The sequence below is a fragment of the Nocardia sp. MDA0666 genome (genome assembly GCF_003023875.1).
GTDB lineage: Bacteria > Actinomycetota > Actinomycetes > Mycobacteriales > Mycobacteriaceae > Nocardia > Nocardia aobensis.
In genome coordinates, this window is the sequence record NZ_PYHT01000007.1 from 115,344 (window position 1) to 173,014 (window position 57,671).

The 57,671-nt window shown below is 67.6% G+C and carries 16 protein-coding genes (2 of these 16 cut by a window edge); 11 read left to right on the forward strand and 5 right to left on the reverse strand.

Annotated elements, in window-relative coordinates:
* Positions 1-406: the 3' portion of a GNAT family N-acetyltransferase gene (locus tag C8258_RS13345; protein ID WP_106955460.1), read on the forward strand. 110 nt of this gene lie to the left of the window's left edge; the window shows 406 of its 516 coding nt (coding positions 111-516); its start codon lies off the left edge, out of view; it ends in the stop codon at positions 404-406.
* A 24-nt stretch (positions 407-430) separates the two neighbouring features.
* On the opposite strand, the gene pcrA is transcribed toward C8258_RS13345, so the two are convergent.
* Entirely contained in the window at positions 431-2,980 is a 2,550-nt protein-coding gene (gene pcrA, locus C8258_RS13350) for a DNA helicase PcrA (RefSeq protein WP_106955461.1), read from the reverse strand.
* Positions 2,981-3,283: 303 nt separating this feature from the next.
* On the opposite strand from pcrA, the gene C8258_RS13355 reads away from it, so the two are divergent.
* Positions 3,284-3,592, forward strand: a complete 309-nt coding sequence (locus C8258_RS13355) for a chorismate mutase (protein ID WP_062964859.1) — start codon at positions 3,284-3,286, stop codon at positions 3,590-3,592.
* 136 nt (positions 3,593-3,728) lie between these two features.
* Here C8258_RS13355 and C8258_RS13360 read toward each other — a convergent pair whose 3' ends face one another.
* Positions 3,729-5,180 (reverse strand): NAD-dependent succinate-semialdehyde dehydrogenase, encoded by a 1,452-nt coding sequence (locus tag C8258_RS13360; protein ID WP_106955462.1) that lies wholly within the window; start codon positions 5,178-5,180, stop codon positions 3,729-3,731.
* A 217-nt stretch (positions 5,181-5,397) separates the two neighbouring features.
* On the opposite strand from C8258_RS13360, the gene pgi reads away from it, so the two are divergent.
* From pgi to C8258_RS13375, 3 genes are all read left to right on the forward strand, one after another.
* Positions 5,398-7,050, forward strand: coding sequence for a glucose-6-phosphate isomerase (pgi, locus tag C8258_RS13365; RefSeq protein WP_106955463.1), 1,653 nt, complete (start codon positions 5,398-5,400; stop codon positions 7,048-7,050).
* A gap of 106 nt (positions 7,051-7,156) precedes the next feature.
* Positions 7,157-7,582 (forward strand): hypothetical protein, encoded by a 426-nt coding sequence (locus C8258_RS13370; protein WP_106955464.1) that lies wholly within the window; start codon positions 7,157-7,159, stop codon positions 7,580-7,582.
* Positions 7,583-7,676: 94 nt separating this feature from the next.
* Positions 7,677-8,447: a metalloregulator ArsR/SmtB family transcription factor gene (locus tag C8258_RS13375; RefSeq protein ID WP_199195697.1), complete on the forward strand. Its 771-nt coding sequence runs from the start codon at positions 7,677-7,679 to the stop codon at positions 8,445-8,447.
* 21 nt (positions 8,448-8,468) lie between these two features.
* Here the strand turns inward: C8258_RS13375 and C8258_RS13380 are convergent, their stop codons facing one another.
* Together C8258_RS13380 and C8258_RS13385 are read right to left on the reverse strand one after the other, a co-directional pair.
* Complete coding sequence (locus tag C8258_RS13380) at positions 8,469-10,088, reverse strand: acyl-CoA dehydrogenase family protein (RefSeq protein WP_106955466.1); 1,620 nt, start codon at positions 10,086-10,088, stop codon at positions 8,469-8,471.
* Positions 10,089-10,098: 10 nt separating this feature from the next.
* Positions 10,099-10,695 carry a TetR/AcrR family transcriptional regulator gene (locus C8258_RS13385; protein ID WP_039780858.1) on the reverse strand — a complete coding sequence of 199 codons (597 nt, stop codon included), beginning with the start codon at positions 10,693-10,695 and terminating at the stop codon, positions 10,099-10,101.
* 53 nt (positions 10,696-10,748) lie between these two features.
* Here C8258_RS13385 and C8258_RS13390 point away from each other — a divergent pair, with 53 nt between their 5' ends.
* A complete protein-coding gene (locus C8258_RS13390; RefSeq protein WP_106955467.1) occupies positions 10,749-11,522 on the forward strand; it encodes a crotonase/enoyl-CoA hydratase family protein in 774 nt (257 codons plus the stop codon).
* A gap of 6 nt (positions 11,523-11,528) precedes the next feature.
* On the forward strand, positions 11,529-12,755 hold the full coding sequence (locus C8258_RS13395; protein ID WP_106955468.1) for a hypothetical protein: 1,227 nt from the start codon (positions 11,529-11,531) through the stop codon (positions 12,753-12,755).
* 80 nt (positions 12,756-12,835) lie between these two features.
* Here C8258_RS13395 and C8258_RS13400 read toward each other — a convergent pair whose 3' ends face one another.
* Complete coding sequence (locus C8258_RS13400) at positions 12,836-13,525, reverse strand: pyridoxamine 5'-phosphate oxidase family protein (protein WP_106955469.1); 690 nt, start codon at positions 13,523-13,525, stop codon at positions 12,836-12,838.
* A gap of 88 nt (positions 13,526-13,613) precedes the next feature.
* On the opposite strand from C8258_RS13400, the gene C8258_RS13405 reads away from it, so the two are divergent.
* The 4 genes from C8258_RS13405 to C8258_RS13420 form a co-directional block, all read left to right on the forward strand.
* Positions 13,614-15,008 carry a PLP-dependent aminotransferase family protein gene (locus C8258_RS13405; protein ID WP_233225066.1) on the forward strand — a complete coding sequence of 465 codons (1,395 nt, stop codon included), beginning with the start codon at positions 13,614-13,616 and terminating at the stop codon, positions 15,006-15,008.
* Positions 15,009-15,144: 136 nt separating this feature from the next.
* The gene (locus tag C8258_RS13410; protein WP_233225067.1) at positions 15,145-16,521 is read left to right on the forward strand and encodes a hypothetical protein; all 1,377 of its coding nucleotides are present in this window, start codon (positions 15,145-15,147) and stop codon (positions 16,519-16,521) included.
* Between the two features lie 16 nt (positions 16,522-16,537).
* Positions 16,538-18,145: a hypothetical protein gene (locus C8258_RS13415; protein ID WP_106955471.1), complete on the forward strand. Its 1,608-nt coding sequence runs from the start codon at positions 16,538-16,540 to the stop codon at positions 18,143-18,145.
* Between the two features lie 9 nt (positions 18,146-18,154).
* Positions 18,155-57,671, forward strand: the 5' portion of a protein-coding gene (locus tag C8258_RS13420; RefSeq protein WP_146161226.1) for an MFS transporter. It continues 3,071 nt past the right edge of the window; 39,517 of the gene's 42,588 nt are visible here — the first part of the coding sequence; the start codon lies at positions 18,155-18,157; its stop codon lies off the right edge, out of view.

The following is a 57,671-nucleotide window of genomic DNA, read 5'->3' on the forward strand; positions in this document are numbered from 1 at the left end:
GCAGGGCGACGGAGACCGGGAAGACCGCTGGCGTACGCGGTTGAGTATTCCCGGGGCGCACGATCTGCTGGCGTTTCGTCACGGCGAACCGGTGGGAATCGCGAGTGGGGTGCCGGAGCCCGATCATGGCGCGGCCCGGGTGATCTCGATATGGGTCGACCGGTCCGCGCGCGGCCTGGGGGTGGGTGATCTGCTGCTCAGTCGTGTCGAGCACTGGGCTGCCGAGAACCGATACACCACCCTCCGGCTCGGTGTCTTCGCCGACAACGAGCATGCCATCGCGCTCTACCGCCGCAACGGATTCGAGTTCGAGGCGGACCGTCAGCCCGCCGAACAGCTCGCCGTTCTCGATGCGGGCAACCGGGTGGAACGGATCATGGTGAAAGGCGTCCCGGCGGGCCGTTGAGCGCGAGTCCGCCGGGACGGCCCCTCAGAGCTTGACCAGGGTCCGGCTGTACTGCGGGATCAGGCGGATCTTGCCGGCGGTGCCGAAATCGATGGTGACCGTGGCGAGGGCGCCGAAGCCTTCGGCGGCGACCACGCGGCCGAGACCGTACTTGTCGTCGCTGACGCGGTCACCCACGGCGAGCACCAAGCCGGAGTTGTTGTGCTTGGCGGCGGGCCGGGCGGGGCTGCGATCGCGCAGGCCGGGGCGCTGCTGGGACCAGCCGTCACCGCGGGTCCAGTCGCGTTCCAGGCCGTCGTCCTCGCCGCGGCGGCGGAAACCACGTCCGCCCGACGGCGGAGTCGGTTCCAGCCGTTGCCAATCCATCAGATGCCCCGGAATCTCCTGCAGGAAGCGAGACTCCGGATTCGACACCGCCTGTCCCCAGCCGGAGCGCACCACCGCGCGGCTCAGGTACAGCCGTTTCCGGGCGCGGGTGATGCCGACGTAGGCCAGGCGGCGTTCCTCGGCCAGTTCGGCCGGATCGCCCAGCGCGCGCATGTGCGGGAACTGGCCGTCCTCCCAGCCGGTCACGAACACCACCGGGAACTCCAGGCCCTTCGCGGTGTGCAGGGTCATCAGGGTGACTACGCCGGAACCCTCGTCCGGGATCTGATCGGTGTCGGCCACCAGCGAGACCCGTTCCAGGAACGCCGCCAGGGAACCAGGGTCCGGCTCGCCGTCGGCCGCCTCGGGCAGCAGGCCCTCCTCGCGGGCGGCCTCCACATTGTTACGCGCCTCGGAACTGAATTCCCTTGCTACGCTTACCAATTCGTTCAGGTTGTCCAGCCGGGCGCCGTCCTGCGGATCGTCGGAGGCCTCCAGCTCGCCGCGGTAGCCGGTCTTGTCCAGGACCGCCTCGACGACATTGCCCACATCGGGGAATTCGCTGTCCGCGGTGACGCCGGCGGCGCGGATCTCGTCGAGCAGATCGAGGAAGCCGGCGATCGCACGCTGGGCGCGGGTGTTCAACAGCGCCACCTTGCCGTCAGCGGCGTCGCGCAGCGCGGCCGCGAAGCCGATGTCGCGCTGCTCGGCGTGCACCGCCACACACGCCTCGGCGCGGTCACCGATCCCCCGACGCGGAGTGTTGAGAATGCGGCGCAGGCTCACCGCGTCGTCGGGATTCTCCAGCACGCGCAGGTAGGCGACCACATCGCGGACCTCCTTGCGCTCGTAGAACCGGACGCCGCCGACCACCTTGTAGGGCAGACCCATGCGGATGAAGATCTCTTCCAGCGCCCGCGAGTTGTTGTTGGTGCGATAGAACACCGCGACATCGCCGTAGTTGTAGTCGCCCTGTTCGACCAGCCGGTCGATCTCGCGCGCGACGAACGACGCCTCGTCGTGTTCGTTGTCGGCGACATAGCCGACGATCAGATCGCCCTCACCGGAATCGGTCCACAACTTCTTGTCGCGCCGATTCTCGTTGCGGGAGATGAGCGCGTTGGCAGCCGAGAGGATGTGCTGGGTGGAGCGGTAGTTCTGTTCCAGCAGAATCGTTTCCGCGTCCGGGAAATCGCGCTCGAATTCCTCGATATTGCGGATGGTCGCTCCGCGGAACGCGTAGATGGACTGGTCTGCGTCACCGACCACACACAGCTCGCTGGGCGGCACCGCATCGCCGCGGCGTGCCGGGGTGAATTCCGGATCGGCCGCCTCGGCCCCCGCGTCGGCGTCGGCGAGCTCGTCGGCCGCCGGTCGCACATGATGGCCGACCAGTTCGCGCACCAGCACGTACTGGGCGTGGTTGGTGTCCTGGTATTCGTCGACCAGCACATGCCGGAAGCGACGGCGGTAGTACTCGGCGACCTGCGGGTGGCTCTGCAGGAGCGCGACCGTCTCGCCGATCAGATCGTCGAAGTCGAAGGCGTTGGCCGCGCGCAGCCGCCGCTGATATTCGGTGTAGACCCGGGCGACGATGCCGGGCAGTTCCGTCTCGTCGGATTCCGCGTCCGCCGTGGCCGTTTCGGGGTCGATCAGCTCGTTCTTGAGATTGGAGATGGCAGTCGCGAGCAGTCGCGGCGAATACTTCTTCGGATCCAGATTCTGGTCGCGAATGATCATCGCCAGCAGGCGGCGCGAATCGTCGGCGTCGTAGATGGAGAAGTTGGAGTTCAACGCGCCGGGCAGCAGATTCGCCTGCATCCGCAGGATGCGCACACAGGAGGAGTGGAAGGTCGACACCCACATGGCGGCGGCGCGCGGACCCACCAGGTCCGTCACGCGCTCGCGCATCTCCGCCGCGGCCTTGTTGGTGAACGTGATGGCCAGGATCTGCCCGGGCGTGACGCCGCGTTCGGCCAGCAGATAGGCGATGCGCCGGGTGAGTACGGCGGTCTTCCCGGAGCCGGCGCCGGCCACGATCAGCAAGGGTGAACCCGCGTGCACAACCGCCGCCCGCTGCTGCGGATTCAGGCCCTCGAGCAGGCGCTGCGCCTGCTGATCGACCGGCGCGGACCTGTCCGCACCTCGCGTTGCCGCCGTACCCACCGTTGCCGTCCCCGCCGCTGTTCCCGCCACCGTCGTCTCCATCGTCCATCCACGCTACCGGCGGCCACCGACATGCTGTAGTCCGGCGCGATCTCAGCGCATTCTCACCGACGAGAACTTTGCCTCACTTGCCCCACGTGGCAGACTGGCCACATGACCAGCGCGCTCACGACCTCTGCTGTTCAGGCGTACGAAGGTATTCGTGGTCGCCGATTTCGCACGTGAGCGCATACTCGACGGGGGACAATTCAAGGCCGAACAGGTCTGTTTCACGGTGGAGGAATCACATCGGTAACGGGGCAGGGCCGCACGCCGATCGAAGTTCTGACACGAGGAGAAGAAAGTATGAGCACCTCTACTGAGCCGATTGATCAGCCCGCGACCGGTTCCGATGTGACGTTGCCGAGTAGTGAGGCGGAGATCGAGAAGCTCCGCAAGGAGATCGATCGCCTCGACGCCGAGATTCTCGCGGCCATCAAGCGGCGCACCGAGGTCTCGCGCATCATCGGCCGCACCCGCATGGCCAACGGTGGCCCGCGCCTGGTGCACTCCCGCGAGATGAAGGTGCTGGAACGCTTCAGCGAACTGGGTCAGGAAGGTCACACGCTGGCCATGCTGCTGCTCCGCCTCGGCCGCGGCCGACTCGGCCACTGAGTTACCGCCGACTCGGCCACTGAGCTACACAACCCACCGAGACCACGCGGCGATCGTCTCGACGAACTCCGCGACCCCAGGCCGCCCCGGGTGCCGATCCCCCGGGGCGGTCGTTTCGTATCCGGGGACTGCCGGGTCAGGGCAGGGCGATGTACTTCGTCGACAGATACTCCTCGATCCCCTCGAAGCCGCCCTCGCGGCCGAATCCGGAGGCCTTGACCCCGCCGAACGGCGCCGCCGGATCGGAGATGACGCCGCGGTTGATACCGACCATGCCGCTCTCCAGCCCCTCCGCGATACGCAGCGCACGATCCAGATCGCGGGTGTAAACGTAAGCGACCAAACCGAATTCGGTGTCGTTGGCGGCGGCGAGGCCCTGCTCCTCGGTATCGAATCCGACGATCGGCGCGACCGGTCCGAACACCTCTTCGCTGAGGATCCGGGCCTGCTCGGGCACCTCGCACAGCACGGTCGCCGGATAGTAGTACCCGGTCCCGCCGGGCGCCTTCCCGCCGATGCGCACCTCGGCGCCGCGTTCCACCGCGTCCTCGACCAGTTCGCTGACGGTATCGAGCTGGTCCTGGTTGATCAGCGGGCCGAGGGTGGTCGACGGGTCGTCACCGGGGCCGAGTTTCACCTCCTGCATGGCGGCGACCAGTTTGTCGGTGAACTCGGCGCGCACCGAGTTGTGCACGTGGAACCGGTTGGCGGCGGTGCACGCCTCACCTCCGTTGCGCAGCTTCGCCAGCATCGCGCCCTGCACCGCGGCGTCGATGTCGGCGTCGTCGAAGACCACGAACGGGGCGTTGCCACCCAATTCCATCGAGGTGCGCAGCAGGCCGTTCGCGGACTTCTCCACCAGTTTCTTGCCGACGCCGGTCGAGCCGGTGAAGGTGAGTTTGCGCAGCCGCGGATCGTTGATCAGCGGTTCGGTCACCGCACCGGAGTGACTGGAGGTGATGACCGACAGCACCCCGTCCGGCAGCCCGGCCTCACTGCACAGCTTCGCCAGCAGCAGCATGGTCAGCGGTGTGGCCGAGGCGGGCTTGACGATCATCGTGCAGCCCGCGGCCAGGGCCGGGCCGATCTTGCGGGTGCCCATCGCGAGCGGGAAATTCCAGGGCGTGATGGCCAGGCACGGCCCGACCGGCTGTTTGTGGACGACGATGCGGCCCGTCCCGGTGGGCGCGGTCTGGTAGCGGCCGTGCACCCGGACCGCTTCCTCGCTGAACCAGCGGAAGAATTCGGCGCCGTAGCGCACCTCGTTGCGGCTCTCGGGCAGCGCCTTACCCATTTCCAGGGTCATCAGCAGGGCGAAGTCCTCGGTGCGCTCGACGATCCGCTCGTAGACCGCGCGCAGGATCTCGCCGCGTTCGCGGGCCGGGGTGGTGGCCCAGCTGTCCTGTGCGGACACGGCCGCGTCGAGGGCGCGCACGGCGTCCTCGGGCGTGGCGTCGGCGACGTGTGCGAGAGGCTCTCCGGTCGCCGGATTCTCGACCGCGAAGGTGGCGCCGCCGGTGGCATCCACCGGCCCGCCGATCCAGAGTTGAGTGGGGACGGATTCGAGTAACTCGGTTTGCGACACCATGTGCTCAGGGTAGGCCGCGGTGGACGCGAGCGCGGGCAACTACCAGGTGGGCTGTGACTACCTGCGCGTAGCGGAACTGGTCTGTAATCTCGCCGATCGGCGGGGCCAGCGACATCGCTACCTGCGCGTAGCAAATCGGGTCTGTAATCTCGCCGATCGGCGGGGCCAGCGACATCGCTACCTGCGCGTAGCAAATCGGGTCTGTAATCTCGCGGGGGTGAGCAGCGACATCACCGCGACGGCGGCCTGGCGGAAACTGCACGATCACTATTCGGCCGTGGCCGACCGGCATCTGCGCGAGTTCTTCGCCGAGGATCCGGAGCGGGGACGCGAGCTGACCGTCGAGGTCGGCGATCTGCATATCGACTACAGCAAGCACCGCATCACCCGTGAAACCCTGGATCTGCTGCTCGATCTGGCGGAGACGGCGGGGGTGGCGCGGCGCCGGGACGCGATGTTCGCGGGCGAGCACATCAACACCTCCGAGGACCGCGCGGTGGGCCATGTCGCCCTGCGTCTGCCGGCCGGCGCCTCGATGACGATCGACGGCGCCGACGCGGGTGCGCAGGTACACGAAGTGCTGCGCCGGATGGGCGAATTCACCGATGCGGTGCGCTCGGGACAGTGGCGCGGCGCGAGCGGTGAACGCATCACCACGGTGGTGAACATCGGCATCGGCGGCTCGGATCTGGGACCCGCCATGCTGTATCAAGCCTTGCGGCACTACGCGGATGCCGGTATTTCGGCGCGATTCGTCTCCAATATCGACCCGGCGGATCTGATCGCGAAGCTCGACGGCCTCGATCCGGCGCACACCCTGTTCGTCGTTGCCTCCAAGACGTTTTCGACACTGGAGACGCTCACCAATGCCACCGCGGCGCGGCGCTGGCTGGTGGCGGCGCTCGGCGAGGACGCGGTCGCCAAACATTTCGTGGCGGTGTCCACCCATGCGCAACGGGTGGCCGACTTCGGCATCGACACCACGAACATGTTCGAGTTCTGGGATTGGGTCGGCGGCCGCTACTCGGTGGATTCCGCGATCGGGCTGTCGATGATGGCGGTGATCGGCAAGGAACGTTTCGCCGAATTCCTGGCCGGAATGCACAGTGTCGACGAACATTTCGTCTCCGCGCCGCCGGAGCGCAATGCGCCGATCCTGCTCGGCCTGCTCGGGGTCTGGTACTCGAATTTCTTCGGCGCCCAGTCGCGCGCGGTGCTGCCGTACTCCAACGATCTGGCGCGCTTCCCGGCCTATCTGCAGCAGCTGACCATGGAGTCGAACGGTAAATCGGTGCGCCTGGACGGCAGTCCGGTGACGACCTCGACCGGCGAGATCTTCTGGGGCGAACCCGGAACGAACGGACAGCACGCCTTCTACCAGCTGCTGCATCAGGGCACCCGGCTGGTGCCGGCCGATTTCATCGGATTCGCCCGTCCCACCGACGATCTCGCGACGCGCGACGGCTCCGGCAGCATGCACGACATCCTGATGAGCAATCTGTTCGCGCAGACGAAGGTGCTGGCCTTCGGTCGCACCGCGGCGGAGATCGAGGCCGAGGACGGCGGCACTCCGGATTTCGATCCGGCGCTCGTGCCGCACCGCGTGATGCCCGGTAACCGGCCTTCCACCGCGATCCTGGCCCCGCAGCTCACCCCGTCGGTGGTCGGACAGTTGATCGCGCTCTACGAGCATCAGGTCTTCGTCGAGGGCACCATCTGGGGCATCGACAGTTTCGACCAGTGGGGCGTGGAGCTGGGCAAACAGCAGGCGCTCGCGCTGGAGCCGCTGCTCACCTCCGCCGAAGACCCGGCACCGCAATCGGATTCGTCGACCGATGCGCTGATCCGGTGGTATCGCGGCCACCGCTGACCCCGCCACCACGGAAAATACCTCGCCCGGATGCGTAATTGATCTCATGCCGGGAATGTGAGCACGGCGCTGCCACGGGCCGGCGCGCCGTTGTACCGTCCGGAATATGACCTCGGTTGCACAACATCTGCTGTGGTTCCTGCCGATGCTGTGGCTCGGCATGGTGCTGGCCATCTCCTTTCTGGAGGCGCCGCTGAAGTTCCGCGCGCCGGGCGTGACGCTCGCCCTCGGGCTGGGGATCGGCCGGATGGTGTTCAAGGCGCTGAACATCACCGAGGCCGTACTGGCGGTGCTGCTGCTGATCTCGGCGGCCGTGGTCGGCCCGGGCGCGGCGACCTGGGGGTGGCTGATCGGCGCGGTGGTCGTGCTGGCGATCCAGGTGGTGGCGGTGCGGCCGCCGCTGACCCGGCGTTCGAACCGGGTCCTGGCCGGTGCGGACGGACCGCGCTCGACGGCGCACTACTGGTACATCGGACTGGAGCTGCTCAAGGTGGTGGGCCTGATCGGTCTGGCCCTCGCCGCCGCCCCGTGAGGTCCCCAACCACGGAGCGCACCACCCGTACCCGTTGACTTAGGCAGGTAAATACCTGCATAATTTTCCCGTGCAACCCGAACCGGATATGGACGTGGTCTTCAAGGCATTGGCCGACCCGACTCGGCGACTGCTACTGGACCGGCTTCGTGAGCAGAACGGGCAGACCCTGCGCGAACTGTGCGAACGGGTGGAGATGGCGCGCCAGTCACTGACGCAGCACCTCGACATCCTGGTCCGAGCCGGGCTGGTCACCGTGCTGCGACGCGGGCGGGAGCGGGTGCACTACATCAATCCGGCACCAATCCACGACATCGAACAACGATGGATCTCCGTCTTCGACAGGCCGCGACTGGATGCGATCCGGGCCATCAGAAACCAGGCTGAGGAGTACGCCATGAGCACGACCGTGCCCACCTACGTCTACGTCACCTACATTCACGCCAGTGCCGAACAGGTCTGGAAGGCACTGACCGACGCCGATCTCACCGCCCGCTACTGGGGACATGCGAATGTGTCCGACTGGCAACCGGGTTCGAGCTGGGAACACCGCCGCGTCGACGGCTCGGGCGCGGTCGACGTCGTCGGCGAGGTGATCGAGTCGGATCCGCCGCACCGCCTCGTGGTGACCTTCGAGGACATGCCGGATGCCGACCGGTCGCCGTCGCTGGTCACCTTTCTCGTCGAACCGCACCGCGATATCGTCCGGCTCACCGTCACCCACGAGAATCTGCCGAATCAGGAGATGCTGCAAGGCATTTCGAGCGGCTGGCCGGCAGTGCTGGCCAACCTCAAATCCCTCCTCGAGACCGGCGACGTACTGCCGCAGGCCCCGTGGGAGATGTCGAGCGAACCGGTCGGCTGAGCCGGATCGGACGACGTTCGATCAGACGAAGGCGCGCTGCAGGATCGCCTCGGTATCCACCCCCACCGGGAGGGTGCCGAAGGCGATCCCCCAGTCACCACCGAATCGGCTGGCGCAGAACGCATCCGCGACCGCTGCGTGACCATGCCGCACCAACTGTGCGCCCTGCAGCACCAACGCCATCAGTTCGACCACGCGCCGGGCGCGGAATTCGATATCGCTGAGGTCGGTGAGCTCCTTGCCGATCCGGTCGATCGCGTCGTCGAGGTGGTGGTTGGCGCCGCGGGCCAGCGACACCTCGTTGAAGTAGGCCTCGACCGTCTCCGGCTGACGGCCCATGGCGCGCAGGGCGTCCAGCGCCGCCACATTGCCCGAGCCCTCCCAGATCGACATCAGCGGCGCCTCCCGGTACAGCCGCGGCATACCCGACTCCTCGACGTAGCCGTTGCCGCCGAAGCATTCCAGCGCCTCGGCGGCGTGCGCCGGGGCCCGCTTGCAGACCCAGTATTTGGTGACCGCCAACGCGATTCGGCGCAGTGCCGCCTCGGCGGGGTCGGTCGCGGCGCGGTCGGTGGCACCGGCCAGCCGCATCATCACCGTCGTCGCGGCGTCGGATTCGATCACCAGATCGGCCAGCACATTGCGCATGGCGGCCTGGTCGATCAGCTTGGCGCCGAACGCTTCCCGATGGCGCGCGTGGTGCGCGGCGTAGACCACACCGGTGCGCATGCCGGTCGCCGAACCGATCACACAGTCGAGCCGGGTCATGTTCACCATCTCGATGATGGTCTTCACACCCGCCCCCTCGGCGCCGACCAGCCAGCCGGTCGCGTTCTCGTACTCGATCTCCGAGGACGCGTTGGACTTGTTGCCCAGCTTGTCCTTCAGGCGCTGCAGCCGCAGCGCGTTGCGGGTGCCGTCGGGCAGCACTCGCGGCAGCAGGAAGCAGGACAGGCCACCCGGCGCCTGAGCCAGCGTCAGGAACATATCCGACATCGGCGCGGAGGTGAACCACTTGTGCCCGACGACGCGGTAGGTACCGTCGGATTGCCGTGTGGCCGTGGTGGTATTGGCCCGGACATCGGAGCCGCCCTGCTTCTCCGTCATCGACATCCCGGCGATCAGACCGGCCTTCGACGAGGGTTCGCGCAGGCCGAAATCATAGGTGCGCGAACCGAGTAGCGGCTCGAAGCGGGCGGCCAGTTCGGGGTTGTGGCGCAATGCCGGAACCGCGGCGTAGGTCATCGAGATGGGGCACATATGTCCGGCGTCGGCGATGCCCCACGTGTAGAACTTCGCGGCGCGGGCGACGTGCGCGCCGGGCCGGTCGTCGAGCCAGGGACTGCCGTGCAGGCCGTGCCGTACCGCGACGTCCATCAGGTTGTGCCAGTAGGGGTGGAACTCCACCTCGTCCACCCGATTGCCGTAGCGATCGTGAGTGTGCAACACCGGCGGGTACTCGTTGGCCAGCCGGCCCCACTCCTGCGCCTCGAAACTACCTGCAAGCGCGCCCAATTCGCGCACCTCGGCCTCCGCCCAGCCGGCGCCTTCGCGGTGCAGGCCCTCGATCAGGGCCGGGTTGCGGGAGAAGTCGAACGGGGTGATCGGCGGGACCTGGTTGAACACTTCGTGGGTGGCCATATGAGTTCTCCTATTCGTGCGCGCCGAGGGCCCGCAGGGCGAAGGCGACGAGTTCGGGCACCACGGATTCGCTCTGCAACTGCTCGGCCAGCGGTCCGACCAGCACCTCACCGATGGCGCCGACCAGGGCGGTGGCGGTGGTGCGCGGGTCCTGCGGCGGCAGCTGCCCGGCGCCGACACCATCGGCGATCGCGGTCTCGAAGGTTTCGGCGAACGCCCGGCGGAAGCGCAGGCGTTCGGTGTCGACGCTCGCGTCCACGGGTTCGGCGAGCAGGACGTAGGCGAGTTTGGGATTCTTCAGCGCGCGCCCGGCGAAGGTCTCCACCGCGGCCGTGACCCGCTCGACCACACCGCCCTCCGCCCCGGCCTGCGCGACCGCGGCGACCTCGCGGGTGACCACGTCCCGGAACACGGCGGTGACCAGTTCGGCCTTACCGCTGAAGCTCTTGTAGACGGTTCCGGTGGCGACCCCGGCCTCCGCGGCGACGGTGGCCATCGACAGCCCGCCGAAGCCCTGCTCCGAGAGCACCTTCATGGCCGCGTGCACGATGGCGCGCGACTGGGCGTCCAGTCGGGCCTGCACGGCGGGGGTTCTGCGGTACGCCACGCAAGAAGTGAATCACATATTCATTTCTTGACGCAAGGGCCGGGGCGGGCCGTATGGTCGAATTCGTGAGCGTACGAATCGAGCGCAGCGGGCCGGTCTTCACGGTGATCCTGGATCGCCCCGAGGCACGCAATGCCGTCGACGGACCGACCGCGCAGGCGCTGGCGGCGGCGTTCCGCGAATTCGATGCCGACGACACGGCGGCGGTCGCGGTGCTCTGGGGCGCAGGCGGCACCTTCTGCGCCGGGGCGGATCTGAAATCGCTGGGCACCGAGAAGTCCAACCGGGCGGCCGAGGACGGCGACGGGCCGATGGGCCCCACCCGCATGACGCTGACCAAACCGGTGATCGCCGCGGTCTCCGGCTATGCCGTAGCCGGTGGACTGGAACTGGCGCTGTGGTGCGATCTGCGAATCGCCGAGCAGGACAGCACATTCGGCGTGTTCTGCCGCCGCTGGGGCGTCCCGCTGATCGACGGTGGCACGGTGCGACTGCCGCGCATCGTCGGCCACGGCCGGGCGATGGACATGATCCTGACCGGCCGTGCGGTCGCCGCACCCGAGGCACTGCAGATCGGACTGGTCAACCAGGTCGTGGCCCCCGGCGAATCGCGCGCCGCCGCGGAGCGGCTCGCCACCGAACTGGCCGCGCTGCCGCAGACCTGCCTGCGGTCGGATCGGATGTCGGCGCTGGAGCAGTGGGGGCTCGACGAATCGGAGGCGATGGCGCGCGAGTTCCGCTACGGCTTCACCGCCCTGGCCGACGGCGCGCTCGAGGGTGCGCAACGGTTCGCCGGTGGCGCGGGCCGGCACGGATCGTCGGCCTGAGCGGCGATGGGCCGGCTCACCGTCGTCGACGAGATCTTCCTGCGCGCCCATCGCGGTCTGGGCACTCCCAGTGCGCTGCAAGGATTGTGGCGCACCGCCGACCCCATCGACCGCCGGCTGCTGGAACAGATCCACGCCGCCCTGCGCGTCGGCCCGCTCGGCCGCCGGGTCGTCCGGCCACGGGTGCCGGGTGCGCGGCCGTACTGGCGGCGCAACGACGGCGCTCATCCGTTGCGCATCGCCGGCGGCGGCATCACCACCGCTGATCTGCTGAGCTGGGCCGGCGAACAGGGTTACGAGCTTGATCCGGAATTCGGACCGGGATGGCGGCTGTCCGCGGCGGCGCTGCGTGAGGGCGGTTCGGTGGTGGCGCTGACGTGTTCCCACGCCCTCGCCGACGGACGCGGCCTGGCACTGGCCGTCGACCACGCGCTGTCCGGCACGCCGGTCACGGATCACGCCGCCCCCCAGTCGGATTGGTCCGATGCCGCCCGGCAGTGGTCCATCGTGGTGTCCGGCACCGCACGCGCCCTGCGCCACGGAGTTCCACGGGAATCCGGTGGCGGCACGGGCCGCAGCGCCGAGACGGCGACGACCTCCGATGCGGTACTCCAATTTCCAGCGGCCGATTGGGAGCTGGCCGCGGCGGGGCGGGGTGGAACAGCCAACAGCCTGTTCCTCCATATCGTCGCGAAAATACTGTGGGACAGCGGCTTTCCCGTTCCGACCATCACCGCCGCCGTGCCCGTCGACACCCGCGACGATCGCCGCGTCAACAACGACATGGCCATGACCGAAGTGGTGGTCGAGCGCACCGACACTCCCGCCATCCTCCGTGAGAAGTGCCGTGCGGCATACGAATACCGGATGTCCGGTCCGCCGGGCATGCCCGCGGAACTACTGCAGGTGCTGCCCGCACGCGTGGCCCATCGGCTCTCCCGCGGTGCGGGCGAACGTGACATCCTGTGCTCGAATATCGGCACCCTCCCGGCCTCGCTGGCCCAGCTGGGTCCCCATCGCTGCACCGGCGTCGCCGCCCGGGCCATCCATCCCGGACTGCAACCGACCGCGCTGCCCCGCACGCGTCTCGCGGCCTATCTGTGCCGGATCGGGCACACGTACACCCTCGCACTGGTCGGCCTGGATCAGGAATACCTCCGATCCCCCGCTGCGCTGATCGATGTCGCGCGCAAGACAATCGAGCGGCTCGAGGTGCCGGTCACCGTCTGGTGAACCGGCGGCCGGACCGATGGCCGGCAGCGGTACAGACCCACGAGCCCGCGGCCGCGCTGGGGCGCAGCGTCGCCTGCATTTCAGGGCGTGGGAACGCGCGGCGCTACCGTGCGCGCCACCACGTGGTCCGGGACGGCGCACGGGCGCACCAGGTCGGGCGCCGGGACCGGCGTGCCGAAGACCTGGCGGACCGGGAGCAGGCCCGCCCAGGCGTCGCTGTTGTGGTCTGCGGGATCGTCGGAGGGATCGCCGGTGCGGGTCTTCACCGAGGCCTCGGTGAGGTCGAGGGCCAGGACCAGCGTGGCGGCCAGCTCCTTCTTGTCGGGCGTGCGCACGGTGTCCCAGGCGGCCGGGGCGGAATGTTCGACGATGGCGCGCAACGCGCGCAGCCGCTCCTCGGGATCGGTGACCTCGACCGGACGCCCGTGGATGACGGCGGAGCGGTAGTTCATCGAAAAGTGCATGGCCGCACGGGCGTACACGATCGCGTCGACCAACGTCACCGCCACCGAGATCTCGCCGGTGAGGGCGGCGCGCATATTGCCCGCACCGGTCGATCCATGCAGATACAGCGTGTCGTTCACCCGTCCGTAGATGGTCGGCAGCACGACCGGCGCGCCGTGCAGTAGCACGCCGATATGGCAGATCAGGCCGGCGTCGAGAACGTCGTCCAAGGCCGCGCGGTCGGTCGCCGCGCGGTCCCGGTAGCGAGTGACGGTACTGCGGCGGGTGGGAGAAAGTGCAGGTCTGGGTACTGATGTAGCGGTCATGGGAACAGCATCGCGCGGCGAATGGCATTATGAAATGGCCAATACGGAGGCTTTCGAGAAGTCCACTTCAGCGAATCGGAGAACAATCGTGGACGAGCTGCCGCTCGCGGTCGATCGATCGGACCGGCGTCCACTGTCGGTACAGGTCGCCGACGAGCTGCGCAAGGCCGCGACCGACGGACGACTGCGCGGCGGTGACCGTATGCCCTCCTCGCGAGCCCTCGCCGCCCGGCTCGGCGTCAGCCGCACCGTAGTCACCGCCGCCTACGACCAACTACATGCCGAGGGCTGGATCTCCGGGCGGCACGGATCGGGGACCTACCTCACCGCGGCACCCGTTCCGGCCTCGAACCACTCAGCCGCCCAGGCGGCTTCGGATTCCGCCCGGGAACTGCTGGACCTCGCGCCCGGCGCCCCCTGCGCGGAGGTGATGGACAGCGCCGCATGGCGGCGGGCCTGGCGGGCGGCCGGCGATCGTGGCCCGTCGGTGCGCAAGGAGCGCGCCGGCGATCCCGGCTATCGGGCCATGGTCGCCGAACATCTGCTGCGCCATCGCGGGCTGCGCGTCGATCAACCGGCACGCATCATCGCGACAGCCGGAACCAGTTCCGCCGTAGCCGAATTCGCTCGTGCGGTACTGCGACCCGGCGATGCCGTCGCCATCGAAGATCCCGGATATCTGCGCGCGGTCGGCGCCTTTCGCTCCGCCGGAGTCGAGGTGGTGCCGGTGCCGATGGACCGCGACGGGATCCTGGTCGAATCGATTCCCGCTCATGTCCGCGCGGTGTATTGCACTCCGGCACATCAATTTCCACTCGGCGTACGGATGCCCGCCGGCCGCCGGGTCGAGCTCGTGGACTTCGCGCGGCGCACCGACGCGGTGATCATCGAAGACGACTACGACGGGGAATTGCGCTACGACAGCGCACCGCTGCCCTTGCTCGCCGGGCTCGCGCCCGACCTGGTCGTCCACCTCGGCACCACCTCGAAGATCCTTTCCCCCACACTGGGCGTCGGATGGCTGGTCGCCGCCCCATGGATCGTGGCGGCCGTATCGGAGCACCGCGAATCGACCGGCGCTTGGCCGGCGCCGGCCGGTCAGCTGGTGCTGGCCGAACTCGCCCGCCACGGCGATCTCGCGCGCCATCTGCGCCGATTGCGCCGGGAAGTGCCGCCCCGGCGCACGCTCACCGTCGCGGAACTACGCCGCCACGGCCTAGATATCCGCGGTGACGACGCCGGATCCCACCTGGTGGTTCCCCTCCCCGACGCGGCGGCCGAAGGCCGTGCGATCGAGCTCGCGCGCCGCCGCGGTGTTCTCCTCGACGGGCTGGCCCGCCACCACGCCGGACCCCGGCAGGCATTCGGCATCGCGCTGGGATACACCGCGGTGCCCCGCGACGAACTCCCCCGCGCCCTCCGGATCGCCGCCGAATGCCTCGCGGCCGCCGCGCGCGGAACGAACACCGATCCGAATCACTAGACGGGCCCCTCGGCGAACTCCGGGTTCTGCGCGATCACTTTCCAGGGCTGGCAATAGCAGCCCGGTTGCATCCGGGCCTCGGTTACGAAATTCTCGATCCGAATGCGGCCCTGACAAGCGATAGATCGAGGCGGTGGTGAGAATTGAAGATCTCGCGGACTCGGCGGACCGGATCATCGCGGGTTTGCGCGAGCTCGCACCGCCCGGATGGCAACGGCTGGAGGCATCGTTCGCGGTGACCGTTGTCACCGAGTCGGCGTTGTTCCTGGTCGATGACGGTAACGGGCCGATCAGATGTCAGGTCTCGGACGAGGTGTGGGCGTCGGTGCGCCGGCACCGGCAGCTCTCGGCCGAGCTGGAGAGCGAGCCGTGGTGGCGGATAGTGGTGCGCGCCGACACGGAGGAGGCCGAGGTCGTCGTCGATCACGGGGCCGAGCCGTTTCCCGGGGAGCAGTTGTTCGCGCCGCAGGCGTACCTGGCCGACCTGGAACATCATCCGCGCGGTCGGCTGCCGGTGTGGCTGGCGGCGTACATCGGGCGCGGTGAATCCCAGTCGAGGCCACCGCGCGCCGCCTGGGACGGAATGCGGGCGGACCGGAGTGCGGGCGTGCGGGCGGTGCCGGTCACCGGTGAGTTGCCAGACCTGCGGATACTGTGGGCACGGTGGGCGGTGCTGGCCGCGGCCTTCGTGGCGGTCGGCTCGGAACGGGGGCCACGCATCGGTCCGTCCGTGGGCATCTTCGAAAGCGCGGCCCACAGCGGCTCGACGTTGACGCTGCTTCCCGGGGATCGGGCGGTGCTGTCGGGTGGCGTATGGGAAGCCCCCGCGTTGGACGTCGCCTACAACGGGGGTGGCGCGATGCCGAATGTGTTTGCGGGAGCACCGGACTGGGTGGCGGACCCCGTGCTCAATCCGCGGGTGCTGACCGGCATGCTGTCGTTTTGTTACTGGTGGGAGGAGGGGCAGTGGTACCGGGGCGAATCCGCTCCGGTGTCGGAATGCGCGGCAGCGCTGCCCGCGGTGTGGACCACCGACACGGTGGCGCGAGTAGTCGCCGAAGTCGTTGAGAATCCGTCACCGGATGCCGCCGAGTTGCTGGTATCGGCTGCGCAGGCCGCCGCGGTGACACGTGAGGCCATCGTGCAGGTGGTCGGTGACGACACCGGGGTCGACGTCGCCGGTGCGCTGTTCCAGTTCGTCCTCGCGGATCTGGTTGCCGGAGAGGTCGCCGGGATCGGCGAGGCGGAGGCGTTGGCACTGGTCCGCGATCACATCCGCGAGCGCGGGTACGACACCGCGGACTACCCCCCGTCGTCCTTGCGCGCCGACCGGGTCAGCGTGGGCTGGATGGTGCGATCGCCGGTGCCGGACAACGACATCGCCCTGGACCGCGCGGTCTTCTACGTCGCCGACGACGGAGTCGTGGAGCGCTCGAGTTCGTCGGTGCCGCTGTCGGTTTTCGTGACCGACTTCGAGCGACGGCTCCGCCTGCGGGTCGGCGGCCGGAGCTGACGGTTCGAGGCGGGATATGAGCGGCGAACTTCGACTGGATCTGGCCGGTCTGCGCGAACGGGGTGCACGGCTGACCGAACTCGCCGACCGGGTCGGGCAGACCTATGCGGGATTGCGCGATTGCCTGGATCAGGCTCGCGGTAGCTGGGGCGACGACTATATGGGCTGTCAGTTCGCCGAGCAGTTCACACCGCATGCCGATCAGATGCTGGCCAATGTGCGGGCGATGGAGCAGGGGCTGCACAGCACGGCGTCCGGAATCGTCGGTGCCGCAGACGAATTCGACGCCCAGGATGCCGGTAACGCCGCCCGCCTGGCCGGCGCGGCGGATGATCGGACTTCGGGAAGCGGGAGTTCGCCCACGCTTCGACCGGATGATGCGACCACTTTGCCGTCGCCGGTCGATACCGGTGCACAGGTCCCGTACGACCCCCCTGCGCCCTCCCCGGCGCGCAACTCCGCGCTCGCCGACGGTCCGGCGCAGCGCGTCGGCGGGGCGCCGCGCGCCGAACAGCCTCCGGCCGGTGGCTCGCAGTCACCGAACGGTTCTCCGGCGCGGACCGGCCCGCAGGATGGGGCGCAGTCGCGCTCGCCGTGGAATCAGGATCGGCCGACGTCCGATCCGTCCGGGCAGGCCGGGCGACAGCCGGGCGGTGACTCCGGTCGCCGGTCCTCCTCCGTTTCGGCGCCGCCATCCTCGTCGGCACCGCCTCCTGCCGACCGCCGCGCCGCGCCGCGAGCCACGGACGCCTCGTCCGGCGGCCGAGCGGCACCGACGAGACGGGGCGATACCCCGTGGGGCGGGCAGCCGCCTCGCCCTTCCGGCACACCGGGAAGAGCCGAATCCCCCGGAAAGACCGGATCTCCCGGCCGGCCGGAGTCGAATCCCCGGCACGGTTCCCCGCCCCGACCCGACCGATCGTCGCGCGACAAGTCGCGTGCGGATGATCGCCGCCGCTCTCGCGAGCAGCGCGCGTCCGACCCGATGATCGGTTGGCTGGCGCGGACAGTGGCCGAGCGCCACGGCGTACAGGTCACCGGGTTCGACACCCCTGGCCTCCAGCTGCCGCCCGTACGTGACTTTCTGTCAGCGGTGGACCGGGTTCTCACCGATTACCCGATGATCCACTTGACTTCGGTCGCGGTAGCGGAGCTCGATGGTGAACACGGCACGGTGCGATGGAGTCGTGAACCGGGCGACGAGGGCTCCACCGGCTCGATGACGCTCGACCTGCGCACCGCCCGAGAACCAGCGGCCGCCCCGACCACGGAATCAGGCGGCGAGCCGCCGCGATCGGACATCTATCCGGCGACGCTCCACGAATTCGGCCGGGCCCTCGACGACGTCGGTGGCGGCGCGGCGCGCAAGCAGGCGCAGCGTGTCCTGATCGGGGAATACCTGCGCCGGGAGCCCCAGCGGGACCGCACACTCGCCGAAGTGGTGAGCGGTTACCGGGACTGGCGCGCCGATTTGGCCGGGAAGTCCGTAGGCCCAGGCGAATTCGATGTGGGCCACGCGCTCGGAATCGCGTTCGCCGAGGTGGTGCAGCACGGCGCCGAGGCGGGCATCCAGGCGAGATTGCTGCATGCGGTGCTGGTCGCCGCGGCATCTCGACCGGTGTAGGTGGTGCCGGTGGACGGTTCGTTGTTCAGCCCCGTCGTCGAGCTGCGGAACACCTTCGAAAGTCTGCCCGACATGCTGCGGCGACCGATCGAGATGGTGGTGTTCGGCGGAGAACTCCCGCGCGCCGACATCTCCGAGATGCGCCGCATGGCCGCCGAGCTCCGGGCACGCGGCCAGGAGCTGGACGGACACTCGAGGGATATCAAAGCCGTTCTCGCGCAAGAAGATTCGGTGGGCGAGCTGGCCGACCGGCTGCGCGAGGCCTTGCATTCGTACGGAAAGGGCGCGGCCCAGCTCGGTAACGACGCCGCTACCCTGGCCGACCAGGCGCAGGCCGCCGCCAACGACGCGGAGAAGTGGCTGTGCGTGATGTTCACGTTCGGTATTCATCTGGCGTGGCGCATCTTCGGTGTGGTGAGCAGCGCCGCGGCGGCGGGTCCGGCCGGCACCGCCGCCGCCGCGCCCACCGTGGATGCCATGCTGGTCGAGGGGCGCGGCGAAGTAACGGCGATGCGGGCGAGCCTGGAACGGGCGATCCAGGCCGGTGCGGCGAAGGCGGCTACCCGGCTGGCCGCGGCGGGACCGTTGCAGTTCGCCACCATGCTGGGCAAGGCGGCCGCGCTGCCCGTGGGCGTGGACGCGGGAGTGCAGGCGCTGCAGGTCGCCACCGGCGATCGCACCGCCGACATCATCGGATCGGACGGCACGAATCCGACCGGTATCGATCTGAAGTCGATCGAAGTCGCGGCCCTGGCGGGGATGGGTGGAGCGGCGGGCGGCATGCTCGCCGGAAAGTTCGCGCCGATGGTCTTCCCCAGAATCGGCAGCAGTCGTTTGGCCATGGGCCTGGTGCACGGCACCGCCGGCGCGATATCGGGTCTGGGTGCGGCATCGATGGTGGCCGGTTGGCCGCAGCATTACGATCAGGTGCTCGCGCCGCTGCTGAACGGAGCGTTCGCCGGGGGCGTGTATTCCCGCGGCGGCGCCCCCGCGAGAACCGTCGACGGCGGCGGGACCTTCACACCACCCGACGCGTTCTCGGCAGGCCACGACGGTAAGGCCGCGATGCCTCGGCGGCCCGTCGAGGTACCGGCGGAATCGAAACGGGCGTGGGAGGACGCGCAGAAGGCATGGGGCCCGGCCGCGGAGACCACGAAGACCGCAGGTGAGCGCGGTGCGGCTCGCGCCGAGGTCAAAGAGGAGACCGCGGCTGCGAAACCACCCGCACGCGGCGAACAGGGTGCATCGATCGCAGCCGACGGAGCCGATGGCCGCCAGTCCGGACAACACGCCCGTCCCGCGTCCGCCGACGCCGCCGCGGGACGGTCGGGCACGCATGCCGAGACGGCCGCTCCGGGCGAGCGGCCACCGGCCGAGAAACCGGTCGCCGCCGGGAAGGCGACCGCGCCCCGATCGGTCGAGGCGGTGGGCGAAACCTCGCCGCCGCCGAAGCTCCCGGCGAGCGGCACGCCACGCCCGGTTGGCGAGGTTCACGAAAGGGCGGCGGCCCCAGGCGAAAACACTGCGCACACCAAAGCCAGGCCGAGCCCGGCCGGAGAACACACCGCGGTCGCGGACGGCGCCGGCACCGAGACATCGGCACGGCCCCATCCGGTCGCCGAGGGCGAAGCCGGTTCGCCGCCGGGCGCTCGCGACGAGCACGAATCCTCGGGTGGTGGAGAGCGTCCGGCCCCGCAGCGGGATGCGACCGCCGAGCAGTCCGGCCCGGAAAGTCCCGAGCACTCGGGCCGGACCGAGACGGACGGTGCCGAACCGCCAGTTGCGGAGGAACATTCGTCATCGGTGCACGACGAGCAGAGCGTTCCGACCGCCGATCACGACAGTCTCGCCGACGCCGCCGGTCTGCCACGCAGCGACCGCGACCGGGCGGTCGATCTGCTGATCGACTTCCACCAGGCCTCCGCCGAGCATGTTCCGGAAAGTCAGCGCCTGCAAAACCTTCCGGACGACGCGCTGATGGCCGGCCTGCACAGCGGCGATGAGCACCAGTCGTTGCTGGCGACGATGGAGATCATCCGGCGCGGCACGATCAGCGAGAAGGTGCCCGGCGGCATGGTGCTGCGGGTCGAACAGGCCGAAGCCGTCTACGCGATGAAATCGCGTCCGGTAGAGATGAAACCCGGCGAGGGCAAATCGCTGGTATTCATGGCCGGCGCAATCCAACGTGCGGTGCAACACGGTTCGGTTCTGCTCGTGACCACCACCGATGGACTGGCAAATCGCGAAGTCAGCACATATCGGAAGCTGTTGACCGGCGATGAGGAATTCGCCGACATGCAGAATGTGCTGGGCAAATTCGGGATCGACGTGTTCCGCGCCGATCAGCAGAGCGGTTTCGGGCCGATCACGAAGGGACGGCCCGCGATCGTGGTCGCGACCGGCGAAACGGTCGGGCATCTGTGCAATGCGGGCAAAGAGCCACCGCGCCATGCGCTGATCGACGAAATGGACGGCATCATCGACCGGGGTGAACGGCAGTTCCTCCTGTCGGAAGGTGCCGAGCAGGCGGCGCCGGAGGCAACCGCCAAGCAGGTATTCGACGCCCACGATTTTCTCGCCGAGGCATTGGCGAAAGGGGCTCTGTCACACGAGGATTTCGGCCTCCGGCGCATCTCGGAGGTAATCGGAGAGCATGCCGACGGGACACCGGAGGTCATGTACTGGTACGACGGTCAACCCGAACTCACGCCCGAGGGCCGGGCGAGGGTCGAGGCACTGCCCGGCGGAGAAAACTGGCTGGACGGAATGGGCGCCTCGCGGCTGGAAACCGCTGCCCACGCCGAATTTCTCGTCCGTGAAGGCGTCCACTACGAAATGGACGCGGGCAAGATCGTCATCATCGACCAGGCCGAACACGGTCTGCAACGAAACCCGAAGACCTCGAGCGAATCACGGTGGAGCGCGGAGCCGGGCAAGGCGAGTCTCGCCCAAGCCATCGAAGCCAAGGAGTTCCGGGCGGCCGAGGCCCGAGGGGAGAAGGCCGAGGCGCATCGGATCGTGGTGCGCGCGGATGCGGAGTCCGCCAAACGCATCGATTCGGTCGAAATCTACCGTGTCGGAAGCGAATCCTTCTTCGATGAAGTGACCGGTGCATCCGGCACCCTCACCGACCTGAACCCCGTACTGAACAAGATCTACGGTCTGCAGGAGGCCCACGAGGTCGCACGGTCGCAGGCGCATCGGCTGGTGGAGGGCCAGCATGATGTGGTCGAGAGCACCCATGCCAAACTGCGCGCGATTGCCGAATACGCGAACGAGATGCGGGCCGGAGGCGAGGGCCGGTTCCAGGAGATCCTGTGTCACCGCAACGATCTGGTCGCCCGGCAGGTCGAGGCACTGGTGCGCGCGGGGGTACCCCGAGAGGCGATCGAAGCGGTCGATGCCAAGCGGATCGTCAGCTGGGGCGCGGACTGGGAAGCTCAGTTGCAGAAGGTCTTCGACGAGGCTGGTGAGCAGGGCAAGATCCTGGTGATCAACAAGCAGGGCCAGCGCGGTGTCGATATCTCGGTATCGGAAGCGGTCAAGGTCAAGGGCGGCATGCATGTCTGGATGACCGAGGCTCCGGAGCAGTCCTACATCCACGAACAGGCCAAGAACCGCACCGCACGTAATGGTCAGCGCGGTAGCGCGCAAGTGGTGATGTCGACGCAGGACGCCCTGATCCGCAATGCCATGCACCTGCGCGGGGTCCGTGAGGCGGTTGTCGTCTACGAACAGGCCGTGACCGCACACGCCACCGATCCCACCCCACAGAACCATGACGCGCTGGTCGCGGCGCGGCAAGCCGTCCGTGAGATGGTGCCCGAACTGCAGCAGCGGGCGCTGCGGCACTCGACTGCCGAGTTCGTCCGCCATCACGCCGGCTCGACCGGCAACGCCTACCTGGCGCTCGCCGAAGCCGATACCGGGCTCTACGACCAACCCGACTCCGGCCCGGCCGCGCGCCTGGCCGGACTGCTGGGAATTCCGGCTTCGGCCGTTACCGACCGGATCGCCGAACTCGAACACGACGGTGCCACCGACCCGATCCGTGAACTACTCGACCGGGCCGGCATCGCGCCCGCCACAGCCGTGGCGCTACAGCACCACGTCATGTCCACCGCCCCCGCTGCAGCCAGCGCGCGGGAGGGGCAGAGCGCCGCGGACGCTCTGATCGAACCGATGACGTTGCGCCGGGACCTCGCCGCCGAACTCGGATTACCGATCGCAGACCTCGAGGGCGCCGAAGGCCTGCGCACCCTCGACCCGCTGCACACGCAGGCACGCGATGCCCTGGCAGCAGCACTGGGCTACCCGGCCGCCGGCATTACCCCGATCATCGCCCGCGACATCCTCGGCGAAGCAGTCGGCGATCAGCTGACCGCCGCCATCTCATCGACCACCGTCACAGACACCGGCACCGATTCCACCACCACCGATTCCGCCTCCGCAGATCGGACCCGCGCAGACACACCCGCCCAGGACACCGACACCCAGAACGCCGACGCCCCGGATGCAGGCCCCGGCCGGACCACCGCGCCGCCCCGCGACCCCGATGCGGCAACAACCGACGACATCGTTGCCGTCGCCTCCCGGTATCTGGCCGTCGCGGCGTTGTTCGACGCGGTGTCCGAGATCCACCGCCGCAGCCCCAACAACTGTGTCAACAACGCCGTCACCGGCATGCGAGTGTTGTGCCCCGACAAGGCCGGTCGCTTCCGGATGCCGGACTTCAAGCTCAAGGGACACGACAGCAATACGGTGCGCGACACATTCGACGCCGAGCTCCAGCGTGCAGGATCGTTGGACGAGGTGGCCGAATCGCTGAAATCCCGACCCGGCGGAATCACCGTCCTGGTCTACAAGTGGAAAGACACCTACGCCAAAGGCACCAGCACCGAGGCCGACGACCACATGGTGCTGCTGGTCAACGACAGCACCTCGATCGACACACCGAACCTGGTCGTCGTCGACCTGGCCGCCTCGCGCGACGGCAACACGGAAAACGACTACGGCCCCAAGGATCTGCGCAACCGCCGCACCTTGCTGAACAAAGCCGTCGGATTCGACAAATGGCGCCGCGAGCAAGAGAAATACATCAAGAAGCTGGGACCGAACCAGCGCCTGGTCCGGACCATCGAGTTCGACCGCGACGGCAACCACGTCCCCCGTCTCAGCGCGGAAGCGCCCGACGCCGAGAAGCTGCCGCAGCGACCCGACGTTTCGCAGACCACACAGGACGAAATCAACTCGAGTGCGGACCCGGACCTGTACGCGGAAATGCTGGCGCGATCGGGTGCTGCCGGGGACGTATCGAACGATCGGGACCGTGACGAAGTCAGAGCCGGCAGCCGACCCCACCGCAGCCCGGAGCACAATACCGGCACCCCCGCAGCGGCCACCGATATTCCGCCCGACACCGGGAGTTCCGGCGAGACACTCAGTGATCGCGTGCAGAGTCCGACCACGCTGCAACTAGCACAGCGCGGTGACGCTGCGGCATTTCGAGAACTGCGGGAGCGATACGGCGAGCAGACATTTCGACGCGTGCTCGATGCGCTGACGCCGAACCGACTACCTTCGGCAGACCCTGAAGCGGTGCGACGGCGGGCGGTGGCTCAATACATCAACCGAGTGGTCTTCCGAATCGCGGAGGGTCGGCGCTGGCCGGTCACGGCGGAGGAAGACGCCGGAACGTGGATTCTCGACGTGGCGCAGCTTGTCGCGAAGGCATGGTCCCGCCTCTCCCCCAGACAGCGTCGGATCATCGCCGAGGCGATCACCTCCACGGACCGAGACCGCACGCCGCTTCAGCAAGGCGCCTTCGGGGCGTTCGCTCGGGCCGCCCAGGCGTTGGTACCGAGCGCGCCGGAAGTCGACGAACAGTACGAGGCGGTCACTGAAGCACCAGCGCACGGTCTGACCGTGCACGAACTCCGACTGATTCGGATGGTTGCCGCCGGGTTGTCGAATGACGCTATCGCACGTCGGCTGGACCGCTCGGAGAGCCGAGTCAAGTTCTACCTGAAGCAGATCGGCGACAAGCTCGGGGACCACGGGCGGGTCGGCATCATTTCGGCGGCACGAGAACTGGGGCTGCTCTCGGACGACGACATCGCGGCGTCGCTCGGAAAGCCGTCGAACCTCGTACCGACCGCACGAGAAGTATCGATCCTCGCCAGAGTCGCCGACGGCATGTCGAACGAGGCTGTCGCGGTACAACTCGGGTTGTCACCGCTCACGGTGAAGGCCCATCTCGCCCGCGTCGGCGGCAAACTCGGCATCAGTGATCGCGCCGGGATGGTGGCGCGGGCCTTTCACGCCGGTCTTATCCCCGCAAACGACAGCGGCCCGGGCATCGAGTGGTCCGATCCGGAACGCGAGGTACTTGGGCTGGTTGCCGAAGGGATGAGCAACAAAGAGATTGCCGTCCTGCTCGGTCTGTCACCTGATCAGGTGAAGAGTCGGCTGAACCGGATCGGCGTCAAGCTCGGCATTCGGGATCGGGCGGGAATGGTGGGCAAGGCGCTGCGCACCGGGGGCCTCGTGCTTCCGTCCGATGCCGCGGATACCGGTTCCCGGGTGTTCCAGGGCAGAGATTCGTTGTCGGAGACCGAGTCCGTGATTCTCGGACTCGTCAAACAGGGCAAGACGAACAAGCAAATCGCGGCGGCGCAGGGGATCTCACCCACAACCGTCAATGCCTACCTGATCCGCATCGGCCTCAAGCTGCGCACCAGTGGACGAGCGGCTGCGGTGGAGGAGGCAGAGAACCGCGGCATCGACTTGACCGGTGAGCTGCTCGATACCCGGTCCACGCCCGATGACCCCGGATCCGGGGAGGCTATCGGGCGTCGCCCGATCGGCAGTAGCCCGCACGATGCGGAGGACGCAGACGCGGGCGGGGCGGGCGAGATCCGTTCCGCCACAACAGCATTCGACGGCTTCCGCGCTGCGCTGACAACGAAGCTGTGGGGGCCGGGCTCGTCCATCTCGTCCGCCGACGCAACGACGTCCGATTCGGATCCGGGGAACCATTCACCGCAAGAGCGCAGCATGACGGCGGTCCTCGACTACGTTGCCGGAGCCGCGTCCGGCTTCGTCGCCGCCGCGGTGAGCGAGGGGCTGGAGGCCTCGGTGGTCGAGGCGATTCGAGGGCTGGACCCGGCGGACCTCGAAACCATGCTTGTCGATCTCGGTGTGGCACGCTCGGACTTCGAAGGCGTTGTGGCGCGGTTCATTCGGATCCAAGTCCTGGGAGCGATCCCGAGTGCGACACCGTCCGCGTTGCCCGACGTCGACGACTATCTGGTGCGGGTCAGCGCCCCGGACGGTTCGGACAGCTGGCGAACCCGACGACTGGTGCGCCGGATCATGGAGAACTGGGCACACGCCGGCGAGGTGGGATGGCCGGACACCGATCAGGTCGACTCGGCCGAGTTGCTGGTGTCGGAGTTGGCGGGCAACATTCCGCGTCACGCCGGAACTCACGGGTTCGTGATCGCGACGGTGACCGAAGGCCCCGGCGGTCCGGTCATCCGGGTGGGGGTTCGCGACTACAACCGCACGCTTCCGGGGTGGCGCAACCCGGACGGTAATGCCGAATCGGGCCGGGGTGGCCCGTTGTTGACGATGCTCGCGACCGACTACGGCGTTGTCGAGCATGTCGACGGCAAAACCGTCTGGTTCGAGCTCCTCGGTGAGCGACCGGGCGCCGACACCGACCTGGACAGCGGCGACGACGAACTGGATCGTCTGAGCGCACTGTTCCCCGACCCCGGCGACGATTCGCCGGATCCGCCTTCCGGCGGCCCGGAAGGCCGGATCGGCAGCGCGCCCCACAGCCCGCGCACCACCGGTTTCCCGGCCCTTCTCATCGAAGGTCTCGACGCTGGTGTGGTGCGCCGGGAACCGCTGCCGGGCGCCCCGGGAGTCAGCGTCGAGCGGGTCACGTTCGGTAATGGCTACCAGAGCCTCCAAGAGGTCTACGACGACGCCGACGATGCGGCAAAACAGTGGCACATATCGCTGATCGGTGGTGCGATGGGCGCACCGGTCGCCGCCACCCACCCCGCAAGCGACGACCATAGGGTGCTGTACCGGGAAGTCGTGCCCGGACGGGTTGCGAATACCGTCCTGCCGCAAGGAATGTCACGGGCATACGATTCGGGATCGGTCGGCGACGATCCGGCGAGCGAAGGATTCGCGGCGTTCGGTCCGGTCGATCGCAGCTATCTGGATTCGGCTTCCGGGAAGCTGCTCGGTCTGCTGGATGCGGTAACCGGGACTCGGCGCAGCACACGGCATTGGAATATCGGCCCGGACGGCGAGGTGACCGGTGGGCGGACCGCACTCGACTCCGAGCAGGCCGTGCCGAGCCCGTTTGCCACCAAGTTCACCCGGTATGTCGACGGTCGCCCCGTGTGGCAGGGCCACGGCTTCCCCCGCGCCGACATCACCGGGATGAGGGAACAGGTGTCCTACCTCGAGGACCGGCTGCGGGACTTCTCGAGTGCGCAGGAAGCCATGTTGCTCGACCTGCACTCGCGGGTGATGACCGAGCTCGGCCGGGCCGAACGGTATGCGGCGCACACGCCGGAAGAAACCGCGCACGTCAGCGGTGTGAGCGCCGACGCCCAGGCCAAAGCCCGGCTGGTCGAGGAGTTCAACCTCAACCATCCCTACTTCGTCATCGCCGGATTCGACCATCCCCGCGTCCCCGTCGACGCGGTGCGAGAAATTCTCCAGACACTGGACGACCTGCTCACCCGATACCGGCACGCCCCGGATCTGGTTGCGCACATGAGCAATATCCGTGAACTGCGCATCGATTTCCTGGCGGATCCCGGTGTCAACGCCGCGACCCTCAAACGGGGCACCCGGAGCAAGTGGATGACGCTGAACCTGTCCCGGGTGGCCGACCGAGCTCAGGCGCTCGAGGACGATCTGTACGACCGCTCGACCGGGTTCCACCCGGCCAGCGGACGGTCCTATCACGACGATGTCATCCATGAATTCGGCCACGCGATCGACCACGCCACGGGCAACCGGCTCAGCCGGGAGGTCGACGGCGTGCTGCGGCGCGCATGGGCGGCACTGCGAATCGCCGCCCTCGTCGCCGAACCGTACGAGGAATGGCTCGAGCGCCTCCCGGAGGCGGCCTTCACCGACGAAACGAAAACTACGCTCAGGTCGCCGGAGGCCATCGCGGTCGGGTTCGCCGCTGTGGAGATCGACGGTCCCGTAGTCGGCAGTCCGCAATGGGTGATCCACCAGTTCGTCACCACCCTGCGCCCACCCGAGATCTCCCCGGACCTGGTGGTGAATCTTCCTGCCGGCGAAACGAAATCGGGAACCGCCACCACAGCGGATCAGCCGGGATTCGGACCCGACGACGTCATCGGCAGTAGGCCCTCGGAGAACGAGGCAAACCCGCGATTCGATCCGATCGGCGCGAGATCGGCCGAAGGGCCGGCATACGCGCGTTATCGGCACCGGCTCGGTGAGCAATACCGTGCCTTGGCCGGACAATTCGGGGCGGTGACGGGCGGACCGCTGTCGACGGACCTGCGGCCGGAGTTGCGGCCGGTGCTCGATCGCGCCGTCGATATGAACGGGGACCCGAGTGTGGCGGCCGACGCCGACCGGCTCGTCCGGCTCGCCTGGCGTCTGCAATGCCTCGACGAGCTGGCGGGTCGCGTGTGGGCCGAGGCGCGGGGCCGGTCCGTCGCGGGCGCCGAGAGCCGGCCGGTGCCGATGCACCGCGTGGAATCGCTGACCGCGGCGCTGCTCGCTCACGGCGACGCATCGGTCGCGCTCGATAACGAATCCTCCACGCTCACAGGACAACTGGACGAGGAGCTGGCACGGCTCTTCGGCACGCCGCCCAGCTCACTGACGGCGAGCTTCCCGCACGACGCCACCGTCCGGGATATCGATGGAATCGATATCCGCAGTGTGTCCGGCGTCCTGCCGCCGGATGCGGGCGCGCTGATCAGGCATGTCGACGCGACCGGTGTCGAACGGTTTCTGATGGTCAGGGAATCTCCCCGTCCCAGTGGTGCGCCCGCCGACTGGCGGTCGCCGACCGTGGCGGAGGCGGTGGCATTGAATGTGCGGGCGACGGGATCGGTGACATTCACCGATGCCGGTGTGGCGGTGATGCAAGCCGCCGTGCGTTTCGCCGCCGGTATCAGCGAGGGCCGGATCACCGACGCCCGGTGGCTGACGGCCGGTGAACTCGAGGTGGAAAAGGCCGCAGACCGGTTGCACTCATGGTTCATGGATACCCTCCCGGCCGCGCGGGACACGTACGACGAGGTGCCGCCACCGCGCGATGCTGCCGGCCGGATCGCGCGATCCGCCTCCCGGTTGTCGTTGAGCACGAACGACATCGAACGCCTGGTTCGCGCGGTGGACGCACGGCCGGTGACGGAGCACGCCGATATCGTCGAGTTCTTCGATCAGCTCGTCGAGTGGGTCGAGGAGAACAGGATGGCCGACGCCTCCGCGGCGAGCGGCGATGCCGAACTACTCGACAGCTTGCACAAACACCAGATATGTCTCGCTCTCGCCGCCCATCCCGACATCCTGGACGCGCTTTCGACGCCGATAGGCTACGAGGTCGTGCTCGATGTCGCGCACACTCCGGGTTGGAGTATCGCCGGGATCGCTGCCCGAGTGGAATTCTTGGCGGGAACCGAGATCCGTGCCGCTCTGCGGCGGGCCGATGCGAACAATCCAGATTTCGCTCCCGTTGTCCGCGGAAGTCTGGGTCTGCCATGGGTGGACGATCTCGGCAGGATCGGCCGGGAGCTGCGTCGCCTGGCTGAAATACCGGCGGGGGCTCTGGATCAGGCCCTACTGGTAATGATCCGCCAGTTCGTTTCGAAGAGCGCAGATCCCGACGCTCCGGAAACAACCGATCTGCGCAGCGCGAGGATGGTCCTCGACTACCGGGCATGGAGTTATCTGGTTGCCCTGGACGACAATTCCGCGAGCGCAATCCGGCAAAGCATCGCAAACGACTATTTGCGGTCGGTGCGGATCGGAGAGTTTTCGGAGGAAATGCTGGGTGAAGTAACCTTCACCGAACAGCAGCTGCGCGAGGTCGAGGACCTATACATCGACCGCGCGAGCTCTGTCTCATTCTCCAGATATTTCACTCTGGCCGCGGCGCTGTCGCCGAGCCGTCGGCCGACGACGATCAGCGCGGCCATGGAATTGGTCACTGACGTGCCAGTGGAACTCGCCCGGTCTGTGCGTGCCGTCTTGGCCGATGACGAGCAAGGCGGAGAGCACATAGTACTCGGCTTGCGGGGCACCGGGGCGGCAGTGCTGCCCGAATTGAAGGCTGTTGTGCGAGCCTTCGTGACCGAGGTGAAGACAGCGCATCTCTCGCGGGACAGCTTGGCCAAATTGCGATCGTCGGATCTTCTCGCCGGCGTTCTGATGGCCGTGACCAGATTTTCGACCTCCGAGTGGCACCGCGGCGATACCGCGTCTTTGCGGGAGTTGCTGGCGTATCTCGAGCGGGCGACGGCCGACGGGCGTATCGCGGCGATGCCCGCGGAATACCAGCCGAGTGGCGTGGTGGAGGTCGCCAAGCTGCGAACCGGGTCCGGGCCGCAGTTTACCGAGGATCTACTGACGCGTTTCTCGCGGCTGGCGGCAAATCTACGTGCCGCGCATTCGGCGATGACCGGTACCCGGCGTCCGATCACCCAACTACTCGGTGAGCTCGGGCGCGGCATCGCCGAGCACATCTCCGCATTGGAGCGTTCGCTTGCGTCGGGCAGGCTCACCAACGGCGCGGTGATGAACGATGTGGCGCGGCGGAAAATGGGAGCTCTCGCGGAGGAGCTGCGGAAACTCGTCGCATCGGAGCCCAGTAGTGCGAATCCCTTCCCGGCGTTGCGTTCGCTCAAGGATTTCGAGAACAATTTCCAGCTGTTGGCCGGAGTCGGTGAGTTGCACGACCACTTGCGGACGATTTGTTTTGCATGGGCGATGCAACAATATCCGGAATGGATCGATCGGCTGCGGGATATCGGCACGGGAGGGCCGACGCTCGACGATATCGTCCTGGTCCAAGAATTTGTGGATCACATTACGAACCAGGAGGTGTTCTCACACTATTTCTCCAGCCGTAACGGCGCCCGCACTTTCCGTCGAATGACCAGCGCTATCGCGCTCGAGGAGGCGATAGCACGCGCTCAGGGGGTCGGTGTCGCGAGCGCGACAACTCCGCTGCGGTTCATTCCGACACGTGGGCCGTTGCTCGAGCTGTCCGGGCATATCGCCAGCGCCTGTTGGGCGGGCAAGTATCGCTCGATTGCCGAAGCGATGCCGAATATGACGGCTGCTGTCATCGTCCGCAATCCAAAAGACCCGGACCGCGCCAGGCTGGAGGGAGCGGGCCTGCTCATCGAAACCACCAGCACATCCGGTGTGCCCTTGCTCCTCATTCGCGGTCTCAATCCCCTGGAGACCTACATCAATCACGTGTCGGTCGATGATTTCTATCGCACATTCGTCGGCTGGGCACAGGGTATTGCCGCAGCTCGCGGCCGTCACCTCGCAATCGTCATCGACGGTGCCAGCGGCCGAGCCGCGACCAATCGCCCCGCCCTGTTCCGGTACCTCGACGACATCCGCCCGACGCTGACTCCGGTCCAGGTGGATCCGGCCGACACGACCTTCATCGGCTATGACGTCAGCCGATCGGCCTACCTCGTCGAGCCCGCCGCCAACGCCGGTCGGCAAGGGCTGCCGCAGCCCGACGATCGCATCGGCAGCAGGCCGACGGAGGAACTCGGATCGCCCGACGATGCACTGCGGTCGTTGTCGGAGCCCGAAGCGGTTCTCGGGTGGGTTCGTTCGGCAATGCCTGCTGCGGGCAACGGGAACTCCGACCGCCGCGCGCTGATCGATCACCTGCGCGACCGCGCCGCCTTCACCCATCCCGCCACCGGGTTCCGGCCCCCTGACGGGTGGCTCTCGGACAACCGCGATATGCGTCGCGGCCATGCCGCGAAGGCACGGGAGATCGCCGACCGATTGGAGTCCGATCCGTCCTACGGGCCGGCCGAAGCTCATCACGATGCCCGGTTGCACGCGTCGGAGATGCGCGAGGAGTACAGCGGTTTTCGCTGGCAACTGGTCGTATCGGGCGCTGACGTATCGAATCCGGGAGCCTTGGCCGCCGCCGTCGCGGCTCGACTGCCCGACGAGGACTCGAAGCCGGCGCACCGGGACATCATCGCCGCGGCGGCACGCCTGGCCGAACTCGCCCGGACCGTTGCCGGGGACGACGCCGCATTCGTCGTCACGTCGTCCCAGGACCCCGATGGCCGACACCGCTCGGTCGCCCAACTGGATTACACCCGAAGCGATCCCACCGATTCCGATCCCGGGCTGACCGTCGAGGAGTTGCGTCGCGGACTGTCCGATGTGGACGGCCGCATCGATCTCGACACGTCCGAGCCCCTGCCGGAGGGGCAGGTCTGGCATCGGGTCCGGCTCGACCTCACCAGACAGCGAATTCTGGTGTGCTGCGCTCTGTGGGGGCGGGGCCGGACGGGTATGGGCACGTTGAACCTGGCGCTCTGCGAGGGCCTGGTAGCGGCCGGGCACGAAGTGACTGTCCTACCGGGACAGGTCGACTCCGAGTTCCGGGTTCCGGGTGTGCAGGTCTACCTCCGCGAGGAGTGGATGCGGGATCTGCACCCCGAGCACGTGAGAAGTTTGCCCGACTCGGTCGATATGGTGATCGTGCACGTCGAAGCCGACGGCCTCCGGGCCGCGGTGAATGCCGAAAAGGCCTATCCCGCAGCCAAAATCGTCGCTGTCCATCATCTGATTCCGATGCTGTGGGAGAGCCTCACGAGCGATCCTGCGCAGGGTCGCGGCAGCGTAGCGGCGGGCATCTATCTTTCGCGGCGGGCGCATCTGGTGACGGGCTTGGGCCCGGCATTGGCGACGGACGCACTGTTGCAGGCCGCCCTGGCGGGCCACAGTTCGGTGCACGAACTGCAGCCGGTCTTGGACATGGCCGAACAGCCGCCACAGCCCGCGCCCGGCAGTCCGGTACGGGTTCTGCTCTTCGGCCGTGTGGACGACGCGTTGAAAGGTGGCGCGGAGATCGCCGAGGTGGTGTCGCGGCTGCGCGCGCACGGCCATGATGTCCGGTTGGTGGTCCGGGGTTTCGAGAACGACCTCAGGGCGGCCCACACCGAATTGGCGCAGATCGTCGGTGACCCCGATGTGGTCGAGGTGCTGCCGCATACGAGGGATCCTGCTGAGATCCGGGCGGACATTCGCGCGGCTACCGTGGTCGTGATGCCCTCGCGGGCAGAGGGTTTCGGCAGCGTCGCTACCGAGGCGACCGAACAGGGCGTGCCGGTCGTGGTGCCGTCGACGAGCGGGGCGGGTAGATACCTCGCCGCACTGGCCGGGCACCGCGCCGCGGCGGAACGATTCAACCTGGTGAAGCAGGACCAGGGTGCACCGGTGCCGATCGACGACTGGGTGGCCAAGCTGCAGGTCGTCATCGATGATGTGCCGGGCGCATGGGCGGCGGCGCGTCGATTGCAGGAGCTCATGCGGCCCCTGACACGTGAGAACAGCGCCAGGATGCTCGTGCATGCCACGGTGAATACCGAACCGCACGCTCGTCCCGAGATCCGGCCGTCGCGGACGCGTGTGTCGTTGGTGCAGGGGCGAGTCGTGGCTCGTGGGGAGGAAGAAGACTACCTGCGGATACTCGCCGTGGCCGACGCGATGGAAACCGATCCCGCCGTGCGCAGTGCGATCATCGGTCGCAAGGGCATCGAATTCGCGCCGTCCTGGGAGCCACTGTCGATCCGCCTCGCCACGGCGGATCCTGACGAGTGGTTGTTCGCGCCTTGGACAAGACCTGCGCGGCACGATGATTCGCGGGCCCGCATCCTGGGGGCGACGGTAGCGACGGTAGCCGAGCAGGGATTCGCCGCAACGACAGTCGACGAAATCTGCCGCCGCGCGGAAGCCACTCCGGAGGAGTTCGACGAAAACTTCCCGCGCACCTACGACGCATTCGCCGCGGCGCACAAGGCGGCGCTGGACGATCTGCGGCAACTGATCGTCGACGAAGTGAGTTTCGCGCGGGCGCCCGACCACACCACCCGTATAGCGACCGTGGTGCACACCTATGTGAGTGCCCTGACCGCTCGACCGGGCACCGCACGAGTCGTACTGGTAGAAAGATCCGGCCTCGACCTGGTTCAGCGCGCTGCGCGCGCGATGACCGCCACGAAATCGATTGCCGCCACTCTGGCCGAGGTACTCGACGATCCGGCCATGTCCGCCGAGAATCTGCGCGCTCTGGCGGCTGCGATCCAAGGCCTGCTGGCGAATTGGGCCGTAACCGGAGACATGGCCGCGGTACCGCGCCTGCGGCGTGATCTCGCCGACCTCCTCCGTATCGGTACCGCGTCGCCGGAGGTGAGGCCCGTCGCCGTCACGCGACCGCAGTCGCCACCGGCGGAAAACGGCACGATCGAGGCGGCGAAACCCGTCGAGCGAGAACGGATTTTGACCGAAATGATCTCGGTCGCCGCGCGTTATGGCTACGCCAGGATGTCGCTGGACATGGTTCAGCAGCGCGCCGACGTGGCCCCCGGGGCGTTTCAGGAGCTGTTCTCCGGCAAGGAGACCGGCTTCGAGGCCGCCTGCGCTGCGGCGATCGAGCGCCTGCGAACCTCTCTTCGAGCGGCCGTGCCGGACAGGGTCGATGATGAACTGCGACCGCGGCTGGAGGCCGCATTGGGTACCTGTCTCACTGTTCTGGCTTCGCACGGGGACGAGACGCGAGTGCTGCACTTGGAATTGCCCGCGACCGGGCCGCTGCGCGAACGGTTCCACGCGATTATCGCTGAACACCTCGCCCAAGCCGTCGACGAAATAGATGCCGATACCGGCCGCCTCCTCGCAACCGCCGTCACGGGCGTCGTCGCCGACCGGATCGCCGCACGGCAGTACGCCAGATTTCACGATCTGCCATCGGCCGACGTCGATGCCGGAGCGATGACCCCGCTGCCCGGAGACGTTCCGATCGTCACGGCCTGGGCGCACGCACTACTCAACGGCGCCGCTTCACCAACCGACGGGCCCATCGGCTCGCGCCCCGGGCGTCCTGCTCGAAAGCCTGCGCCGCAACAGGATTCCGGCACCGATCGGGCACCCGGCTCACCATGGCGCCGCGGCGGTACCTCCCACCCCGGGGCCGGTCCGGCCGCCGTCGACGTCGGCGAAGACAGCGATGCCACGGCAATAGGGGCCACCCCGTGGCAGCGCAAAGACGCGACGCCGGCCACTACACCGTGGGCGTCCGTCACCGAAACCGGCAGCGGTACAGTGCGTTCCGATTCGGCGCGGCTCCTCGAACGGATCAGGACGCACATCGACGAGGGGGCGCAAGATCGCGCGGCCGCACTCGTCCGCGCGGAGTTCGATACCGAACTTCGCACAGTCTCCGCACGTTTCGGACTGCAGGCCGTCCCCGGCGTGCTCGACGAGATTTGCGCCGCTGTCGTCGGGCGGATCGCCCAGATCGGAGATCGAAGCCTCGCCGAGTGGGTGGAGCTCGTCGCCCACAATGCGCTGTCGCAACAACGCGGATTCGCCGACATGTGGTGGCGCATCCGGGAACTGCTCGTCAACGGCGCCCGTCTGACGGAATCGGATCCGATGGTCCAGGCGTGGAACGACGTGCGGTTGACCGACGTACGGCGGACGCTCGACACATTGCCGCCTCATCGCCGCGATCGCCTGATCGCCGCCTTCACCCCTGCCCGCCGCGGCGGTGGGCAGGCGCATGCCGATCCTCTTGCCACCGCCCCACAGGCGCTGTGGTCGGCTGCCCGCCAACTTGGATCGGCGATCGCGGCCGCCCGTGGTGTACAGGCCGAACTTCCGGCCGAGCCCCGGACAGAGGTGGACGACGTCGACGCGGACGAGATCGCGGTGCGGCGGATCCCGCCCGGACTCCGCGACCGCAGCGATGCCGAGGCTGTGCCGATGACTCCCGGCGCGCTCGATCGCCCACCGGTGGAAACACCCGCACCAACACCGGCCCGGAAACGCGTAGCGAGGTCCGCCGCCGGAGCGGAGCCGGTCTATATCGTCAATCCCGGTCGGATCACCGAGGCGCTTCGAGGGCTCCCCGGGCTCGAACGGGAGTTCACCCGAGCGAGTTTGGCGGATCCACGTGGCGAATTCGCTGCAGTCGGTGCGGATTACCTGCGCACCTTGATCACGATCGCCGCGTACGAGCTCTCACTCGGCCAATCCACGACCGCACACACACGCCTTTCGGCCGCATTCGACGCCGGTATAGCACTGCTCAACCGATTCACTGCCGACACGGAGATCAATGCCATCCTGGCGCCACTGCATCGGCTGCGGCGCACGCTCATCGAAGACCCGACGTCGGCCGTGACACTGGCCGACGAACTCGCGGACGACAGCCCCACCCGCCGGATCCTCGACCGAGCCGTGTCGCATCTGCAGACCATCGGCCGAACGGGGCCGATGGTGGGATCGAAGCCCGTTGCCGGACAAGCGCATCGGGGGGAGCCGACCGATCCTGGGACGAATGCGGCCGAAGGTCCGATCGGACACCGGCCGTCCGACGCCGCACCGAATCCAGCCGGCGCCGACCGATCGACGGCATCGGCTGCTCGGCATGTTCTGGCCGAATTGCTTTCGGCGCCGGTGCATGTCGTGCTGGCGGGAGCGGTGCGCTCGGCCGTGGATGCCATCCGACAGCGCATCGCCGAAGCGTCCGACGACGTTCTGGTGGCGGTGGACACCTCCGAGCTGATCGCCTGGATCTCGGAGGCGCTCGACCTGCACCGCCGAGCCGAGGCGGCGACCAGGAAGTCCGCGACCACCGATGCTCTGTCGCCGGACCAGCAGGACCGACTCGAAGAACTTCGGCGGGCGTTCGTCACGAAAGCCGACGCGCTGTCTCGGCGCCTGGACCGGATGTTCGGATCCGACCCCACGGCTCCGCTCGCGATCCCGGATGCCGATGACCCCCTGCGTGAGTTGCGACGGTTGGCCGACGTGTCGAACTCGGCGCATGCCGCCGCCCTCGTCGACGCGCTGACGCACTACTTCGCGACCGCCCGCGTCGACGACTCCCGTGCCGGCGAACTCGCGAATCCGGAATTGGCCGCTGCCGCTGCGCGATACCGCGACCTGCAAGCAGCGGGGTTCACCGGAAAATCGGCTCAGAAAGACGTCGCGAAGGTCGCCGGAACCTCGCAGGCGAAGGTCAGTCAGGTACTGCGCCGACCGGCCGCCGATATCACCGCCGATCAACGAATCATCCTCATCGCCGCACGCTGGCTCGACTACCCGATGCCGGAGGATCTGGTACGCGCCGCAGCGCAGTACGAATCGGAGATGCGCGGCGATGCCGATGGGATGCGGCCGGGTGCGACGCCGGTGGCTCGGGCGACCGAAGGCAAACGGCTGCGCGACCGCCTCACCACCGCGTACCGGGAATTGGAGCGTGCCGCCGAGTCCGACGCCATCGCCGAAGCACTCTCCCGAGCCACCGCAGCACAGTTCGACGAGCGTTTCCGCCGGCTGACCCCGATCCAGCGGCGCATCCTCGAGCTGCGCTATCGAGGGGGCCTATCGCCTGCCGAGACCGCGACGGTGTTGAACGCACAGAAAGCGACGAGCACACCGCTCGACGGCCGAGCGGTGCGAACAGCTGCGGCCGGCGGGCTACGCCGGCTCGCCAGGTCGCTGGCAGCCGAGAACGCCGTTCCGGGCACACAGGACAATCTCAGCGATTCCGAGCTGACAGTTCTCCGCCTGATAGCCCAAGGCTCGTCGAGGGCGGCCATCGTCCACACGACCGGCTTGTCACCGGGCACCGTGGCGACACGTACCGGACAAATCGTTCAGAAGCTTCGTGTCCCGAATCCGGCTGCGGCGGTGGCGGAAGCGGTGCGCCGGGGTCTGCTCGATATCTCCGAACTCCCGGCGATGCCGACACCGGCTACACCCGAGCTTCCCCCCGACACGCACGCGATGCTCGTGCTCGCCGCGCAGGGTTTGCCGAACCAGGCGATCGCCCAGGCCCATCCGGCCACCCGAGCTCTGGCCGCCGGAAAGGACAGCGTGCGGCGGCGCTTGCAGACAGTGGGCCGGCTCTTCGGAGTTTCCGGACGAGCCGGAATGGTGGCGGTGGGTATCCGCGCGGGCTACGTGGACATCAATGCCGCGGAGTGGGCACCGGTCAGCGAAACTGCCGCTGCGACAACACCTCTCACAGCACAGCAGTCTCGCGTACTTCGCCTTGCGGCAATCGGGTACACGAACGAGCAGATCGCGGCCGACCAGAACATCTCGGTGACAACCGTCGGCGTTCATCTCGAGCGGATCTACACCAGACTGGGTGTGCACTCTCTCGAGGATGCGGTGCTGAAGGCGTACACACGGACCGAGCTGGCCGCCGCGCTGGCCGAGTCCGGGAGCGACGACGTCATCTCGGTCATCGAACAGGTCACGTCGAACGCGGAGGCGGCTCGCGGGCAATGGCGCGACACCCTGGTCGACGCCATACGCCATTCGATTTTGTCCGGTGGACTACGGGAAGGCATGACGCTTCCCTCGGCGCGCCTGCTGACGCGGCTGTTCGATTCCGACCGGGTGCATGCCGCCCGGAGCGCCTATCGGCGGCTGCGCGACGAAGGCTATCTGGCCGTCCGCCCCGGCCGCCACACCGTCACCGGCCGAAGCGAATGGCCACCCCTCACCGCCGATACGATCCGGGAACACTTCGGCGACAACATCTTCGAGTCGGCTGCCGCCGAACTGGGCGCCGCATCGGCGCCACAGATCGTGGTCGACGTGTGTGCACGCGTGACCCGCGGCGCGGAGACCGGAAACCGGACCGTGGCCGAGCAGGTCGAGCTCGTCACCCGCAACGTAATCGCCGAACACCGCCCGGCCGCCGAATTTCTGCGTCGTCTCAGAGATTTCGTGCTGCGCGGCGCCGGCTTGTCCGGTGACGACACGCTCGCGCTGGCACTGGCGAATGTCTCCACCGACGAAGTGCGCCACCTACGCGCCGAACTCCCCCTCAATCGACAATTGCGGCTCAACAGGTTCTGGCCGGCGCGGCGCGACTCGGCTGCGCCACGCGAGATTCCCACGGATCCGATGACCGAACCGATCGAACTATGGTCTACCGCAAGGGCTTTCGCCATTTTGCTGGCCGAACGCCATGGCGCCACCACTTCTCTGCCGATGGAGCCCACCGGCCACTGGCCCTGGCAGATCCTCAACACCCGGGCGGGAAAACCGTCCACCCGGCCGACCGTGGATCTTCGCCTGACGCCGGACCAACGAAGACTCGTCCATTTGCTCGCACAGGACCTGACGTACCGGGAGATCGCTGCCGAGCTGGGTATTTCGGTGGACTCACTGAAGTCTCGCGTGGCTGATGTGGCCCGCGAACTTCACGGCGAAGGTCGTGCCGAGCTCGTCGAGATCGCCCGTCGCTCGGGACTGCTCGACGACACGTCCTCGGCTTCCCGCGCCGCGAACATTCCGTCGCGACGGACCGCCTCCCCGGTCGCGGAGCCCTCGGAGGTAGCACGCCGGGCGGGCCTGTCGAATCGCGAAAGCCACGTGCTCGTGTTGTCGGAACAGGGCCTGTCCAAGCGAGAGATCGCCGCTCAGTTGGGTATCGCTCCGCACACCGTGGAGGACCACCTCGGCAGCGCACGGCGCAAGATCCGGAGAATCACCGAACCCACCCTCTCGCCCGGCCGCACCGACCCAACAGCCATGTCGTCAACCGAGGAGGTGCCGGATACCGAGCGACCGGACCCGGGCGCGATCGGCGCAAAGCCGACACTGAACACAACCGGGGATACCTCGGGGACGAACTCCACCGTCACACCGAATCCCCTGCCGGCCGACACCGATCCCACCCCGTCCGAGAAGAGCCTTGCCGCCGCGGCGCTGACCGGACTTCAGGGGTACTTCGGCTCCGACGCGGACGAACGCACACTGCTGCAAGCAGTCGACGCCACCGACGTCGTCGGCGCCTCCCGCGCCCACACCGGCAAGGTCGCCCGGTGGTGGCATGCGATGAGCACCGGCCTCCCCGACCGCCCGGACCTGCCGTCACTCCAGGTCGAACTCGGACTCTCCGATCAGCAGTACGCCCTGCTGCGGGTCCACCCGCACGCGATAGGCAACGCCGACGGTATTCCGTTCACGGTGCGGGACAAGGCGAATCGGCTCTCGATCGCCCGTGATATCCGGCGGTTCCTGCAACGGCGACCCGAGGTCGCGACGCATGCCGTCGTCGAGGACGCCGCGGGGATCGCGCGCGCCCGTGCCTTGTTGCGCCGCGCCGGTACCGATCTGCAGGCGAGAATTCCCAATCCGACACTCACCAGAGCCGAATTCGAGGAACTGCGCAACCTAGTCGCCACCCGGCAGCACCTGCGCGACATCGAGGCCGATACCGTGCGCCTCACCGGACACCCGCCGGTACGACTGCTCGCTTACGACGCCACGGCGCACGACGGCAACGGCCGCGTGATCCTGTCCATCGGCGACGCCGACCGCGCCGAGATCGTGAACCGGATGACCAACGGTCTGGGTTCGACGATGCGGAAACTGCACCACCGCTCGCAGTATGCGCAGAGCCTCTACGAGATCGCCACGCGGCGCGCGGACGGCGCCTCGGTGGCCGCGATCGTCGATATCGGCTACCGCTGCCCCGTCGATCTGTCCGTCGCCTCACCGCAGCTGGCCGAAGTCGGCGGCGACATCGTGGCCCGTGACATCACCGCCTTCAACGCCACCCGCGAGTTCTACGCGGAGCAACCCGGCGGGAAATCCGTGCCGCGACTGCGCAACGTCATCGGCCACAGTTACGGCTCGACCACACTGTGCTACGCGGCGCAGGATATGCGGCTGGCCCGCGAGGTCGACCGAGTGATTCTCACCGGTTCCCCCGGCGCGGGCCGTCGGATGCGGCATGCCGACGAGTTCGGTGTACCCGTGTTCGTCTTGAGCGAAAAGGCCGACCCGGTAGCCAATCTGGGTGCCCACAAACAGGGCCGGAAGGGTCGCTACGCGAATGCGGGCCTGGGCATCAGCCCGGCGGCGGCCATCTTCGGCGCCACCGTGCTCGCCACCGAAGTACCCGTCCGTGGCAGGTACTTCGCGCAGCGCCCGGGGCTGGGCCACCGCCTGTTGGTGAAGCCGCATGCCTCCTACTATCTCTGGGCCGATGAGACCGAACAGGTGCCGGGCCGCGGACTCGACAATCTGGGGTGGGTGCTCGTCGGCCACCCCGAACACGCCGAACGGGCCGAACACCCCTCCGCACAACGGCCGCACGGTAAGCGATGGCGGCGGAAGCGACAAGGGTTCGGTCCGACCAGCCCCATCGGCCGCGCGCCCGCAAACGACCTTCCGCAAGCCAGCCAGGTCTACCACCGCCTGCTGGCCCAACTCGGCGACCCGCGCCTAGCCCGCGACCTCGCCGCCAGAGCCCACGCCCGCGCCGAGCGGGAACAACCACCCACCGACCCCGGCGCCGCCGCAGAACACCTGCTCCACATCGCCGACACCATCCTCGCCGAACACCGCGCCGCCATGGCACAACTCGACGACGTTGTCGGCGACCAGCCCGTACTCCGGCAACAACGCCTCGCCCCCTTCGAACACGGGGGCGTCTTCTTCCACAACCAACCCGAGAACCCGAGCGAACCAGCGGTGCCGGATCCCAAGGGCGACGCCACCCCCACGGCGGCCTCGACCGCTGATGAGATTGCTGCTTCGAGGCGACGGGACTTTCTGCGCTGGATTCGCACGCGCCGTCCTCAGTCGACAACCGAGCCGGCACCGCAAGAAGGCCGCACGGACGTGACGGTTTCGAAACGCGAACTGCTCGCCGTCAACAAGCCATTCACGAAATTGTTGTTCGGCGAGAAGTTCTTGCCGGGCGAGTTCGTGAACCAAATCGGCACCGCCGCAGCGTCCTCGGGACTCACATATGTCTTGCTGGGCCACGGGGAATCGACGACGACGACCGCCATGGCGGCTGCCGCGCTATGGGTCCCCGGCGCATTCGAACTGCTGGCCGGCTACGCAGCCGACTTCTGGAAACCGGAAAAGGTGGTGAATTCCGCACTGTGGGTCGGCTCGGCAGCCGCGACCACTGCTGCCGGGCTGGTGCTGGCCGATGCCTCCCATCTCGGAGCCGCTTTGACTGCGGCGACACTGGTCGAAGCCACCGCGGGCACTTTCTATACGAGCACCTTCTTCAACGAAATGCGGAATCTGCTCACCAAATCACAGCTCGATTCCGGAAACCGCCTGATAACCAGCACCGGATCTGCCGCGGGGATCACCGGCTCAGCACTGGGCGCGGGGCTGGCCGGCGTCGCGCCCGCCGCCCCGTTCGGCCTGAACGCTCTCAGCTACTGGGGGAACCTGGCGAACGTTCGGGGCTTCGTCTTCCCCCCTCGGGCCCGAAGGCAGCCACGCAACCTTTTCCGGGAGATCGGCCACGGAGTACGCGCTCTGCGGCGGGAGAAATTCCTCACCCAGCACACCGCTTTCGCCACGATCAACAATGCCGCGTTTGCCATGATGGGGCTCCGCACCGCCACCGTTCTGACCGACGCGGGCCTGCCGGGTTGGGCAAAGAGCGCGGCGGTTACCGCGCCTGCTGTCGGCGGGATACTCAGCGGCTTCCTGCCGAAAGCGCTCGACCGGATCGACGCCACCACCTTCTATCCGGCTGCACTCGCCAGTATGGCCGGGTTCTTCACGCTGATGGCATCGACGACCGATCCCGCTGTGATCGCGTCCGCGTCGCTCGTGGACGCGATGGTGATGGCGGCGGCGGGCAACCGGGTCATGAAATACGCACAAGACGCCTTCCCCGATGACCTTCAAGGCCGAGCGATGTCAGCGCGCCGGCTGTTCCTGAAAAGCGGGCCGGCCCTCGGCTTCTTGGGGGCTGCCGCCGTGGCGAACGCGCACGGAGGCCAGGGCGGCGACGCCATGGCCGGTATCGCCGCGGCCGCTACCGCGCTCACCGCCGCGGGTTACAGCGCTCTTCTTCTCGTCAGGCGGGGCCGCGTTTCCCTCCGTGTCATCACACGAGGTCGCGGGTGGCTCGGACGATTGTCCCGCGCGTCCCGGGCCGAACCTGCCGAGGCGGAGCGCGCTGCAACGAACGCCACCCGCCCCACCCGGACTTCGGACGAACCCGCACACCCGGCCGACGACAGCCGGGTCTACCACCACCTTATGGCCCAACTCGGCGACCCGCGCCTAGCCCGCCACCTCGCCGCCAGAGCCCACGCCCGCGCCGAGCGAGAACAACCACCCACCGACCCAGACGCCGCCGCAGAACACCTGCTCCACATCGCCGACACCATCCTCGCCGAACACCGCACCGCCTTGGCACAACTCGCCGACGCCATGGACCCCCAACCCGCCCCCAAAAGACAACAACGCCTCACCACCCCCCAACACGGCGGCATCTTCTTCCACAACCAACCCGATGAGCCCCAGGACCGTGTGGGCTCGGAAGATGTTCCGGCGGAACCGAATCCACACCGCCCGACCCGCCGCGAGATCGCAACAGAGCACGAACAGAGCGAAACCGACCGTGCGCGTGTGGATCTCGCGAGGGCACTCGGCGTGGACCCGCGCATAGTAGGACTACGAGGGGCGCTGCTGCAGATCCTCGATCAGGTGCAAATGGAGTTGCGCCTCCTCGACGACGAGGACTGGCCCGGGATTCGAGCCGAGGAACTTCCCGGCTGGCTGGGACGAGCTCTCGACCGTGAGTACCGCGCCCAGCGCGCAATGAGCGATGGCGCCACCGCGGAAGAACTCGCCCGGTTGGATGCGGATACCCGCCAACTCGAAGCGGATCTCCCCGCGATTCTCGGGCAAGAGCAATTGGCCCCCGGTTGGCGCGCCGCCGACAGCGACGACAAGCTACACGAACTTCGGCGACTGGCCACGCGCGCAAACGCGCCGCGAGAGATCGCGGATCTCGTCGATGCCGCCGCACGCTTCCTCGGCCTGGCCCGGCCGACACCGCCTGGCACGGATTCGCCGGCCGTGACAGGAGCGCGCCCGAGCATCCGTGAATTGCTCACGGCCGAAGCCGATATCGCCGCGGCCGAGGAAATGCTCGATGCTCTGGTTCGCACGGCGGAAGGGCCGGTCACAGTCCGGGTACGGCCGGAGGGATCCGACAGCGTGCGGGTCGAGGTGCTCGACCACAGCCGGAACTTGCCGGTGCGCGATGAGCCGGATGAGGCGACCGGGGAGGTGATGCCAACCGAGGCGGGTAAGGTCACCGCGTTGTTGGACAAGTCCGGCCGGTGGGGCTTCCGGATACACACCAACGGGTCGCGCACTCGATGGTTCGCTGCCGGGCAGACCCAGTCGGTACCGGTGTCGACCGAACCCGCGGTGCGGATGAGGTTCGAGCGGGGGCAGGTTCGACAGGGCGTGGCGCGGGCTCGCAGGGATGTCGACCGATTCCTGTCGCACAACACCCGGCTGCCCCAGACGACAATCGACGCCGCGGTGCTCGCCCTGTCGGAATTGCTGGGGAACTCCGCACAGTACGCGAAACAAGGTGGAGCGGAAGTCACCGTCGAGGCGGACGACACCCGCGTGCGGATCGGCATCACCGACACCTCACTCGGATTGCCGAAGTGGCGCATCGAGAGCGACGTCGATGCGGCCGACGAGGTCGCTCCCTCACCCACCATCGACCTCGACGACATCGACGCGTTCCTGGCCGATATCGACCTGGCGGCGCTGGAATCCGCCCGGACCGACCCCGACGAACTGGGGACCCGTGCCGATGGCGAGCACGGGCGGGGCGCACGGATCGTGCGAGACAAGGCTTTCGCCGTCGGGACCGATGTGACCCGGCACGGCAAGACCGTCTGGGTCGAATATCGAACTCCCCCCAGGAGCTACCTGGCATCCCCGGACGACGCGCTCGACCTCCCCCGCGGGAGCGCGACCCGCGGCGATGGCGCTGCGATGGCCCCATCACCGTGGACGAAGCGAGGACAGTCCGCAGAAGGGCCTTTCGCTTTCAGCACACCGCCGGGGGACACACCGGGTGTCGGGTCGGTCGGCTCCAGACCGCATGCACTCCGAGACACATTGGCTCGTGTCGATGAGACCGGCGTCGATCCGATCACCGCGGCGCAGGTCAAGCAGGCCATCGTCCGCCGCTACGAGCAGCAGCACCGGAAAAACACCAAAAACGGTCGATCGCAGAATTCGAGAAATAGTGAAGCCGTAGCACAGACCATCCAGTGGCTCGATGGCCTCATGCTTTTTCGGGCGCTCGAAGTTCTCGCATCCTCTGGCCGAGCGATGTCGGCGCCGTCGTATACCGGCCCCACAGCCGAGGACCTCGCTCGTGACCCCAGTCGATTGCCGACCACCTTGGCGACGACACTCTCCGACCTCGCGAACGCCGATTCCGATACCACGGTGGCCGAACAGGCAAATCTCGCCGTTCTCAATATATTCAGCGAATACCTGCAGTCGGCCACTGCGTCCATATACCGCGATCACCAGCTGAACAAGCACAATTCTGCGACAGACCTCGGCTTCCCGGAAAACGTGGCGGGCGTGCTGGCCCAGCTGTCAGCCGATTCTTTTATACGGACACAGAAGGCCCACGCACTGGTTGCGGATATCGCTGCGAGAACTACGATCCAGTGGCTCGACAAGACCCGCAGAAGGGCCGAGCGGAGCGAAAGCGACCTGGCAGAGCTGCTGGCCGATATCTACCGGCGCGATGGTTCCACCACTGAAGTCTCCGCCGGACCGCAGTCCGATTTCGGAGCCACGATCCCGGCGGAGCCGAATGCCGAGCGACCGGACCTGGGCGCGATCGGTGCAAAGCCGGCGCCGACCACAACCGCGGGCCGAAAGAACGACCCGGCAATGGTGGTCACAGCCGACCCGAACCTCGGCGACGAGGCTCGCGCCTTCGGGCGAGCCACACCGGCAGCCGGGCGAGCGGAGCTGCCCGGTGCCGGTCGGCTCGAATCTCGGGCCGGCATCGCACATGTGCCGGTAAGTTCCGATCACCGGAAGGTGCTGCTGTGGATCTCCCAGGGGTGGACCGATCCGGAGATTACTGAAGCGTTGCCGGACACGGACAAGGCGTCGACCTACATCCGGGAGTTGGCGTCGGCGTTCGGAGTTCCCACCAAGCGCTATCTGATCGCCGCCGAAGGCGCACGCCGTGGGCTCGTTTCCGTGCACGCGCCACTGACCGATCTCCGGGAGGTACTGACCCCGCGCCAGATCGTCGTGCTCGCGCACCTGTCTCGGGGACTCAGCAGACGGGCGATCGCGGACAAGCTGTCCATCTCGATTCGTACCGTCGACGAACACGTCGAGCGATCACTGCCCCGCATCGAATCACCCAGTCTGGTCACGGCCATGCCGCGGATCGTCGGCGCGCTCGACGCATTCGACGAGGACGAACTGACCAGACTCGCCGAATCCGCGTCCGGCCCGGCAGCCCTACCGGGCGGTGGCCAGACCGCGGAAACCCGGCTTTCCGCCGAGGAAGCGACAGTGCTGCGACTGGTCGGCCGCGGGTTGACCTATTCCGACATCGCGACCGAGACGGGGATGGTCGTACGCGAGGTACGGCGCGCGTTGGCCCGCGCCCGCAAGAAGGTCGGGGATTCCGCGGGACGCCGGGCCGCGGCCTTGCTGGAAGAGCAGCGGGCCCGGCGCGCCGCCGGCACTGGCGAATTCGGGAGTGGCGAGCTGCGAGCGGCGCGCGACCGCGTAGGTTCACCCGTTCCCACACCCGATTCCGGGACAACTCCCACCGCGGCCGAAGCGGAGATTCCGCGCAGGTCCGCGGCGGGAGCGCCGAATGCCGCCGGGCAGATCCCCGGGCTCGAGGATGCCCTCGACCTGCCCCGCGGTACGACCGCCCGCGCCGACCGCACCGGACTCGTCGCACATCTGAGCAAAGACCCCACCACCGTGTTCGCCGACGATCCGCGGGTCGGCGACGATGGCCACGCCAACCCCGCACGCCGGACGGGCGAGCAGCCGAACTCCGACACCGGCGCCGCCGAGCGAGCGACAGCCGCTGCCGAAGCGAACGGATCACTGCTCCGCCTGGTCCGCAACAGTGCCGAGGCGCGAACCCTCTTCTCCGGCCAACTGGTAGCCGGGATAGGAACCTCGGCGTCCCAGAACGCCCTGACTCTGCTCATGATGGGCATCGATCCGCAAACCGCGGCCATCGTCGCAGGGCTGTCGGATGTGCCGAGGCTCGTTCTGGCCCCTTACATGGGCTACCTCGCCGACACCATAGAACCCACCAGGATGATGAAGAGGGCAAAGTGGGTCATGTTCGGCGCCTCCGCCGTAGCCGCTGCCACATCCGGATTCCAGACGCCGTACCTGGTTCCGACCCTGATCGGCGCGAATCTTGTGAACACCGCCGCCGACACGCTGTACGGACCGGCCGCATCCCGGGTGAACCGCGCAATCATCGGGTCCGACAAACGGTTGCAGCAGGGATTGAGCCAATACAACGCCTTCGTGACCAACCTGTCCCGGACGATCGGCAACAGTCTCGCGGGGGCGTTGGAACCGTGGTTGCTCTTCGGACTCGACTCGGCGGCCTCGGGCGTCAACGTGGCGGGGCTGCGTAGGGTTCGCGAGCTGCCGCCCGCACCGAAACAGACTGAGCCGCAATCGTTTCGAGACCGAATGCGCACGGTGTTCGTACCGGGTTTCGAAGCGTTGCATCAAGACAAGATCCTGCGCAACTACACCTGGAATCTCGTCGTCACCAACGGATATCTGGGCGCACAACACTTCTTCTTCATCCACTCGCTGACCGCGGCCGGACTTTCCGGCGCCCAAACCTCCGCAGCATTCATCCTGCCGTCGATCGGCGGCATCATCGGCAATTCCCTGCCCAAACGATGGTTGAGCAAGGTCGACATCCACAAACTGCTGGCCGCCAGGTACGTCGGTTTGACCGGGATGGCAGCCAGCGCCTTGATCACCGCGTTCACGAACGACCCGTACATCGGCGGCGCCGGTTACGCGGCGGGCTGGGTGGCCCTGGGAGCCACCGGCGTGCACACCAACGCCTACTTCAACCAGAACGTGCCCGAGGACCGGCTCGGGCGCGCGAGTTCCTTCCTCAACGTCAGCCGAATCGCCGCCTACTCCCTGGCCGGTCTCGCGGGCGGCACGCTCATCGCCAACCAAGGAGCGACACCCACCGCGATCGGAATGACGGCGGCCATGGGCACCATCACCGCCGGATCGGTGATACGCCGATTCGATGTACTAGGCAGGGCGAGGTACCTGGCCGCATCGCTGGGGGGCACCTACGAGACACCGGCTCCGCCGATCCACCACCAAGTCCCGACCCGACTCGCCGCCGACCACGGCACACGAGAACAACTCGGCCGAGCGCACGTCCGGGCCGTCGACGGCACATTGGTGGTAAATGCAGCGGGCCGACCCGCCATCCCGGACGGCACCTACACGGTGTCCTTCCCCACCGGTGAGACGGCCAGACGCCAACTGGGGCGACAAGCGCCCTCGACCGTCGAGACGGAGGTCGACGCCGAAGTGCGGACCGCGCTCGAATCCGCGCGGACACCCGGGGAATCCACCACACCAGCGCACTGTGGTCTGGCAGAGCTGACTTTCGCGCGGCAACGCTTCACCGGACGCACCCCGATCGAGCTACCCGACGAAGACACCGTCACCATCCTCGAATACCGGGGATTCCACCCGAAGGAACTCGCCCAGTACGCCCACGGCAAGTGGGAAGAGGTAACTCCGGATAGTGAATTCGCCTCGCGCATAACGAATTCCGGACAGTCGACCGATTTGTCCCTGCTGCTCGTGCAGAATCCGAACGCGGCCGAAGACCGTATAGACGGACACCTCATCAGCCTCACCACCGACGCGAACGGCGAACTTTGGCTACACGAAGTGGTCCCGGGGCCGGACGAGACGACGATCGAACACAACCTGTACGGCGACGCCGCACATCAACGCTTGTCGGACCTGCGAAACCAGAACGGCGCGAGCTTCTTCGCCATCACCTATCGAACCGACGGGCGACCAGAAAACCCGATCGACACCGCATCCTCGACCGGCACCGAATGGGCACAGGGCGCCGCCCCCGCCACACGCATCGGCCGCGCCGACGACGAGCCGCCCGAGGACCATGCGGCATCGACGAGGAAGGCTCCGGTACCGAATCAGAGTGCGTTGACCGATGCAGAAATTGAAGTTCTCGCGTTGCTCCGACGGGGCATGACCGACGACGAGATCGCGATGGTCACCGAGCTCCCTGCGGCGGATGTGCGGGCGCTCCGTGAAAGTGCCGTGCGCAAACTCGAAACCGACCGGCGCCCGACACAGGAGGTGGCATCGGATGATGCGGTCGCCCGCGAGACCCTGCCCTGGTCGGCGGACGACCGGTGGTGGGCCGGTAGCCAGGTCGAGGCGGTGCGGCGGTTCACTGAGACACTCACCCGCGAAGGTCGCCACGGCCGCGGTCGGGTCGAGGGCCGGACAACCGACGACGGACGGCGAATCTTCCATGTGCCGCTCGGCTCCGATCGCCTCGTTCGGGTCGACTTGCAATCCGGCCGCCGGGCGGCGATCTCCCTGGTGCTGCGGGAGAGCGACCGAGGACGAAGCTACGACCACCGCTCCGAATTCCAGGAGCTGCTCCGCAATCTCACCCGCAGTTCCGAGCCGGTACCGGGTGCAGACATTCTCGCCACCTTGATCTTTGATATGGAGTCGACGCAACGGCGCGCCTATCGGGACGGATTGTCCGGCGTTCGATTCGATATACACACCGACATACCCGTCACCCTCGAGGTGGCGCCCGGCCGGTTCGGACCGAACGTGAGGGCGACGGTCGAGGCATCCGGCCTTCGAGCCGGCATCGAGCTGAGTTACGGCGACACCTCACATCCGACGATCCGCGCCGATCTCCCACTTAGAACCGGCACGGATATGTATTGGGTCTCTCACCTCGTGGACCAGGTCGTGCGGGAGGGTACGTTGCGCTGGGAGGGATTGCAGCGCCCCGCCGAAGCGGCGACGGCCTGGCTGCTCGAGGTCGCCGGCACCCACACGACGGCCGTTGCGCGGACCCCCGCCATCTCGCGGTCGATACATCTGTCCGCCACCGTGTCCGGTGCGCCGGGCGCTCGAATCGTGCGTCTGACGGCAACCGATCCCGCGACCGGCCGGACCGAGGAGTTCGAGGTTCGGGAGAAGTTCGCCCTGGCGGAGGCCGTCGTGGCCGAAGCCCCACAGCTCCCGCCGACGGGCCCGATTCGGCCGGGTGATCCCCGTTCGGGTCGGGCGGTCGCGTATCCCGATCGTGCGGCATTGGAAGCCGAGCTGTGGCGGACGCGGGAATCCTGGCTGTGGGTGGTCGAGCATCGCGCCGACGGCCCGGTGGAATACGAGATCCATCGGGCGAACGGCATGCCGGTCCTGGTCGATTCCCGGACCGGTGCCACACAACGATTCACGGATTACACATCCTCGAATTCTGCGCGCTGGCATGCCATCTCGTTCGACAATGCCGGCGAGCCCCTGCATCCGACCGCCGACTACGTCCGCGAGTTGCGGCAGCGACGCACGGCGATATGGGAGCGGCTCAACTTGGAGACTCCGGACGACGGTTCCCGTGCTGCGTGGCGGCGACTCGTCCGGGCGCACCGCGAGATCGCCCGGACCGAAGTTGCCGAGATCGATGCTTCCCTCGCCGGGCTGCATTCCGACGATCCGGCCACTCAGGCCGCACTGGCCGCGCCGCTACTGGTTCGGCGTGGTGCGGCGACTGATCGGCTGAACGATCTGGCGGAACTGGACGCCCTGGTGGTGCGATACGACAGGGCAGCGGCTCGCCTGATCGTTGCGGCATCCGAAGAACTGTTCGCGCGTGAGTTGGAGCGTCGCGCAGGTACGGTTGTCACGCCGCAGGTGGTTCGCTTCGCGCCGAAACCCGGTGAAACGCAGGAAATATGGGTGGTTGCCAACGAGGGCGGGCACATGCGGGCGCTCGAAGCCGCGATCCAGGCCGACCGGAGTCTGGCTCCCGCGCTGTGGCGCGGCTGGCGCATCCGCTACATCGAATTGAATGCCGGGCCGTCGGGACTCGCGGATTCGACACTGGAGCCCGCCGATGTAGAACGCACCTACCGGGCGTCGTTCCGCCGGGAGCTGGAGAAGCATCTGATGGCCGCGTACCTGAAGTATCGGCGCGGGACCGAGGCGCCCGATCCCATCTCGAAGTGGTTGAAGCCGCTGAGTCCGGACCTGTCGACGGTCCCCGACGATGGGAATACGACCCATTCACCGGCACCGATCCGGGTTGCGGTCGACCTGATGCAAGCCGGGATTCCCGGCTGGGAAGACGCGGCACCGGTCTCCGCACCGGCGGCGAACCAGCAGGTGGTTCCGATTCGGGCCGGCTGGTTGGAAACCGTTGTCGTTCCGGTGGAGTTCCGGGAAGGAAACGAGTTCGAACCCAAGGCCGGGTGGCAAGTCGCCCAGCCTGGCGGCAGCGAGATGGCCGATGTGATTGCCCGGGAATTCACCCTGATGCGACCGCCGGAGCGGAAGTTGCGCTCGACCTTCCGGTCCACCGCACAGCTCAAACGTGCGATCGAGAAGACCCTGGCCGGCACCGGCCGCCTGCCCATGGTGATGACGGGTAGCGCCCCCATCGAGCTCACCGCCCCGGACTCGACGTCCGAGTTGCCCACGGCCACAGCGGTCGCGCGAGTCCACGCACTGCCCACCGTCGAGGAATTGGACCACCACGAGGCCGAACGAACCCATACCGCCCTGCGCTCGATGTTCGAACTGTGGCAAGTGCACGCGTTGTGGCAACTGACCACGACGGGGCCGGCGCAGTCCACGCTCCGTGAGCTTCCACTGTCGACACTGCGGCAGTTGCGGGAGCAGCTGACGGATTCGGGCCCGCAGATGCGTGGCGCGGGACTGGGCCATCGGTACGAGCGGATGAGCACGGCGCTCGATCGACTGCTGCGGGAGGTCACGGCGAATTCGTCGTCGACCGCCGGGGATTCGGACGCCGACGCGGCGGTGGATGCCGAGGTGCGGTCGGCACTCGAAACCGCGCCCGTACAAAATACTTTCACGTCAGCGAGCTGCGGAATCGGCGAACTTGCCTTCATCCGTGCGCATTTCGACGCCACCCCCGTCCAACTCCCCGATGCCGACACGCTCGCCATCCTCGAATACACCGGCTTCCATCCCCGTGAACTGGCCCAGTACGCCCACGGCCGGTGGACCGAAACCGACCTCGACGACATCACCGCCCGCATCACCGCCGCCGCGGACCCCGCTCGGCTGGCGCTGGTCAGCATTCAGAAACCCGGCGCTCGCGAGGACCACATCGACGGGCACGTCTTCACGCTCACCACCGATAGCGACGGCGAACTCCGACTGCACGAACTTCGTCCCGGACCGGACGGCGAGATCGTCGAACACGACCTGCGCGGTGACCGAGCACGCGAACGCCTGGCACAACTGGAGCAACAACAATCACAGGGCGCCGGCTTCCACAGCATCACCTACGACGCCGACGGCGCGCCCGAGAACCCACTCGGCCCGCAGGACAGTTGGATCGGCGAAGACTCGGAACGCGCTCCGTCGCCCTCCACCCGGCTGGGCCGGGCCGAGCCCGGCGACTCCGAGGTGAACACCCGCGCCGATTCCGATGTCGGTCAGCGGCAGCAACCTGCCGACTCCCCCTCGCTCGCCCGCATCGTGATCCCTGGACCGCGACACACCACGACGTCCGCCACGGCCGACACGCGCGGGGATATCGAGCTGACGGCCGCGGTGCGCAACGGCGACGTGCACGCCTTCGGCGCACTGTTCGAACGACATATCGACGCCGTTCGGCGATACGCGCGAAGCCGCTTCCGGCATGCGGACGCGGAGGAACTGGTGTCGCACGCCTTCGAGGCAACGCTCGCCGCCCTGGTGAAGGGTTCCGGGCCGGACTTCGCGTTCCGGGCATATGTGCTGACAGCACTGCGTAACCGCGCGGCAGCGATCAATGTCTCGTACACCGAGCGAGTCGCGTTGAGCGACGACATGACTCGTTACGACGGTCCGATCCACTCCGTCGATACGGCGCTCGAAACCCTGGACCGAGACCTCCTCGGACAGGCGCTGGCCACACTGACCGAACGCGCACGGCTGATCCTGCACAACATCGAGTTGCCGGCGACAGAACTGGCGGGGCTCATCGGCGCGCCCTCCGCCAATGCCGCGACTGTGGCCCGACACCGGGCAATGGAGGAACTGCGAGCGGCATATCTGCAGGCGCAGCTTCCACAGGAACCGAACGAAACATGCCGCGGCACTGTCGAGCAGCTCGGAGCGTGGGTACGGGGACCGCTGCGTAGCAAGCGCGCCGAAAACCGGGTGAACACCCATCTGCAGGACTGTGCTTCGTGTCGCGCCACGCTTCGACAATTGATCGACGTGAATGGCGGGCTGGCCGTACGCACCCGACTTCCGGCTCCGCGCGCCGCCGGCCGACCGGCCGACGAGACCACCCCACAGGGCAGAGCCGGGAGTGTTCGCCCGCAGCGACGTGGCTCCGCTGCGCGTGGCGAGGAAAGGTTCTACCGGCTCGGGGACCTGGACCATGATCGGGCTCCCGCCGTGCTCCCCGGACAGCTGGGCAATCCCTGGCTGGTATTCGCCGACGATCCGCGGGGAGGCGAGAATATCAGCGCCGTCCGTCCGCAAATCGGCGGCCGGCCGTCGCCCGACCAGCCCGCCGCGCGGTCCGAGTCGCAGTCCTGGCTGCCGCGGGTCCATGCCGCGATCACCGAAGAAATCCGTGAGGCCGACGGCCCGCTGCGCGCACACCTCGCCGCCATCCTTACCCAGCTGGACAAGCTGATGCCAGGTGCCGCACCGGTCACCCCGGACCAGCGCACCGAGTTGGAGACATTTGCCCGGGCGGTGGACCGCTGGCTGCAGGTCGCGCAGACCGATCTCGGCGACGATTTGACCGCCGGGCAGGTCGCGCACAGTGCCACCGCACGACAACACCACCTCGCCGAAGCGACCGACAGATATCGGGCCGCCACCGAGGCCCTCGCCTTCCGTGCGGCGAAAGTGGATGCCGCACCGGCGAATACGTCACCGTGGGGTCGGGACCCAGCATTGCTCGACGGCGTCGACATCGCCGAGCTCGCACAGACCATCGAGGGCCTCGCAGCGGAATCGGCTCGGCTTGAATCCGATTCGGCGCGGGCCGCCGAGGTCCAGCGGATACGGCACGCCTGGACCGCGGCCTACGAGCTGTGGACTCTCGCGCAGAACCCGCGATCAGTGCCCGCCACCCCCCGCGTCGAAGCACTGATCTCCTATGCCGATGCGGCACGGCACTGGCTGAGCGCCCTGACGGATCGGAACAATTCGGCGAACCTGCTGGCACAAGAACAGCGAATTGCTCAGGCTGTCGACGAGTATCGCCAGGCCGATCGCCAGGTCCGCGAGCTACTGAGGGCCTTGGACGTGCAACCGACCGCGCCCGCCACGCCGGGCACGTCGACGCCCGGATCAGGTGAGCCGGCGCCGGTGACACCGCCCGAAGCGCAGGCACCAGTCGCATCCACATCGGCCGACCGTCGAGAGCCGTGGCTCGACCTGCCGCCTCCCGCGCCGGACAAGGAGGTGGACGTCGGCCACGCGGCCGGTTTCACCGACGTCGGCCGCCGGAAAACCAATCAGGACGACTTCGCCATCACGACCGCAATAATCAATGGTGAACGAGTGACGCTTGCCGCGGTCTGTGACGGCACCTCCGGGGAGGCGATCCGCAGCGACCGTGCTGCTGCCGTCGGCTCGGCCGCGGCATGTGCGTTCCTGGAAAAGGAGGCCGCCGCTGTTACCGCGGGGCAGACCTGGGATCCGGCGACCGTGCTGGCGAAGGCGACCCAGGCGGCCCAGGACGCCGTGCTGGACATGATCGCGCGGGAATTCCCGGGCTGCGATCTGCCGCCGGTGAGCACGATCGTGCTGTCACTGGTCACTCCGACCCAGGTCTTCACCGACGGCGCCGGCGACTCCCGGGCCTACTGGATTCCACTGGACGGCGGGCCCGCGATCCAGCTGACCACCGACGATTCGGCTCTGCAGAGCTACATGGACCTGATGGGCGTGAGTGCGGAAGAGGCCGCACGCATGCCGCACGCGTCGTCGCTCACCCGTGGCCTCGGCATGAAATACGAATGGCGCGAACCGAATCCGACCGCCCACCAGATGACCGGCCGCGGCGTGGTCGCGCTCGTTTCCGACGGTCCGATCAAGAAGATCGGCTCGCCGGATGCGATCGCGGACCAGGTCCGGGCGCAACTCACGCGGAACTCGGGGAATCTCCTCGCCGCCGCAAAAGGATTTGCCACCGCCGCCGTCGAGGCCGGTAGCCGCGACAACGTCACCGTGGTGCTGATCGCCGGACCGGACCGCTCGGGACGAGGCGACACGGCGTCGGGTGCCGTAGGAGCATCACCGTGGAAATCAACAGCTAGCGCGGAAGTACCGACACGCGTGGATCCGCGCACCCTGCCCTGGACCCGACGATCGCCACAGGGTCTCGCTCGCAGGACACCCCCCGCTGAATCGTGGATCGGTAAGGTTTCGGGCCACCGCTTCGCTCCCGAAATCGTCACGGCCGTGAACCCGGACGCGCCCCACGAACCCAACGCGCGCAGAGTCCCCCACCGGAAATCCGACTCACCCCTGCCGTCGGCGGCCGATCTGGGGTCGAGCGCCACCCGGGTCGAAAACCCGATGCCGCGCCGAGCCGGGGAAGCGACGCGCCACGTGGACGAGGACGGCAAAATCGGCTCCGCGCCCCGATCCGAGGAGACGAACAACGACGTTCCCGCACCCTTTCCGCGTTCGCTGGTCGTCGGAGTGGCTGCTCGTCTGTACGCGGGTGCGGCCACCGAACCACCTGAGCCCACTGGCTACGGCGCCACACTCGGTACAACGACCGACCCGGCCTGGATCGACGCGCACAACGGCGGCAACCGAATCTCGTCCGCCACCACGGAATTCCACGACCTTCCGAACGACGTGTTGTCCGAACATCTGCGATTGGCGGAGATTGCGGCGCGATTCGTACACGCCGCGCTGGATTCCGGGACAGATATCTCGACCGGCGACTTCCTCGAGGACCTGGGCAGCCGGATTCACAACGGCCGCCTTCAACGCCATTGGCGCATCGCCACCCCGGAACAGCGATTGCCCTTCGACGATCCGGGTTACCCGGAGGAGTTGCGTGAGCAGCATCGGCGCTTGGCGCGTGCCGCACGCGATTCGGTGGTCGCGGCCGGTGCTGTCGATCGGGCCGTGGCCGACCCGTTCGCATCCTGCACGACGAGCGCCGCGGTCGCCGCCGAGTTGTGGGACAAACACGCCGTCCACATGTTCGGAATCGACTTACCCGGCGTAACAGTGGAACTCGTTCGTGATCTCGCCCGGGCGATACACGGGCTGTTGACGAAATACCCGCACGTCCAACTACTCCGGATCGGGTTCGGTCCCATCCCGGAGACTCGTCCGCTCGCCGTGAGCGACCACGTCGCCGGAAGCGGCGCCGGTTACCCCTACACGCGGTCGATCACGGTGTCCGACAGCGTCGCAGCCGATCGAGCGCACTTCGCTTCGGAATGGGCCGCGATGGTAGCCGGCGGACGAGCTGTGGGGGCCGTCGAGGAGCCGGTGCTCGGGCTGGTCCGACGTGAGTTCGGCTACGCCCTCAATGCGGCGACGCGGCGGACCGCGCAACGAGTTGCCAAGACGACCCTCATCGACCACCACGAGAACAGTCACCAAGGGCCGACGGCGTGGCTTCCGAGTGACGCATACGCCTGGTCGAAAAGACAATTCCGCCAGTACGGACCCGACGCCGACGGAAGGTTGGACGGTGCCGCCGCACTGGCCGGAGCCTTCTCGGCGATGGAGCATGACCCCCGGGACACGTCGGTCGGAGAGCAGGTGCTTCACGACCTGTTGACCACGCTCGCGCCGCAGCGCCAGGTCGGGAGAGACCAGCTCCGACAGCAACTGGCGGCCGAGTACCGCCCTGTGACGCCAGCGGAACAACAGGCCAAATCTGCCATGGTCGCGGCGCTACGGGCCGACCACGAAATCGAAATCATCGGTCTCGACAACCCCGGCATCACTGCGGCCACCGCCGGTGATCTCATCGCGGGCATACGGCACATGGTCGGCCGATTCCCGATCCTCGGCAAGGTGTCGAAGATCAGGATCGCTCCCGGCGACATCGGCGAATTCGGGCACGCTTCCGTCGACGCCGTCGAATTCAACGAATGGTGGATGACCGCACCGGCGCGAATGCACGCCGACTCTATAGCGCAGTTGGCTGCCGGGCGGCTGCGCGTCGATCTCGATCGGGTGTACTTCTGCCTGGCCGTTCACGAATTGGCGCATCTGCTGCGCAGGCGCCTGCCTCACGACGCGCCGAGTCCATACGAGGTGATCAAGCAGTACTTCGAGGAGAGCTACGGTTCCGGCGACCTCCGAGCTTTGCGGGCATGGATGGCAGAGCAATTCAGCTCGTACGGCATCCGCCGGGAGGACGGCGCTCTCGATCCGCAGGAGGCCGAGGCGGAATCGGTTGTGGCTGCCGAGGTGGACACCCTGACACCGACCGAGGGCGAAGCGATACTCCACGGCAAGTTCAGAGAACTGGCCGCGGCCGAGGCCGAACGACGCGACCGCACACCGACCGAACCCCTCATCGGAAGCCGGCCGTCGTCCGCGACCGCATACGCGCCCCAACCCGACCGGCTCGCCGTGGAACTTCTCAATCTCGGCCCGAGCTTCGGCTATGTCAAGGATCTGATGCGAATCGCGGCGGGCGAACAGCGTGGGCCGGCCTGGATCGACAGTCCGGACTACTGGGATTGGCAGCTGCACTGGCTGGCCGAACGCGGGCCCCGCCTGAGTATGCTCGCGGCATTCTCCGCCGCCGCACTGGAGGCGGAAGCTGCCCTCGGCCTTCCCAATACGAGCGGTCGCGGGTTGCTCCTCGCGCAACCACGGCCCCGGACTCCCGGCGAGATAATCGTCATCTACAAGTTGGAGACGATGCGGGCAAGTGAGCCGGAGCGACCCAGCGGACCCCACACCGCGGCACATGCCAGCGCCATCGGCCGCGTGGAACGCGAACTATCGTTCGACGAGCTTCCGCAGTGCGGATACCTTCCGCTGGTCGCGCCGCGACCGATTCTCCAGCTCGATCGTGACCTGACGCGGAAAGTTCTGACACTGAACGAGTTTCGGCGTTTCGATTGGATTCCCCGGGATGGGG

What these genes read in the sequence shown, in the direction of transcription:
- pcrA (WP_106955461.1), bottom strand. Translation starts at nt 2,980, where the DNA reads ATGGAGACGACGGTGGCGGGAACAGCGGCGGGGACGGCAACGGTGGGT.
- C8258_RS13355 (WP_062964859.1), top strand. Translation starts at nt 3,284, where the DNA reads ATGAGCACCTCTACTGAGCCGATTGATCAGCCCGCGACCGGTTCCGAT.
- C8258_RS13360 (WP_106955462.1), bottom strand. Translation starts at nt 5,180, where the DNA reads ATGGTGTCGCAAACCGAGTTACTCGAATCCGTCCCCACTCAACTCTGG.
- C8258_RS13370 (WP_106955464.1), top strand. Translation starts at nt 7,157, where the DNA reads ATGACCTCGGTTGCACAACATCTGCTGTGGTTCCTGCCGATGCTGTGG.
- C8258_RS13380 (WP_106955466.1), bottom strand. Translation starts at nt 10,088, where the DNA reads ATGGCCACCCACGAAGTGTTCAACCAGGTCCCGCCGATCACCCCGTTC.
- C8258_RS13390 (WP_106955467.1), top strand. Translation starts at nt 10,749, where the DNA reads ATGGTCGAATTCGTGAGCGTACGAATCGAGCGCAGCGGGCCGGTCTTC.
- C8258_RS13395 (WP_106955468.1), top strand. Translation starts at nt 11,529, where the DNA reads ATGGGCCGGCTCACCGTCGTCGACGAGATCTTCCTGCGCGCCCATCGC.
- C8258_RS13400 (WP_106955469.1), bottom strand. Translation starts at nt 13,525, where the DNA reads ATGACCGCTACATCAGTACCCAGACCTGCACTTTCTCCCACCCGCCGC.
- C8258_RS13415 (WP_106955471.1), top strand. Translation starts at nt 16,538, where the DNA reads ATGAGCGGCGAACTTCGACTGGATCTGGCCGGTCTGCGCGAACGGGGT.